Consider the following 55,874-nt stretch of genomic DNA (forward strand, 5'->3'; position numbering starts at 1 on the left):
CTCTTCGCCATGCTCCGCGACGGCACCCTTTACGAAGACCCTGCACCTAAGAACCTGCCCTCAGCCGCTTGACGAAAACCATAGAGGCACCCCCCGAGATGACAGAAACTGCCCGTATGAGCGTTCATACGGGCAGTTTCTGTCATCTCGGGGGAATGGTAAGCCGGGTCAGCCTTCGCGGCTTCGTCCGGGCGGGCGGCTGGCCGCCTCCGCTTCGGCACGGGTGCGTGCCAGTTCCTCGTCGCTGAGATCCCCGGTGTAGTAGGTGCCGTCCGGTTCCTGCCCGGGATCGTCGTCGACCAACGGATCGGCTTCCGCCTCAACAGCCGCCTTTTCTTCTTTCACCTCAAACATCAGCTGCTGCGCCCGTTCCACGACGTCGTCCAGCTCATCGATGGTCAGCAGCTCCGGGCGCAGGTGCTTGGTGCGGTAGCCGGCACGGCCCACCATGTGGGCAGACACGGGCGCGGTGAGCAGCATAAAGATCCAGCACAGCGCCAGGACCGGCAGCAGGACCCAGCTGCGGAACTCCACAGCCATGGCCAGCAGGAAAAGCAGCAGGCCGAGCACCTGCGGTTTGGTCGCCGCGTGCATCCGGCTCATCAGGTCCGGGAAGCGGGTCAGGCCGATCGCTGCGGCGAAGGACATGGTGGCCCCGCCCAGCAGCAGTGCCCCGACGATTACGTCAATCACGGTTTCGCTCATGGCTACCTCCGGTCCGTTACGAAGCGGGCAACCGTCACGGAGCCAATGAAGCCGATCAGCGAAATAGCGATCAGCAGCGCAAGGTAATCAAGGTTCCGGTTCACGACCATATCCACGATGAGGGCGCCGCCGACGATGGCCAGCAGCACATCCGCGGCAAGGACGCGGTCAAGAATGGAGGGTCCGCGGACAATGCGGAAGATGGCACCGGCCGCCGAGACTGCCAGCATGACGGAGACGATGATGACGGCTACAGTCATCGGCTGACCTCCCCTTCGCGCAGTTCCTTGAGATCTTTCTGCTCGGCCCGTACCAGGGCCAGGTCTTCCCGGGTGCCCATCATGCGGATCAGCCAGGATTCAGTGGCACGCACGTCGTCGCGGACCTTTTCCGCTGCCTCCTGGCTGTTCACGCCCAGGCAGTGCAGGTAAAGGGTTGATGTGGAACGGTCCACTTCCACCACCAGCGAGCCGGGGATCAGGGAGAGCGCATGGCCGGTAGCCGTGACCAGCAGGTCCGAGTGGCTGCGCAGCTTTACGGCGACCACGGCGTTCCTGATCCGCGGGCCGTGGACGGTGGCCAGCCAGAGCACGTGGACGCTCGCGATCACGAGCTTGTAGAGGAACCGCACACCGAAGCCCGCGGCGTACAGAATGTTGAACCGGCCAGAGAGGTCTACCGGAGGCAGGTAGAAAATGTTGGTGACAACAAACGCGATGATGGCGCCGAACACCAAATTGCCCAGGCTGAAGTCCTGCCAGAGCGCTCCCCAGAGCAGCACCAGCCAGATGATCAGCGGCAGTTCCTTCAGCAGGGGAATCCGCGGGTGGTTGCGCATGCGGGCTTTTTGAGTCACGGTGCGCTCCCTTCGCCGAGGACCGCTTCAATGTACGGTGTGCGGTCCAGCAGGTCCTGGGCGGCGTCGTCGCTCAGCGAGAACAGCGGCCCTGCCAGCACCGTGAGGGAGACACCCAGGGCCACAAGTCCCACGGTGGGGTAAACCATGGACTTCGGCAGCAGGTTCACTGTGGAGCGGCCGCCAAAGCGCCCGCTGCTGTGTCCGCTCACATTGCCGGAGTCGCGGACGGTGCTTCCGTCGGAGGTGGTGGCCAGCAGGATCGGGTCCGGGTGGACAGCGTCTTCCGGGGTCCGCCAGAACGCGCGGTTCCAAACCCGTGCCATGACCAGCAGGGTGAGCAGCGAGGTCAGGACGGAGGCCGCTACCAGCACGTAGGCCAGCGGCGTGCCCAGTTCCACACCGGCCTGCATGAGGCCCAGCTTTCCGAGGAACCCGGAGAACGGCGGAATACCGGCGAGGTTGATGGCCGGAATGAAGTACAGCACTGCCAGCAGCGGCGAGAGCCGGGCCAGGCCTCCCAGACGGTCCATGTTGGCTGTGCCGCCGCGCCGTTCAATCAGGCCGGTCACCAGGAACAGGCTGGTCTGGACGGTGATGTGGTGGACCACGTAGAACACTGCCGCACCAATGCCCACGATCGAGGAGATCGCCAGGCCGAACACCATGTAACCGATGTGGCTGACCAGGGTGAAGGAGAGCATACGTTTGATGTCAGTCTGCGCCAGCGCACCCAGGATGCCCACCAGCATGGTCAGTCCTGCCACCACCATCAGCAGCGTATTGATTCGGTCTCCCGGGAACAACAGCGTCTCCGTGCGGACCATGGCGTACACGCCCACTTTGGTCAGCAGGCCGGCGAACACCGCGGTAACCGGTGCCGGAGCAGTGGGATAGGAGTCAGGCAGCCAGAAGGACAGCGGGAACACGGCGGCCTTGATGCCGAAGGCAACCAGCAGCATCAGGTGGAGCATCATCTGCGTTCCCGGGTCCAGCTCGCCCAACTTGATCGCAAGGTCTGCCATGTTCACCGTGCCGGTTGCGGCATAAATCATGCCGATGGCGGTGAGGAACAGGACAGAGGAAATGACACTGACGACGACGTAGGTCACGCCTGCGCGGATCCGGGGCGTGGTGCCGCCCAGTGTCATCAGTACGTAACTGGCCGTCAGCAGGATTTCGAAGCCAACGTAGAGGTTGAACAGATCGCCGGCCAGGAAGGCATTGGAAACGCCGGCCACCAGGATCAGGTAGGTCGGATGGAAGATTGAAATCGGTCCGTCTTCATCACCGTCGGTCATACCCTGGCCGGCTGCGTAGATAAGCACCGCAAGGCTGATGGCCGTGGACACCACCAGCATCAGGGCGGAGAACTGGTCCACCACCATGGTGATGCCGAACGGCGGCATCCAGCCGCCCAGGTTCACTGCCTGCGCTCCGGTTTCCCAGACGGCGGCCAGCAGGAAGCACTCCAGTGCCAGCGTCAGGGTCAGCACGCTGATGGACACGATGCGCTGGGAACGCTGGTGCCGGATGAGGAGGAAGGCCAGTGCCGCGCCGAGGAACGGCAGGACGACGGCGAGCGGGGCAAAACTGGAAGCGTTCATCGTTTTGCCTCTCCTGTGGTTCCGGTGCCCTGGCCGCGCTGCGACCCGGGTGCTTCCTCGGCCTCGTCAGCCGGCGTGAACTCGGTCGTGTCCTCGGGGACATCGGCGTCGTCTTCCGCGTCGTAGCTGCTTTGGCTGGCCACGCGGCGGTCTTCGATGTCGTCCTGGACCTCGTCCTGGCGCCCCAGCACCCAGGACCGGTAAATGAGGCCGAGCATAAAGGCCGTGACGGAGAAGGAAATAACGATTGAGGTGAGGATAAATGCCTGCGGGAGCGGGTCGTTGTAGTCTTCCGGCGGAATCTCGGAGCTGAACAGCGGCGCCAGTCCCTGGAAGCCGCCGGTGGCCAGCAGCAGCAGGTTGGTGGCGTTGGCCATCATGGCCAGGCCCAGCACCACCCGGGTGAGGCTGCGTTCCAGGACCAGGTAGATCCCAGCCGCGTACAGGGCGCCCATGATGAGCAGCAGCGTGATGTTGACGCTCATCGGGACACTCCTTCCGTTTCAAGCAGTTCGGGTTCGGGTTCCACCAGGTCCTCGTCGTCGTCATCGGAACCGCCTTCGGAGCGTTCGTCGATTTCCGAGCCGAGGCTGCGCAGGACGTCCAGGACCAGGCCCACCACCACCAGGTACACGCCAATGTCGAAGATGGTCGAGGTGACGAACTTGACGTCACCGAAGACCGGCCAGGTGAACTCAATGATGGCGCTCTGCAGCACCTGGCCGCCGAAGAACAGCGGAGCTGCTGCGGAAAGCGCTGCCAGGCCCAAACCGCCGCCAAGCAGTGTGCCGGCGCTGACCGGAGTTGCTTCGGCGAGCTCGAAGCGGCCGCCGGCAAGGTAGCGGATGGTCAGTGCCAGTCCTGCCATCAGCCCGCCGGCAAAGCCGCCGCCCGGTGAGTTGTGGCCGGCAATAAGCAGGTAGATGGAGAAGATGATCACGGAGTGGAACAGCAGCCGGGTGACCACTTCAAAGATGATGGAGCGGCGCTCGGGAGCCAGCGTGCGGCCGGCTACCAGCCACGCTTCCCGGGCCACGGAGGAGAACTTCCGGGCCAGGGCGAGGGTGGCGGCTTCCCGCTCGGAGGAAGCGAAGTGTTCGCGCCCGCGGTCCACGGAGCCGGTGGCAATCTCATTGGCCCGGCGGCGCTTGTCGCCGCGGCCGCGGATGAAGATCAGGGAAGCGACGCCGGTGGCCGCCATGGCCAGAACAGAGAGCTCGCCGAAGGTATCCCAGGCACGGATGTCCACCAGGGTCACGTTGACGATGTTCAGGCCGCCGCCGCCCTTGTAGGCAAGTTCGGGGTAGGACAGGGAGATGGGTTCGGCCACGCGGGATGCCATCGCGGTCATGGCGAAGAGCACCATGGCGGCTCCGAAGGCAATACCGAGTCCGGCCCTCAGCAGGCGCTGGCCCGTGGGTTCGCGCTTCCACAGCCGGGCCGGCAGGGACCGCAGCGCCAGCACAAAGGCCACCAGGACGATGGTTTCCACCAGCATCTGGGTCAGTGCCAGGTCCGGGGCACCCTGCAGGGCAAAGATCAGGGCGATGCCGTAGCCGCTGACGCTTACCATCAGCACGGCCAGGAACCGCTTGTTGGCGCGGGCTGCACCGACTGCCCCGATCACCACGGCTGCACCGATCACGGCCTGCAGCGGGGAGTCGAACCAGTGGAAGTGTTCCGGCAGTGGCGCGTCCCGGAGCAGGACGGCGCCCAGCGGCGTCACGATGGCCATGCTCAGGATGACAAAGAGATAGAAGGTCAGCGAACCGCGCTGTGTGCGTCCGGTGACCCATACCGCGGCGTCATCCAGGATGCCGATCAGGCCGCGGTAGGAGCGCTCGGCATCGAGCGGGCTGGCCATACGCGCCTGGATTTTCTCCACCCGGGTGCGCTGGAAGAACAGGAGGGTTCCGGCCGCGATGGTCAGTACCGTCAGGCCGAGGGCCAGAGTGAAGCCGTGCCAGAGCGCCAGGTGGGTCGCTTCGCCTTCCAGCGGGTACAGGTCCGCGTACGGGCTGATGATTGTGTCCAGCGGCTTCGGCCAGAGGCCAAAGAAGACGGTGGCGGCAGCCAGGATGGCAGGCGGGGCGAGGAACGGCCACGGAATGGCTTTGAAGGCCGTCGGCTTGCAGGATTCCTTGGTGGCGAAACCGCCCCAGACAAACCGGCAGCTGTACGCGAAGGTGAGGATGGCACCGGCAACAACGCCGACCAGCAGCACAATGGCCGTGGGGGTGCCCTGTTCCTCGGCGAAGTGGACGTACGTTTCGTAGACGGATTCCTTGGCCACGAACCCAAGCAGCGGAGGCAGGCCGGCCATGGAGGCGGCACCGATCGCTGCCACGACGGCAAGGACGGGTGCAGAGCGGCCGACGCCGGAGAGCTTGCGGATGTCACGCGTTCCGGCCTGGTGGTCGATGATGCCCACCACCAGGAACAGCGTGGCCTTGAAGAACCCGTGCGCTACGAGCAGGCCAAGCCCGGCCAGGGCTGCTTCGCGGTTGCCCAGGCCTACCACCAGGGTGAGGAAACCGAGCTGGCTGACGGTGCCGTAGGCAAGCATCAGCTTGAGGTCGTGCTGGCGCAGGGCACGCCAGCCGCCAAGCAGCAGCGTCGCCAGGCCGAGCACGGTAATAACCGGAGTCCAGTACGTGGTTTCCCAGAAGCCGGGAGCGAGCCGGGCCACCAGGTAGATGCCGGCCTTCACCATCGCCGCGGCGTGCAGGTACGCGCTGACAGGGGTGGGTGCGGCCATCGCCGCGGGGAGCCAGAAATGGAAGGGGAAAAGTGCGGACTTCGAGACCGCGCCGATCAGCATCAGCACGATGGCTACGTCAACGATGACTCCGCTTGCCACCAGCTCCGGTGCCATCGCCATGATCTCGGAGATCCTGTAGGTGCCGGCAGCCGAGCCGAGCATGATCATGCCCACGAGCATCGCCAGTCCGCCGAACGTGGTGACGATCAGCGCCTGCAGGGCTGCGCGGCGGGCCGAAAGGCGGTGCGCGGAATAGCCGATCAGCAGGTAGGACAGGATGGTGGTCAGTTCCCAGAAGATGAAGAGCAGAATCAGGTCATCTGCCGTCACCAAACCGAACATTGCTGCGGCGAAAGCCAGCAGCTGCGCTCCGAAGCTGCCCATCTTGGGGTCTTCGGGGCGGAAGTAGCGGGCACAGTAGAACAGGACCAGGGAGCCGACGCCGAGGATGAGGATTGCCAGGACAGCCGAAAGCGCATCGATCCGGAAAGCCAGTTCCACCCGGAGATCCGGGACCCAGGGGATAATGACCGACGGAGGTGCGTTCGGGGCGCCTGAGGCGAGGGACTGGCCGGACTCGATGTACCGGGGGTACGTGGCCATCAGCCAGATGAATGCACCGGCCGGAACAGCCGCCAGAAGATAAAAAGCAGACCTGCCAATCCGGCGGAAGAATGAGGGCGCCACTAGTGCCACCGCAAATAGAACGGTTAGCACAATTAGCACGTAGATCTCCCGGGTTCTCTGATGGGCCTTACAGGTCAGAACACAGCTTTAGTTATCAACGTCGGGTCGAGGGGCTTTGATTTATTCTAGCGGAGGCATAAGCCCCGGTCACATTCGGAACATGTTCAAACGCGGCCGCGTCCGTCCACCTTCCGCGCGCATTTGCCCGTTAGCATCTGGATCATGGCTTCGATGACGCACGCAACTCCCGGACAGTCCGGGACCCCCGCTCAGGCGCGACGGCGGGAGGTTTGGGCGTGGGCCTCGTGGGACTGGGGATCGGCGTCTTTCAACGCCGTGATGACCACCTTCGTCTTTACGGTGTACCTGACTTCCGATTCATTTGGTGGCGAAGATCACGCTTCAGCGGTCCTGGGGGCCGGTCTGGCCGTGGCCGGTGTGCTGGTGGCGGTACTGGCTCCCGTCGCGGGCCAGAGGTCCGACACCGGCGGGCGCCGCAAGCTGTGGCTGGCGGTCAACACCGTGGCGGTCTGCGTTGCCACCGGACTCTGCTTCTTTGTGTACCCGAGTGAGAACTTCCTGCTGCTCGGCGTCGCGCTCATCGCCCTGGCCAACGTGTTCTTCGAGTTCGCCAACGTGAACTACTTCGCGATGCTCAAGCAGGTCTCCACCCCCGGCACCATCGGCAGGGTCAGCGGATTCGGCTGGGCCATGGGATACGTGGGCGGTATCGTCGCCCTCGTACTGGTGCTGGTAGGATTCATCAATCCGGACATCGGCTGGTTCGGCGTCACCTCGGAGAACGGCCAGAACATCCGCGCCGTGGCTCTCTTCTCCGCCGCGTGGTTCCTGGTCTTCTCCCTCCCCATCTTCTTCACCGTGCCCGAGGTTCCCCGAACCCGCGCCGCAAAGATTGGCTTCTTTGCCTCCTACGGACTGCTGTTCCGGCGGATCAAGGCAATCTACAAGACCAGCCCGCACACCATCTTTTTCCTGCTGGCCAGTGCGGTATTCCGCGACGGGCTGGCGGCGGTCTTTACCTTCGGCGGCATCATTGCGGGCGGAACGTTCGGCTGGGAGCTCTCCCAGGTGATCATGTTCGCCATCTTCGGCAACATCGTTGCCGCAGCAGGCTCCTTCGCCGGCGGCTTCCTCGATGACCGGATCGGTCCCAAGCCCGTGATCGTCGGGGCGCTGACCGGCCTGCTGCTGGCAGGAACGGTCATCGCTGTCCTGGGCGCGGAGGATGTTAGCCTGTTTGGCCTTGAATGGACCGGAGACACAACCTTCTGGATCTTCGGCCTGGCCCTCTGCCTCTTCGTCGGGCCGGCCCAGTCTGCCTCCCGTGCCTTCCTCGCGCGGCTCGCACCGGATGGCGAGGAGTCGGAGCTCTTTGGGCTCTACGCAACCACCGGCCGCGCCGTGAGTTTCCTGGCGCCGTCGCTCTTTGCGGCCTTCATCGCCATCTTCGGAGCCCAGCGGTACGGCATCATCGGCATCCTACTGGTGCTGCTGCTGGGTCTGCTGGCGCTGCTGCCGGTCCGCGCCCCGGGGCGTACGCCCAAGGCAGTGGTGCCCGAGGTTTAGCGCCTATTCCAGCTGGGCTACCCACTGGCGGACGACGTCGGTGAAATCGTCCATCGCCGCTTCGGCGGCCGCCCGGCTTGAGAAGGTCACCACTCCCCTGTTCCGTCCGGCCATCCGCAGCACCTTGCGCGGGTCGGTGACGGTGATTTCACGGTGGTCGGGCTTCGGCCTGGCACCGGTGTGAAGAACAACCTGAATGTTCTCCGGGCGGCGCAGGCTGAAAGTGGCAAAGTCATCACGCAGGGCAAAGTTCGGAGCGCCCCACTTGATGTTCTCGTGGATCCGGGGATCCACCGAGAGGATGGCCGCACGAAGGTGCCGCACCACGGAGGACATCGGGTGGTCCAGGGCTGCCAGATAGTCCGTCAGCTCTTCTGGTTCTGCGGGTTCCATGCGCACAATCTGGCACCGTGCAGTGCCGGTGTCCACAGTAGAGCCCCAAACCTGCCGGGCTCATTCCTCAGGCCGTGTTCCGGCCTCCGCTGAGGTCCAGGGTCTGCCCCGTCATGTAGCTGCATTCGGGGGAAAGCAGCCAGGCGGCCAGGGCCGCGAACTCCGCCGGGTATCCAACCCTTCCCATCGGAACCCTGGCGAGCAGCTCAGCATTGCGTTCGGCACTCAGGTCCTTGAGCAGCGGCGTCTGAAACATCGAGGGCGCAACACAGTTAACTGAAATACCTGCGGCAGCGGTCTCCTTCGCCGCGGACTTGGCCAGCGCAATCAGGCCCGCCTTGGAGACAGAATAGGCCGACATGTTCGCGTTCCCTTCCCTGCCTGCGATCGAAGCCAGCATGGCGATCCGGCCGTATCCGGCCGCGCGCATCTGGGGGATAACCGCCTGCAGCCCGTAGAGGCAACCCGTCAGGTTAACCTCCAGGGTGCGGTTCCAGCCCTGATGCGGCACCTCCTCCACCGGCACTTCCGGGCCCTGGACGCCGTGGCAGAACAGCGCACCGTCCAATCGGCCGAACCGGTCCAGGGTGTGCCGGAGAACCTGCTGCCACTGCGCCTGGTCCGTGACATCCAGCCCGAGGAACAAACTTTCGGTATCCGCCGGGGATCCGGCGGGTGCTGCGACATCCGTGGCCACAATGCATGCGCCCTCGGCCCGCAGCCTGGCCGCTGCCTCGGATCCCAGTCCTCCCCCGGCGCCGGTAACCAGCACCACCCTGCCGGCGAAGCGTCCGGGCCAGGCCTGCAGCCGGTGCTGCGGGGCTTCCCCATCCGGAATCATGCTGCGCCTTCGCACAGGTGGCGGGCAGCGGCATAGGCACGCGTGAGGGCGGATCCCAGCGTCGCCCCGCCGCCCGGGTAGTGGTTGCGGAAAACCCCGGCTGCGGCGTTGCCCGCCGCGTACAACCCGGTGATGGGCCCGCCGTCCCAGCCCAGGACCTGGCCCTGGTGGTTCACTGCCAGCCCGCCGGAGGTTCCCAGCATCCCTGCATGCACGGGGACTGCATAGAACGGCGGCTTGTCCAGCGGGGAAAGGCAGGGGTTGGGCAGGTTGGACTGGTCACCGAGGTGGCGGTCCTGCTCGCTGGCTCCCCGGCCGAACAGGGCATCGGTGCCCTGCCGGGCGCCGTCGTTGAACAGCAGCACCGTTTCGGCCAGCCCGGCGGCATCGATCCCCGTCTTTTCAGCCAGTTCCAAGAGGCTGGACGAGCCGTTCATCCAGTCCTCCGCCACACCCGGGGCAGAGCCTGCCACCGGGTACTTCGCGTGGTAATCCGAGTCAAAGACGAGCCAGGCAGGATTGTTCTGCTGGCGGGAGCTTCGCGGATCGGTGTTGGCAAAGACGCGGGCGGCGTCGTGGTAGTTCAACGCTTCGTTGACGAACCGCCGGCCTGCGGCATTGACCGTGATGGACCCCGGCAGCGTCATTTCCACGTTCGCCATCCGCCCCGTGGGCCGGCCGTCGTACCGTGCGCCCGGCGGAGTGATCACCGGAACACCCCACATCGCCGTCATATCCCGCACGGCTGCCCCGGCCGCGAGCGCCAGTTCCAGTCCGTCGCCTTCGTTGGAAGGTGCGCCGATCGGTGTGGCCTGCAGCGGAAGGAACGCTGCTCGCAGGTCCGCGTTGAACTCGAACCCGCCGGAGGCTATGACGACGGCGCCGGCACGGATGGGCTCCTCCCGTCCGGCAATCTCCACGTTCCATCCACTGCCGGAACGGGACAGTCCTGTCACGGGTGTCTGGACTGCGAGACGGACTCCCTGATCGAGGGCGGTGGCGGCCAGGGACCCGGCGAGGGCCCCTCCCATGGTGCGGATGCCCTCATCGGCACGGGCCCGCAGCAGCTGCGGGTCCGGTGCCCGGCCGTTGAGATTGTCCCGTTCGATCATGGTGAGCAGCGGAAAGTAGGTGGACGGCCGCAGCATGGCGGCCAGTCCCGGGTGGTCGTCGTCGGAGAACGGCAGGTTGTCCAGGCTGCGGCCTCCGGCGGCGGCGCCGTCCCATTCCAGGTGATAGTCCGGACGGGCCAGCGGTACCAGGCGCACACGGGTGTGGCGGTCCAGGAATCCAACCACGTCCGCTGCGGTGTCAACGAACCACTCAATGTCCTGGTCCGGCATGGCATGGCCGGCCGCGGCCCGCAGATAGCTGATGCCGGCTGCCCGGGAATCGGAGAATCCTGCGGTTAGTGAAAGGTGATTGTTGGGTGCCCAGATGACGCCGCCGCCTGCGGAAGTAGTTCCGCCCAGCAGCGCTGCCTTCTCCAGCACCAGCACGGAGGCACCGCCGTGGGCTGCCCGGACCGCAGCGGTGAGGCCTGCGGCGCCGGAACCCATCACGACGACGTCGTAGGAGGACGCCGGATCGGCCGGGTTCGAGGTGATGAGGGCTTCTTCGCGTCTCATAGGTCAGCTCTCCCCTCGTTCGCCGGTGTGCGCGCCAGAGGCCGCAGGCTCACGGACCGGCATGGTGATGACGATTTTTCCTGCCCCCCGGGCCGGATCAAGCATGGTTTCGAAGGCCTCCTGTATCCCTGCCAGCTCGAAGGTGTGAGTGATCAGGGATTCGGCCAGGTCCCGGTGCCGGTTTAGGGCTGCCAGGGCAGCGGGGATGAGGTTTGCACTGTTCCGGCTGCCGAGGATGTCCAGTTCCTTGAACGGCACCGTCCGCATGGACAGCGCGGCAGTTGCCGTCGAGATGCCTACCTGGACAATCCGCGCCGTCGGGGCTGCCAGCGAAAGAGCGTTCTCGAACGACGCCGGTGCTCCGGTGGCTTCAATGAGGAGGGTGGGACCGGACATCCGGCACCAGGATTCGAGCACTTTGCGCTGAGCGCTGTCCGGGAATCCCTGCGAGCCGGCCTGCAGCGTGGCCACTGCCCCAAACGCCCGGGACATTTGGAGCCTGGACGGAACGAGGTCCGAGGTGATGACATTGACGCCCAGCTCGGTCAGGAAGAGCGTGGCCAGCAGCCCGATTGGCCCGCAGCCGAAAACCAGGGCCGTCTCCCCTGCCTCGGGCCTGCCCCGGTTCACAGCCTGCATGGCAATTGATCCCGGCTCCCCCAGCACGGCGAGCCGAAGCGGCATGCCCTCAGGAACGGGGTGAAGCTTGGCGACCGGAACACTGATGAGCTCAGTCAGGGCACCGTCTTCGTAGCAGCCCAGACAGGAGATGGACTCGCAGACGTTCGGACGGCCGGCAAGGCACGGCCCGCAGCTGCCGCAGTACACCATGGGGCTGACCGCTACGGCGCTTCCCACGGCCAGGCCCGGTCCGCTCTCCGCCGGGTGGATGGCTTCGATCCGCCCGGCGAACTCGTGTCCCTGCACCAGCGGCAGCTCCGTGGGATAGTCGTCGTCCCAGATGTGCAGGTCGGTCCCGCAGAGGGCAACCTGGTGCACCCGGACCAGGGCGTGCCCGGGCGTAAGTGCCGGGGGTTCCTCCTCACGCAGCTCGATGGTCCGCCTGCGGACGGTGTGGGCTCGCAGCATGCCCCGCCCCTACCCCTTGGCCTCTGCCGGGGCCTGAAGTTTGTCCTTGCCGAAAAAGATGTTCCAGAAGCTGATCCTGCGGCTGGTTATCAGTCCGGCCCGGGCGAATGGATCACCGTCCATCACTGCGGCGGCCTCTGCCTCGTCGGATGCCCTCATGACCAGAAGGGCTCCGGCGCCTGCATCCAGCGGCCCGCTGACCAGCAGCCTGCCCGAGTCAAAGAGTGCCTGCAGGAACTCCAGATGATCCGGGCGGACGCCCTCACGCTGAGCGGCGGTTTCGGCTGAGTAGGTGTAGGTGACGGCATACGTGTTCATGGCTGGAGCTCCTGGGAATCTGTTGCTGGTGTGCTGGAACTGCTCGGTGCGGCGGTGCCGTCGTCCTCATAGGCGGTAACTCCGGCCAGGTCGCGTCCGGCGACGTACCCGAAGGTCAGGGCGGGGCCAAGGTTGATGCCGCCTGCCGGGTAGTGGCCGCCCATCACGCTGGCCTGGTCATTGCCCGCTGCGTAGAGCCCCTTGATGGGTGTGCCCACTTCGGTGAGCACCCGGGCCGAAGCATCCACAGCCAGCCCGGCGAACGTGCCGAAACTGCCCGGCACCACCCGGACGGCGTAGAAAGGGCCCCGTTCCAAGGGTGCGAGGCTGGGGTTCGGGCGGGTTTTCGGATCTCCTCCGGAACGGTTGAACGGGGTCTCACCGCGTCTGAACTCAGGGTCGACGCCGCGGCGGGCGTTTTCGTTGAACTCCGCCACCGTCTTGGTCAGGGCATCAGCATCAATCCCGCATTTGGCCGCGAGCTCCTGGAGCGTCCTGCCCCGGACCAGGTACCCGCTGCGCAGGTAGGGGAAAAGCGGCACGGGCAGCGGCTTGGCCATACCAAGCGGATAGCGGCGCACAAAGCGTGAATCGGCTATCTGCCAGGACTGGACGGGGCCGTCCTCATCAGAGGCGCTGATCATCGCGTCGACGTAGTCCCAATAGCCGTTGGCCTCGTTGACGAACCGCTTCCCCGATGCCAGCACGCCGATGCTGCCGGGCTTGGCACGGTCCATGATGTGCGGAAACACGCCCTGTTTCCCGTTCGGGTATTTGAACAGGGAGACCGGGCACCAGGCCGCCGGAGAGGCACCCTTCGTGATGAACTGTGCGCCTGCCTCCAGCGCCAGATCCAGGCCGGACCCGTCTGCCTCCGGGGGTGCCAGCGTCCAGTGTTCAATCCCGGTAGGGGTCTTTGGGAAGAGACCGGCGCGGCGCCCGGTGTTACTGGGAAAACCTCCGGTGGCCAGGACAACACCCCGGCGGGCAGTGATCGTGTAACCTCCGTCCGGGCCACTCACCCGGAGGCCGGTAACCTGGCCGGCGCTGTCTGTCAGCAGTTTTTCAGCCGTCGTGGAGACGCGGACTTCCACTCCCAAATCGTCTGCGGACTTGAGGAGCCGGGCGGTTAGCGCCGTGCCGTTGACCAGCTGCATGTTCCGGCGGTGCAGGGCGAGGCCGGCCAGGTGGGCGGTCACCCGTCTGGCGGCATGGAGCAGGCCGGCCGGGTTGCCCCGGGACGCAGAGAGGAATTTGGTCAGGTCCGGGCCGGCCATGATTCCCATACCCAGGAAACTGGTTGCGTACAGCTGGTGCCGCATCCTGGCACGCAGCTCGGGCCTGACGTTCCGGGCGTGGAAGGGGGCCGGAGCCACGGACCGGTGTCCAGTGCCCGCGCCGGGCACGGATCCGTAAATGTCATTGATCCGGGTGCCTGGCGTGAACTGGAGCGAGGTGCGGTTATGGAAAAAGCCCACCATGTGCGGCGCCGCCTCCAAAAACGCATCGATCCGCTCGGCGTCGTAATCCTTCCCCAGCACGTGGCGCAGGTAGGTGCGGAATTCTTCGCGGTCCTCCTGGACGCCGTCGGCCTTGGCCAGGGGATTGCCGGGGGCCCATGCCCAGCCGCCGGAATGGGAGGTGGCGCCGCCAATGACCCCGGCCCGCTCCACCACCACTACCTTCAGTCCGTGGTAGGCACTGGTAACCGCAGCGGACATACCGCCTGCACCTGACCCGACGACGACGACGTCGGCTTCGGTGTCCCTGCTAATTGTGGTGCTCATCTGTTATTCCGTTCGTTCCGTTGCAGTGCTGTTCCGGGAGGTCCGGGGGTACCCGGAGGAAGGCGGCGGCTCAGGGCTGCCGAAGACCGGGACGGATGCCCTCAGGTTTCCGGCGGCATCGATCACCGAGTCCGCCGCCTGTTTCAAGTGGTTCGCCCAGGCCTGTTCACCGAGGCGGGCGAGCGCTGAATCCGAAGGTGTTTCGACACTCACCGGGGTTCCTTCGGGCAGCGCGGCGATCATTTCCGCGAGCCGGAATCCGCCCTCTCCGGGTACCTGGCGCTCGGACCGGGATTCGTGCACAAGGCCGTCCCGGTCTGCCGGTGCGTCCGCCGGCCCGTCACACAGCTGCAGCAGCGGGATCAGCCGGCCGTACTCGTGAAGCTCCTCGTCCGTGGTGCCCACCCTGCTCAGGTGCAGGGTGTCGGCCACGACGCCGCAGCCCGAGTTCCGTGCCAGTTCCGCGGCCACCGGGAGCGAATTCACGGACTGGTAGGAGATGACTTCCAGGGTGGGAACAATGCCGAAGTCTTCGCCGTCCTGCGCCATCTGCGTGAGGATCCCGGCCAGCTTCCCGTGGTCCGCGAGCGACGCGGCAACCGTGAGGCTGGACGCCCCCAGCGCCTTCCCCGCTTCCATCATCTGCAGCCAGGCGGACCGCTGGTCGCTCCCGTCAAGCAGCAGGAACTCAATGTCCCGTATTCCCACCCCTGTCTCCTCGACGGCGAGCATTGTTTCCCTGAACATCGGTGAGCCCGGGGCGAGGTCATACGGCCGCTCCGCGGGCGTCACCTGCCTCACCCGGGCGCCGACGAAGTCGAAACCGGCGGCAGCGGCGATGCGCACCAGCCGGGGAGGTTCGGTTCGAAGCAGGGACAGCTGGGCCAGGCCAACCTGAGGTTTGTGGTTTGTCATGTAGTCGCTCGAATCTTCAGGGTGCGGACGGCCGGAGTTCTGACTGCGGAGAAGGACATCTGGTCTCAGCGGCTGTGCCGCATCCCGCCGGGGCAACCGGAACCCCTGCGGGGAACGGCGCAAACCGGACCGGCTGCCCGGTGCGGGCGGACTCGTAGACCGCCAGAAGGATGCGGAGCGCGTTCGTACCGTCCCGGCCGGTGACAGCCGGGGGGCCTCCGCGCCGCACTGCGTCCGTGAAGTCCTCGATCTGTGCCCGGTGATGCGGGATCAGCGCTTCGTTGATGGCCGCCAGGTCCACGTTGGCCCCAGCAGTGATGCCGGGAAGCTCCTGCGTCCCGGACATTCCGTCTGCGGCGATGGTGAGGCGCCCGTCCGTGCCCTCAGGGAATTCGCTGAGTTCGGCCGTCGCTCCGGTAGAACCCGTGACGCGGATCTGCACTCCCAGGGAAGGGCTGGCCGCCGTGGACGCGTTCAGCGTTGCCAGTGCTCCGCTGGTGAACTTCAGGACAGCGCTCGCGGAGTCCTCCACTTCGATGTAGTCACCGTGTTTGAAGGAATTAACCGCTCCGTAGACTTCCGATACCTCGCCCATAAACCACTGCAGCAGGTCGATGTAGTGGATCGCCTGCGTCATCAGCACACCGCCGCCGTCGTTCGCCCAGGTTCCGCGCCACGCATCTGCACGGTAATACTCCGGGTCCCTCTGCAGCAGTACCGACACCTGGCCCATCACCGGCTGTCCCAGGGTGCCGTCGTCGATAGCCGCCCGGAGCGCGGCTGCCGCCGGCCAAAACCTGCGCTGGAAAAGCACGCCCAGTGCCACGCCGTGGCTCTCGCACGCCTCGACCATGTTGCGTGCAGCTCTCAGGTCCACGGCGATCGGCTTCTCGCACAATACGTGCACGCCGGCCGCCGCAGCCTGCAGCACAACTGCTTCATGTGTGGGATGCGGAGTGCAGACCGAAATGATGTCCAGCTTCAGGTCCAGGAGCGCCGCCGCCGAATCCACGGCATGGGGTATCTGCCAGGCTTCGGCGGTCTGCCGGGCACGGGCAATGTCGACGTCGCAGACTCCCACCACCTCGGTGCCCTCAATAGCGGCGAAAGCGCTGAGGTGGTTGCGGCTGATGTTGCCGCAGCCCACGATTCCGACTTGCAGGCGGGGTGTCTGTGAACGGGCCGTTTCAGTCATGGTCCTCTTTCGGGAAGGGTGTGGCGGACAGTTACCGCGCGGCGGGTTCCAGGAGCCCGGCCAGATGTGAGCGCATTCTTGCCCGTGACGGCTCAATGCCTGTGACGAGCGCGAAGGTGTCTGCGGCCTGTTCCACGAGCATGGTTGTGCCGTCGACTACGGGACAGCCCCGTTCCGCTGCGTCAGCGAGCAGCTGAGTCCGCACCGGACGGTAGACGACGTCTGCCACCCAGTGGCCGGGCCTCAGCCACGCGGTATCAAAGGCGGTACCGGGGAGGTGTTCCATCCCGATCGGTGTGGCGTTGACCAGGCCGTCGGCAGCATTGACCCATTCCCGGGCCAGTTCTTCACCGCCGGCCTGGATGCCGGTTCCGCCATGATCCGGGTAAGCCTGCCGCAGAGCATCCCTCAGCTGCTCCCGCCGCTCCGCAACCGGATCGATGATCCTCAGGTTCTGCACTCCAAAGTCCAGCAGCGCGGCTGCGACAGCGGAACCTGCGCCGCCGGCGCCAAAGAGGGCTGCGGTCTGGTGCCTGGCGCCCGCGGGAAGCATACGGCGGAGCCCGGCGAGGAAGCCGCTGCGGTCGGTGTTGTAACCGGTCAGCCCGGCTTCCGACACCACGATCGTATTTACGGCACCGAGGGCTGCGGCATCGGGTGCAACTGAATCCAGGAAGGGCAGAACGGTCTGCTTGTGGGGATAGGTGACGTTGAATCCGGTAAAACCTCCGCTCACCGCATCCTTCAGCACCTCCCCCAGGTCCACTGCGCCGGCGCCGGCGAGGTCAAGGCGCTCATAGCTGTAGCCGGACAGTCCCAGGGCCCTGGCTTCTTTCTCATGGATCAGCGGGGACAGGGAGGTCGCGAGGCCGTTGCCGATCAGCCCAATCCGCATCGGTCCGCTTCCCGGCCTCACGGCTGTTTCATCGCTTCGCGCTCAGCCCGGGTCAGCCCCAGCTGGGCGGTGGGAATCCGGTACGTTTCCGGCCCCGTGGCAAAGGCAGCGGCGGCGAGCACCGTGAAGCCGAAGCACATAACCGCCACGGGCATCCAGTTGGTCAGGTCACCGGCGGTCATGAGGGTGCCGATCGCCGGGGTGAAGCCTGAAACGAGCAGCCCGAGCATAAGGCCGATCGCCATGCCGGAGTAGCGCACGTTTGCGGGGAACTGTTCAGGGAAGGAAGCCATGTAAGACCCGTTGGGTGCGGCGTACAGGCCGCCCATGAGAATGATCGAGGAGATGAACACCAGGGCGACGTTGCCGGTGCTGATGGCGTTGAAGAACACGAACATCATGGCGCCGGCGCCCAGGGCACCGCCGATAAACACCGGTTTGCGTCCGATCTTGTCCGCCAGCATTCCATACAGGGGCTGGGTCAGGACGGCGGAGAAATTCGCAGCTGCGATCACCGTGAGCATGGTGGTGCGCTCAATGCCGTTGTGCTCCACGGCGTAGGCCAGCGCGAAGACGTTGACGATGGTGTTGATCATCGCGAAGGTGGACGAGAACATCACACGGATCACCGCGGCCCAGTGGTATTTGAAGAGTTCCACCAGCGGAACCTTGACCACCTGGTTGGCGTCCTTGGTTTCTTCAAAGACCTCCGGCTCTTCCAGATGGCGCCGGATCCAGAAGGCGACGCCGGTCAGGACGATGCTGATCCAGAACGGGACGCGCCAGCCCCAGGTCAGCAGCTGCTCATCGGGCAGGGACGCGACGGGGATAAACACCAGGGTCGCCAGCACGATCCCGAACATGATTCCACTCATGGTGAAGCTGGCGAAGAACGAACGGCGGTGATCGGGGGCGTGCTCCATGGACAGTGATGCAGCACCCGGTGATTCACCACCGGCGGAGAGGCCCTGCAACAGTCTCAGGACCACCAGCGCCAGCGGCGCGATCAGCCCTGCCTGGTCATATGTGGGCAGGCAGCCGATCAGGAACGTCGAGATTCCCATCAGAAGCAGGCACGCCATCAAAGTGGTCCGGCGGCCGAACTTGTCCCCAAGGTGTCCCCAGATGACGGCGCCCAGCGGCCGGGCCACGTACGCGACACCCAGCGTGGAGATTGAAAGCAGTACGGAATTTCCCTCAGCGGGGAAGAAGACGTGGGAAAAGACCAGGGCGGCCGCTGAACCGTAGATGAAGAAGTCGTAGTACTCGAGGGTGCTCCCGAGGAAGCCTGAGAGTGCGGCACGGCGGGCCTGCGGCGTAGCTCTGCCGGCAGCTGCAGGAGCGGTGGAAGAAGTGGCTGTCATGATGATCCTTTCTCCCCCGTCGGAGGAACATCATCCAGTGTGATCCACCACACTTATTATGTCTACGACCTAATTACACATAGACTATGTAGCTCTTTTACATGATCGGGGAAGCGGTCGGCAGCACTGACTCGCTGAGCTCCAGGACTGCATCGCGCGCCTTGGAGCCCGGGCGGATGGACCAGGCAAGGCCGTGGTTCATGTACTGCGGTTTGCCCGCCAGAGGGACGTAGACCGCCCCCGGGGGCAGCATGGAGGATATTCCTTCCGTCAGCACTGCCACTCCGATTCCGGCAGCCACAAGCATCATCACCATGTACGGATCAGTGATGGCCTGCGCCACCCTGGGATAGAAACCCGCCTCCGAGCAGGCCCGCATGGTGCCCTCATAGAGGACAGAGCCGGCGCTTCGGGGAGGCAGGATGAAGGACTCGTCTGCGAGCGCAGCAAGGTCAACGGACTCCCTGTCCGCCATCCGGTGCCCCTCGGGCAGAACCACTCCGAACGGCTCCTGCGCCAGCAGGCGGGCATTGATGCGGGATGAGTCAACCGGGAGGCCCACGAAGGCCAGGTCCAGCGAGCCCGATTCCAGCTGCTGGACGGCGTCCTGCGTCATGACGCGGCCTACCAGGGTCAGCGCTATCTCCGGATAAACCTGCTGCACTGCCCGCGCCAGCGGGGGAAGTGAGAAATGGTTCAGCACCCCGGTAAAGCCCAGGGTGAGGTTGCCGTAAACCTGGCCCTGCGGCAGCTTGACAGCCTTGGCAGCGACGTCCAGCTGCGCCAGGACCTCGCGGGCATAGGGCAGCAGGGCGTGACCCGGCGCGGTTAGCTCCACAGAGCGGGTGCTGCGGTGAAACAGCTCAGCACCCAGCGAGCGTTCCAGCTTGCGGATGGTCTGGCTCAGCGGAGACTGCGCCATGCGCAGCCTGGCTGCCGCATTGCCAAAGTGGAGTTCCTCTGCAACAGCTACGAATGCTTCGAGCCAACGGATTTCCACGAGTACCCAAACCTAACGCTAGACCGCCCCGGATTCCCTCAGCCTACCGGGTGCCCCTGCCTCAGCGACCGCGTGGCGGGCTGCCGCCCATCCGAACGTCAGGGCAGAGCCAACCTGCACTCCGGCACCGGGGTACTCCGAGCCCATCACAGAGGCGGCATCATTTCCGGCGGCATAGAGACCGGCTACCGGGTTTCCCCGGGCATCCAGCGCCTGCCCGTTGCCGTCCGTGAGTATTCCGTAGGCGGTGGCAAGCGGCGTCGGCACCACAGCCATGGCATAGAACGGAGCTTTCTGCACCGGCCCAATGTTCGGGTTGGGTCCGTGCCCGGGATCCCCTGCCGCCCTGCCAAAGGCCAGTTCACCCTTGTGGAAGTCTTCATCCACCCCGGTGGCCGCAAAGCCGTTGTACCGCCGGACAGTGGCTTCCAGACCCACCGGATCGACGCCGATGCGGGAAGCGAGCCCGGCGAGGGTGTCCGCTTCGTACAGATACCCGTCCGCCACATATCTCTTCAGCGCAGCGCGGGGCAGATGGGGCATGGTAATCATGCCCAGTCCGTACTTGGCGAGGGTACGGGAGTCCACCACAAGCCACGCGGGAATGGCGGAACCTCCGGGAGAAGCAAACATAGCGCGCACAAAGCGGTGGTAGGAGCAGGACTCGTCAGTGAACCGCCTGCCGTCGGCCCCAACAGCAATGACGCCAGGCCTGGCACGGTCCCAGATATGCGGGAAAACCACCCTGGAGCCGTCGGCACGGCGGCCGATCGAACTGGGGAACCACAGCGCATTCTCGCCGTTGTCGCGGCCAAGTGCGGCCCCGGCAGCCTCCGCCAGAGCAAGCGTGTCTCCCGTGGCGCCTTCCCCGGCCCGCGAGTACTGCGGGGTTGGTTCGGGCATCAGCTCGGCACGCATCCGTGCGCTGTGGGCAAAACCGCCGGCCGCAAGCACTACTCCGCGCCGCGCCCTGATCCGAAGGCGCCTGCCCTCGTGGGTCACCAGGGCACCTGCAACGCGGCCGTCCTCAACGAGGAGCTCGCCGGTGCGGGCACCAAACTTGAATTCGACCCCGCGCCGGCGTGATTCGTAAAACAGCCTGGCCACCAGGCCGTTGCCCATCACCAGCCGGGTCCCCCGGGGACGCGTGAGGCGGTCCAGTGCCCACCGGGCACCAAGCCCGGCAGCCAGGGAGACTGCCCTCGCCCGGTCCGCCAGCGACCCGCTAAAGAGCTTGAGCAAGGCGGCAACCTCGGCACGCCGGAGCATCAGGGTTCCACCCATCAGGGCGAACTCCGGCACCGGTGGACGGACGCGGCGAAAATCTGACCTGTCCAGCAGGCGGCCGTCGAAGGGATCCGGCTCCAGTGCCCGCCCTGTTGCCCCCGTCTCGGGCAGCTCAGAATGATAGTCCACCACCGCGGGAGAGTGCCGGAAGGTCACACCAAGCTTCTGCATCGCGTCCAGCATCCGGGGGGCCGCCTCAAGGTAAGCCAGCCAGCCGTCGCGGGGCGCCTTATCCCCCACGACTGCATCCAGATAACGCTCGGCGCGCTCCTGGTCGTCATGGATTCCCTGCTGCCGCTGGAACCGGTTGTCCGGCACCCAGCAGGTCCCTGCAGAGTAGGCCGTGGTGCCGCCCAAATACTCGGTTTTCTCCAGGACCAGAACGGATACGCCCTCGGCAGCTGCGGTCAACGCTGCGGACAAACCGCCCGCCCCGGCCCCCAGGACCAGAAGATCGATTTCCTGATCCCAATGTTCTGCTGAGGTGGACGGTTCCATGGTTCTCCTTCGAGCACGCCTCAGCGTGCGTCGCCTGCGCTCTGTAGTCCCCAGTATGAGCGCGAAACCATGTAGCGTCCATGACTAATTAAGTCATGGATTATGTGCAGGGCAGAGACAATCCCGAGGGGCTGTCCCGTGCACCTGCCCGCTAGATATTGGTGCGGTGGAAGTTCTGGTAGCTGCGCGACGCCGTCGGGCCGCGCTGTCCCTGGTAACGGTTGCCGTAGGCACCGGAGCCGTAGGCATGTTCCGCAGGCGAAGTGAGCCGGAAGAAGCACAGCTGCCCGATTTTGGATCCGGGCCAGAGCTTGATCGGCAGGGTGGCCATGTTGGAGAGCTCGAGCGTCACGTGGCCCGAGAAACCGGGGTCGATGAAACCGGCAGTGGAATGGGTGAGCAGGCCGAGCCGTCCCAGCGAGGACTTGCCTTCCAGCCGGGCAGCGACGTCGTCAGGCAGCGTGACCTGTTCGTAGGTGGACCCCAGGACGAACTCACCCGGATGCAGGATGAAGGGTTCGTCCGGATCCACTTCCACCAGGCGGGTCAGCTCCGGCTGGTCCAGGGATGGATCGATGTGCGCGTACTTGTGGTTGTCGAAAAGACGGAAGTAGCGGTCGATCCGCACGTCGACGCTGGAGGGCTGGACCATGGCCGGGTCATAGGGATCAAGAACGATCCGCTGGTCTGCAATTTCGGCTCGGATGTCGCGGTCAGATATCAGCACCTTCTAAAAATAGCGCATCCCTATGCCTGCTTGATTTCGGTGCGGACCGCATAGAGCTCGGGGAAAAACGTCAGGTCCAGGGCGCTGCGCAGGAAGTGCGCACCAGAGGAGCCCCCGGTGCCCCGCTTCATTCCGATGGTCCGCTGGACAGTAAGCAGGTGGCGGAAACGCCACAGCTGGAAGTTGTCCTCCAGGTCCACCAGTTCCTCACAGGCTTCGTAAATGTCCCAGTTCTCCGCCGCGTTTTCATACACACCCCGGAATATGTCCATCAGGGCCGCGTTGAAAACGTGCGCCTGCGTGACGTCGCGTTCAAGCAGTTCCTGCGGCACCGGGTAGCCGCGGCGGCTGAGCGCGGCGATGAACTCGTCGTAGACGCTGGTGGCGGCCAGCAGCTCCGCAAGCAGTGCCTGGGCCTGCGGATCGGAGCGGAATACCTCAAGCATGGCGGCGTTCTTGTTTCCCAGCAGGAACTCGACGGCGCGGTACTGGTAGGACTGGAACCCGGATGAGGCTCCCAGCTCGCCCCGGAACTCGGCGTACTCCGACGGCGTGAGGGTTGCCAGGACAGACCACTGCTCGGTCAGCGACCGCTGGATGTGCTTGATCCGCGCGATCCCCTTCATCGCTGCACGCAGGTCATCCGCCATCAGCCGCGCGCGGACTCCCCGGAGTTCATGCAGGACAAGCTTCAGCCACAGTTCGGAGGTCTGGTGCTGGATGATAAACAGCATCTCGTCGTGGTGGCTGCTGACCGGATGCTGGGCTGAAAGCAGTTCATCAAGTCCCAGATAGGAGCCGTAGCTCATTTTCCGGCTGAAATCCCGCTCAATTCCCGGCTCCAGGTCCCTGGTGTTCCGGTCTACGCTCATCGCTGCTCCGTTGCTGGCTGGTTCGCTGCCTGTGCTTGGTACCGCTGTGCCGGCTTCCGCACTCACTTCACGGTAACCGGAGCGGTGCACCATTGGCTTCTGCGCCACGGGCAGGCTGTGGAAGACTGGCCGTTTATGCATCCGACCCTCCAGAGGAGGTCCCCTTGGACAACGGCACCGATAACAGCACCAGCGGCATCGAAGACGGCAGCCAGGAAACAGGCACCCCGGCAGGCGCCCAGCCCGGCTCACCTGTTCCCGACACGGAGCTGGAGCAGGCCATCGTGGACGGCCAGGCGGGGACCATCAGCAACCGGGATGTCATTACGGCCATCTGGAACTCGGAACTGCTCAGTGTGGGCCGGCTGACCGTCGAAGACGACCCCGCCAGCTTCCAGGCCCTGGTGCTGAAGTCGCCGGAAGGCGCCGCTCCGGTCGCAGCAACCTTTACGGACGCCAAGCGCATCCCCCCGCGCATCCGTGACACTGCGCCGATCATGGTCAAGGCATCCGGCGAGGCGACACTGCGCAGCATCGCTCCGGGTTACGGGCTGGCCATCAACCCCGGCAACGCGCTTGGACTCGAGCTGGGACCCGAGGGCGTCGAAGCCGTTGTTGCGGCCTTTGACGGTGCGCCTTCAGCACGCCCGGACGCCTCCGCCGGCTAACCTGCCTGGCCCCTCCGCAGCGGCCCGGCCGTACTTTTAGGTTGCCCTTTGGCCAACAGGGCCCGGTTTTGCCTGCCTCGGCCTTGCCGTGGGGGTGGCGGCGCATAGTCTGGGGAAACTCACTACAGATGGAGGGCTGTAAAGTGACCTGTTTCCCAGCTTCCTCAATGAATTGCTCGATCGTTCCGCCGTATCTGCTCTCCCGGATCGCTGAACGTCCCGACCGGCTTGCCGGCGCTGCCGACGCTGCCCGGCGCACCCTGATGGAGTTCAACTCCGTCGCGGAAACCCGGCAACTCGGCCGCACCGCCAAAGCGCCGTCATCCGGTACCGCCTTCAGCCCCAAGCTCCGCCGCACCGTTTTTGACGCGATGCAGCGCCAGGAGCTTCCCGGAAAAGAAGTGCGTGCCGAGGGCGCTCCCCCAACAGGGGATCCCGCAGTGGACGAGGCCTATGACGGCCTTGGCGCCACCTACCATCTCTTCGAGGACGCCTACGGACGGGCCTCCGTGGACGGCGCGGGGCAGCCGCTCCTGGCTACCGTGCATTACGGGCGGGACTATGACAACGCGTTCTGGGACGGTGCGCAGATGGTCCTGGGTGACGGAGACGGAGAAGTCTTCGAACGGTTCAGCAAGTCCCTGACCGTGATTGGGCATGAACTGACCCACGGCGTCATCCAGTACACCGCCAAGCTGGTCTACCAGGACCAGGCAGGTGCCCTGAACGAGTCCGTGGCCGACGTTTTCGGCAGCCTGGTGGAACAAAAACTCCTGGGACAGACCGCGGAGGAGGCTTCCTGGCTGATTGGCGAGGGCCTTTTCACGCCGGAAGTCAGCGGCTCGGCGCTGCGGTCCATGGCCGCTCCCGGAACGGCGTACGACGACGACGTCCTCGGCAAGGATCCCCAGCCGGCCAACATGTCCGGTTACGTGGAAACCACCTCGGACAACGGCGGTGTTCACCTGAACTCAGGCATCCCCAACCATGCCTTCTACCTCGCGGCCATGCGGCTGGGCGGCTACGCCTGGGAACGCGCAGGCCAGGTCTGGTATGACACCATCACTGAACCGAATTTCCCGGCAGACTGCAGCTTTGCGCTCTTCGCCTCCGCCACCATTACGGCGGCTGAAAAGCGCTACGGTGCCGGGAGCGTAGAAAGTTCTGCTGTGCAGGCCGCATGGCAAGAGGTTAATGTCATGGTATGAGACTGGTTGTGGTGCGTACCGGAGGTATGGCTGGCATGCGACGCACGTGGAGCAGCGAGGTGAGTTCCGAGGAAGCCGAGGAACGCTGGCTTCCGCTGCTTCAGGACCCGCCGCAGGAGTCCGCTGACGGTGCCGACCGGTTCACCTATGAGATCAGCGTTGGCCAGCAGGCCGTCACCATTCCCGAGACTTCACTCAAGGGACGGTGGAGGGAGCTGGTGGACCGCGCCAGGGACGGCGAAGAGGCCCGCCGGGCCTAGGTTTCCGCCTGCCGATTGGGTGACGGTTCGAAGGCAGCTGCACCACTGCAACGGGTTTATGCTGCTGGTGCCCAAGGCATGTAAAGTGGTTTGTTGTGCCGGTGGTTCACCGGAACATGCGGGCGTAGCTCAATGGTAGAGCGCTAGCTTCCCAAGCTCGATACGCGGGTTCGATTCCCGTCGCCCGCTCCAGCGTGATGGCTTCACTGACACCCCCGGTCTGCGGACCGGGGGTGTTTTTGCTGCCGGAAGGCACCCTGCGGGCGGGCGTACACTTGAACACGCTATGAACCGGAAAATGTTTAAGTCCAAGATCCACCGGGCCACCGTTACCCATTCAAATCTCCACTACGTCGGATCCGTGACTGTGGACGAGGACCTGCTTGACGCAGCGGATATTCTCCCCGGTGAGCTGGTTGCGATTGTGGACGTGGACAACGGTTCGCGTCTGGAGACCTACACCATCGCAGGCGAACGCGGTTCGGGCGTGATCGGCATCAACGGTGCCGCGGCACACCTGGTGAACATTGGCGACAAGGTCATTCTGATCACCTATGCGGACATGACCACCGAGGAAGCCCGCTCCTACGTCCCGGTTGTGGTCCATGTGGACGCCGACAACCAGATCCTCGAGCTGGGCAGCGATCCGGCTGAAGCGCTCACACCGGGCACCGAGCGTCCGCCACTGGCGGCATCCCGCTCCTAGGACTGCCTCCATCCACCCTCCCGCCAACGGGGGCCACGGGAGCCTTTGGCCCCGGGAAAACTACCGGCAGTTACTGGGCACTACTCGCGTTTTGGACCGCAGCGGGCGGATCCTACGCACCCGTTTCCCCTCCCGGACACGGTTGAATAACGGTTAGCACCCCTGCCACCTGAGGTTTCGCGGGTTTACCCGGGGAACTGTGGCGCAATGCACCTTGCAGGGCATATGGTCGATCGAAAGGTTGCTGAGCTTCCTTTCGCGGAACATCACTGAAGTCCGTGCCTACGACGAGGTGGAGGCATATACCCATGCCACAAGGTGCAAAACATCACGGCAGACGCCGGATGAAGAAATCTGCAGCCGCGGGGTTCGCCCTCGCCGTCGGTGCCACTCTGCTGGCTGGCTGCAGCTCCGATTCCGGCTCTGCGCCAACCCTGACGTGGTACATCAACCCGGACGACGGCGGGCAGGCCGAACTCGCGAAGCGCTGCTCTGACGCTTCGAACGGGGCGTACACCATCGAGACTTCGCTGCTCCCCAACGATGCACCGTCGCAGCGGGAGCAGCTGGCAAGGCGGCTCGCTGCCGGAGACACCAGCATGGACATCATGAGCCTGGACCCGCCCAATGTCCCGGAATACGCCGAACCCGGCTACCTCGCGCCGATCCCGGACGACGTGCGGGAACGGACCACTGCAAACGTCCTGGAAGGTGCCCTCGCCGGTGCTACGTGGAAGGACGAGGTAGTCGCCGTTCCGTTCTGGGCCAACACGCAGATCCTCTGGTACCGCAAGTCCGTGGCCGAGGCTGCCGGGCTCGATATGAGCCAGCCCGTCACCTGGGACCAGCTGATCGAGGCCGTAGCCGGCCAGGACAAGTACCTCAGCGTCCAGGGCGCCCGGGCGGAATCCATGACCGTCTGGGTGAACGCGCTGATCGAATCAGCCGGTGGGCAGATCGTGGAGAACCCGGACGCCCCTGCTGACGAGATCCGCCTCGGCATCGACTCCGATGCAGGCAAGAAGGCTGCGGAAATCGTCTCCACCATCGGCAAGGAAGGCCTCGGCGGCCCGGGTCTTCCGACCCAGACTGAGAACTTCTCGATGATCCAGTTCCAGGGGGACAAAGGCGCCTTCATGGTCAACTATCCCTTCGTCTGGCCTGCGACCAACGCGGCCGTCGAGGAGGGCGCCCTGCCGGCCTCGCTGATCGATGACATTGGCTGGGCCCTCTATCCGCAGGTCAACGAAGGTGAGGAGACCGCTCCCCCGCTGGGCGGCATCGACCTGGGTGTGGGCTCGAAGAGCAAGCATCCGGATCTGGCCTATGACGCGATCGAGTGCATTGTCAGCCCCGAAAACCAGGCCTTCTACTTCGCGACGAACGGCAACCCGCCTTCCAACCCGGACGCGTACAACGATCCGGAAGTGGTGGACACGTTCCCCATGGCAGGGACGATCCGTGAGTCGCTCGATTTGGCCAAACCCCGCCCGCAGACTCCGTACTACAACGAAATCTCCACCGGCATTCAGCAGACCTGGACGCCGCCCCAGGACGTCAACCCGGACACCACTCCGGAAACCAGCCAGCAGTTCATTCTTGAGGTCCTGAAGGGAGAGAGGCTGCTATGAGTACGTCAGTCGAAACACGTGCCGCCGCCGGCGGCAGTCCCAAGGGACGGAAGCCCGGGCTGAGCGACCGGGCCAAGGCTGAACGCCGGCTGGGGTTCTGGCTGGCCGGGCCGGCGTTCATCATCATGCTGGCTGTTACGGCCTACCCCATCCTCCTGGCGCTCTGGGACTCGCTCTTCAAATACCGCCTGACTGCCCCGGATGACAGGGAATTCGTCTTCCTCAGCAACTACGCCACCATCCTCACGGACGAAGTGTTCTGGCGGGACCTGGGCGTGACCCTGCTGATCACGGTGGTCACTGTGGTCATCGAACTGGTCCTCGGCTTCGCACTCGCCATGGTCATGAACAGCGCACTGAAAGCCGTCCGCGGCTGGCTGCGCACAGCGATCCTGGTTCCCTACGGCATCATCACCGTGGTGTCGGCATTCGCCTGGTTCTACGCCTTCGATATCAACTCCGGCTACGTGAACCACTGGTTCAGCTGGGTCCCGGGCATCAGCACCGACCTGAACTGGTTCGCGGACTTCGGCACCGCCATTACCGTGATCATGGCTTCGGAAATCTGGAAGACAACGCCGTTCATCTCCCTCTTGCTGCTGGCCGGCCTGGCACAGGTGCCCGGGGAACTCACGGAAGCGGCAGAAGTCGACGGCGCTACCTGGTGGCAGCGGTTCTCCCGGGTGATTGTGCCGAACATGAAGGCGGCCATCATGGTGGCTGTCCTGTTCCGTGCACTGGATGCCTTCCGCATCTTCGACAACGTCTACATCATGACCAAGGGCGCGTACGGCACTGAAACCCTGTCGCTGCTGGCGTACCGCACATCCATTACCCGGCTGGAGATCGGTATGGGTTCGGCGGTGTCCGTCCTGCTGTTCCTCTGCGTGATCCTGATCTGCTTCGTAGCGATCAAACTCTTCAAGGTGGACCTGACCGGCGCACGAGGGGGCAACTAAATGAAATCGTCACCGATACGCAGGCGCATAACCTGGACCATCATCTCGATCCTGGTCATCATCTACGCGCTGTTCCCGGTCGCATCCATCTTCGCGACGTCGTTCAAGCTTCCCAGCGACCTGACCTCGGGCACCTTCCTGCCGACGACCTGGTCCACGGTGAACTACGAACAGATTCTGGTGGGGGATGCCCAGGAACTGTTCCTCTCGGCGCTGCGGAACTCGATCGGCATCTCGCTGATCGCCACGTTCATCGCCGTCGTGCTGGCCACACTCTGTGCCTACGCGATCGCCCGCCTGGACTTCCCGGGCAAGCGGCTGGTGCTGACCACGGCTCTTGGCGTCTCCATCTTCCCGGTGATCTCAATCGTGACCCCGCTGTTCAACCTCTGGCGGAACATCGGTCTCTATGACACCTGGCCCGGATTGATCATCCCCTACCTCTCCCTTACCCTTCCCATTTCCATCTGGACCCTGGCAGCGTTCTTCCGCCAGATTCCATGGGAGCTGGAGCAGGCAGCGCAGGTCGACGGCGCCACCACCTGGCAGGCGTTCCGGAAGGCGATCGTTCCGCTGGCTGCCCCCGGCGTCTTCACCACGGCGATCATCGCGTTCTTCATCGCCTGGAACGACTTCGTTTACGGGATCTCACTTACCTCAACCTCCGCTGCACGGCCGGTGCCGGCGGCTCTGGCCTTCTTCACCGGCGCTTCCCAGTTCGAGGCGCCAACAGGAGCAATTTCCGCGGCGGCGATCATTGTGACCATCCCGGTCGTTGTACTCGTACTGCTGTTCCAGCGACAGATCGTATCCGGACTAACCCAGGGCGCCGTCAAGGGCTAGCCCCCAGACGCACGGTACTAGAAAAGGAGCCATGAGCATGGCATCTATTACGCTCAACCATCTCGTCAAGAAGTACGGGGACGGCTTCCCGGCCGTCAACGACATCAGCCTGGACATTGCCGACGGTGAGTTCATCATCCTGGTGGGCCCCTCCGGCTGCGGCAAGTCGACCCTGCTTCGGATGATCGTGGGCCTGGAGGACATCACCTCCGGTGACCTGCTGATCAACGGGGAGCGCGTCAATGACAAGGCTCCCAGGGACCGGAACCTGGCCATGGTGTTCCAGAACTATGCCCTGTATCCGCACCTCACGGTGTTCGAGAACATTGCCTTCCCGCTCCGGCTCAACAAGGGCAAATACTCCGATGAGGAGGTCAAGAAGCTGGTGAACGACGCAGCTGCCACCCTGGAGCTGACCGAGCATCTGGACCGCAAGCCTGCGAACCTGTCCGGCGGACAGCGCCAGCGGGTGGCCATGGGCCGTGCGATCGTCCGCCAGGCCGACGCTTTCCTGTTCGATGAGCCGCTCTCCAACCTGGACGCCAAGCTCCGCGGACAGATGCGTTCGGAAATCTCGCAGATGCAGCGCCGCCTAGGCGTCACCAGCATCTACGTGACCCACGACCAGACCGAAGCCATGACGCTGGGCGACCGGGTTGCTGTCCTGAAAAAGGGAATCCTGCAGCAGGTGGCCTCTCCCCGGGAACTCTACGAACAGCCCATCAACCTGTTTGTTGCCGGCTTCATCGGATCCCCGTCGATGAACTTCCTTCCCGCAACGATCAAGGACGGCAACGTCCTTGAGACCGCGGTGGGTGACATCACGATTCCCGAGGACAAGGCAGCCAAGGCCGCGGGAAAGAAAGTTGTGCTGGTCGGTATCCGGCCGGAGTTCTTCGAGGATGCTTCTCTCGTTGAAAACGACAAGAAAGCCCATGGCTCCACCTTTACCGCGCCGATCACCCACACCGAATGGCTCGGCAACGAGCAGTACGGCTACATCCACTTTGATCCGACGCCGGAAGTCCGGGAGCTCCTGAACAACCTGGCCCGGGACATGGATGCCGACGAGCTGCGCCCGCAGATCGTGGTGACGCTCGACGCCGCCAGCCGGGTGCGCGGTGGCCGCGACGCCGAGCTGTGGCTGGATACGCGCAAGATCCACATCTTCGATCCCGAAACCGGCGACAACCTCACCCGGGATCCCGAGGCAGGCGCAGAGCTGACCGAAGAAGCCAACGAGCGCCGCGCCGAAGAAATCGCCATGGCGCACGAGGAAAACAAGGAAGCAGCAGCCACCAGGGCTGATTCCTAGACTGCTGCGCAGGCGACCCGGGAACCGCCCGCTGCGGCTCCCGGGTCACTTGTGTCCAGCAGCGGCAGGTAACGTAAGAGCGTGCAGGCATCATCACCGGTAATCAAGGCAGTCACCATCTGGCTCACTGCCCTCATGCTCACCATCGCGGCCGCCGTCGTCGTCATCTGGCTTGTGAATGCCAAGGTCTACGGTCCGGCCAAGCAGGTGGAGAACTATCTCCAGGCGCTCCAGGACGGCGACGGAGCCCTGGCTCTGGGGATCCTCAATGCCGAGGTTCCGGAAGCCAACGCGGCGTTGCTGGACTCGGATGCGCTGCGCGCTTCCACTCAGGACCTGCAAGTGCTGGACATGGAGGAAGTTCCCGCGTCCGTAGACGGCCGCACCAGTGTGGTGCTGAGCTATCGACTTGGCGATGCCCAGGGCAAGTCGACCTTTGAGCTGGAGCAGACCGGCACCCGCTGGATGTTCTTCGACGAGTGGTCCTTCCGGCCGCAGGACCTGCCCACTGTGCAGATCACCGCGCCAAACCAGAACGAAGCGGAGCTGAACGGCACCCGCGTCCTTCTGCCCGAAGGAACCAACACCTTCGCAGCGTTTTATCCTTCCCGTGTAGCTGCTTCCTACACCAGCGGCTACTTCGAGGCACCGGAGCAGGCAGAACTGCTCTCAGGACCCGGGGACACGATGCAGATGACCCTGCGCAGCCAGGCTACGGACGAGCTCGTGGAAACCGTCGACGCCCGCGTCCGTGAATTCCTGGACAGCTGCGCCGGTGAACAGAACCGCCTGGCTCCTCCGGGGTGCCCGTTCTACCACCTCACCGAGAACCGCGTAGAGCCGCCGATCACCTGGGAGATCCTGGAATACCCCACCGTCGAGATCTCCCCCGCCGACGGCCACTGGGTGCTGGCGCCGCTGGAAGGCAAGGCGCGGGTCAGTGCAACCCAGACCGACCTCTTCTCCGGAGCGCAGAGCCCGCTGGTGGAGGAGAAGGAGTTCTCCTTTGGCGCCAGGCTTTCCATCACCGACGCCGGAGTCTCCCTCACCGCCGTCATCGACTAGCCCGTCCTCTTCATCGAGATAACAGAAACTGCCCGTATCCGGCCGGATACGAGCAGTTTCTGTAATCTCGTTTGGTGCGGAGGTTAGTCCAGACCGCGGAGGTCCAGAGTCAGCTCCGTTTCGCCGCCTGCCTGCATAAGAACCGGAATGCCCCAGTCCTGCTGGTACAGGTGGCAGGCTGCGTGATCCGGGATCTCTCCCCCGGGCTCGCCGTCGCACGCTGCAGCACGGGCGGTGATGTGCAGGACGCCCTCGGCAACGGTGTCGGAGAGCACCAGTTCACGGACCAGCCCGACGGCGGTTCCGCCTCCGGAGACCAGCAGCTCTTCCGGGGAGGAAGAGATCTTCAGCTGGGTCGGATCACCCCAGCGGTCATCCAGCTTCTGCCCCTTGGGCGCGGCGAAGCGGACCGTCAGGCCGAGGGCTCCGGGAGCAATGGCGGTCTTGGGCCGCTGGGTCTGCCGGGCACCTTCATCCACTGACTGCGCTTCCTTGGGGATGGGCAGCCGCACCAGCTGGTGCTTGTTGGCTTCCACAACGATCAGCAGCGGCTCATCGGCAGTGGAGTCCAGCAGGACCCCGGAAGGCTCTGCCAGGCCGCGGGAGAGCGTGGAGACGGTCTGTGTTGCCGGGTCGTAGCGGCGCACGGCGCCGTTGTACGTGTCAGCGATGGCCACCGAGCCGTCCGGAAGAACAGCGACGCCGAGCGGGTGCTGCAGGCGGGCCTCCGATGCGGCGCCGTCGCGGTAGCCGAAGTCGAACAGGCCGGCGCCGACGGCGGTGTCCACCGTAACGGCGGGCCGGCCCTCGGCGGAGGTGTCGAAGCGGAGCCGGCGCAGTGCCGAGGTTTCCGAGTCCGCAACCCAGATGCTTCCCTCGGCGTCCTGGGCCAGGCCCGAGGACTGGGCGAACCAGGCAGCGTCCCCGTCGCCGTCGAGCAGTCCTTCCAAACCGGTTCCGGCCACGATGGACAGGGCACCGTTGGCGGGGTCGAAGGCGAAGATCTGGTGGGTCCCGGCCATGGCCACCACGGCCTGGCCCAGGGCAGTGGACCAGAGCACGTCCCACGGGGAGGAAAGCGAGGTGCCCAGCGGATCGGTTCCCAGGTCCGTCGAGGCTTCAGCCGCCTGGTTCTCGGCGTCGAGCAGGCGCTGGACGCCGTTGCCGGCCACAGTGGTGACCGCTCCGGTGGCCAGGTTCACGCCGCGCAGGCGGTGGTTTACGGTGTCGGCCACCAGGACGTCGTAATCGAGGGTCTCGGCCACGGCCGCGGGCAGCACGGCCAGGCCCTGCGGCTCGTTGAAGCGGGCGGTTCCGGAGTCGCCGTCGCGCCAGCCCTTGGTGCCTTCACCGATGACGCGGCGGACGGTGGTCAGGTCCGCTTCCAGTTCCACCAGGCGGTGGTGTCCGGTGTCTGCAACCAGGAAGGTTCCTTCCGGCAGCGCCACGGCTTTGCCGGGGAAACGCAGGTCGCCGGAGGTGGCTTCCGCCGGAACGTAGGGTCCGTCCCCGCGGTGCAGGGTTCCCTTGGCCTCGTGCTCGGCCACCAGTTCAGCGACCAGCGACTCGAGTCCGGCAGCATGGCCCTCACCGGAGAGGTGGGCCACGATGTATCCCTCGGGGTCAATGACTACCAGGGTGGGCCAGGCGCGGGCAGTGTAGGCCTGCCAGGTGGCCAGCTCCGGGTCGTCGAGGACCGGGTGGTGGATTTCGTAGCGTTCGACGGCGGCGGCCAGGGCCACCGGGTCGGCCTCGTGCTCGAACTTGGGCGAGTGGACCCCGACCGTCACCAGGACGTCGGAGTACTTCTCTTCCAGCGGCCGCAGCTCATCAAGCACATGGAGGCAGTTGATGCAGCAGAAGGTCCAGAAGTCCAGCAGGACGATCTTGCCGCGGAGGTCTTCCAGCCCCAGCTGCTTCCCGCCCGTGTTGAGCCAGTTCCGTCCTTCCAGCTCGGAGGCCCGGACGCGGTATCCGGCGCGCACCGTTTCAGTCATCTGCGTTCTCCTTGGTCTGTCCTTGCATCACGTTCGGCCAGCTGGGCGAACATATTGTTGTAAGCCGTAAGTTCAGCATCGTTATTCCGTTCCGCCGCACGGTCTTTGCGTTTTGTTTCACGTGCATCCGTCCGGGACCACTGGAGAGCGACGCCGATCGCCACCAGAACGGTGGGAACTTCGCCGATTCCCCACATGATCGCACCGCCAAGCTGCTGGTCTTCCAGGGCGCTGACACCCCAGTCGCGGCCCATGTTGCCAAAGTAGGAGGCCTGGATCAGCGATGTCTGTCCCATCACGGCCACGCCGAAGAACGCGTGGAAAGCCATTGTGGCCAGCAGGATGACCAGGCGCAGCGGATACGGTGCCCGGCTGGGCAGCGGGTCGATGCCGATCATGGTGAGGATGAAGATGTAGCCGGTGAGCAGGAAGTGGAGCACCATCAGCTCGTGGCCCACGTGCTCACGCAGCGCGAATCCGAACAGGTCGGAGTAGTAGAAGATCACGATCGAGCCGGCGAAGTTCACCGCAGCGAAGATCGGGTTCGTGATGATCTTTGAATAGCGTGAGTGCACCCCGATCAGGATCCATTCACGCAGGCCGCGGCTGCCGTCGCGGCGCGGGGTCAGGGCCTTCAGCGCCAGGGTGACCGGGGCGCCGAGGACCAGGAACAGCGGAACCACCATGGTCAGTGCCATGTGCCCGAGCATGTGCGTGCTGAAGAGCACCATGCCGTAGACGGCCGGAGCTCCGGAGGTCACGTAGGTGAGGGCAATCAGGCCAACGAACCAGCACAGCGTCCGCACCAGGGACCATTTGTCGCCGCGGCGGCGCAGCTTGATGACACCGAGGATGTAGGCGGCGCCGATGGTCACCACGATTGCCACCCAGAGCCAGTCGAACCGCCATTCGGTGAGGAAGCGTTCTGCGGTGAGTTCCGGCGGCAGGTCGTAACCGGTGAGGATGCGGGCCGGTGAGGCGTTCGGCGGCAGCTCCTCCGGCCGTGGCGGTGCGGTACGTGCCAGTGCTGCGGCCACACCGGAGATCGCCCCCATAATGAGCAGTTCGACGCCGATCAGCTGCCAGAGCACACGGCGTGCACTCATCGAGCGGGGAGAATCCGGCGTCGCGCTCTTGGTGGAGCCTGCGGCAGCGGCCGGGAGCTGCGGAATGATCCAGCGCCGGTGCAGGAACCCGAAGATGCCCAGCACCAGTGTGGCGGCAACCTTGAAGAGCACCAGCGCTCCCCAGCGGGAGTCAAGCTGTTCCAGTGAGGTGATGCGCAGCGAGGCATTCACCAGGCCGGAGAGCGATACCAGGATGAACCCGAAACCGGCCAGGGCCGAGAAGCGGCGAAGGACTACCCCGGTGATGTCGCCGAGCTGCTTGGCGATCACTACGAGGACGATGATCCCGCCGATCCACACACAGACACCGATCAGGTGCAGGCCGATCGAGTTCACGGCCGCGCTATGGTCATCTCCGCCGGCGGCGTGGCCCACCAGGGCCATGGGCAGCAGGCCGCCCGCTGCGAGTGCCAGGGTCAGGGCCAGGCCCGTCAGGGAACGCACCCCGAACGTCAGCGTTGTCACGACCGCCGCAATGATGCTGACGGCAAGCCAGGCGCGGCCGGTGGCGAAATCCGTCAGGAAGGACGCGAGCCCGTCGGTGTAGGACGGGTCCGGGCTCAGCGGGAGGCCGGAGACGTCCGAGTAGGTGAACAGCATGACGGCGATCGCGGACAGCGTCCACAGCGCGGCGGCGCCTGAGGCCAGGTTCATGGCCTGGGTGAAGGCAGGATGCTCAGGCCGGGTTTCCCGTTCACCTTTGCCCAGGCGGGGTCCGGCATGCTTGGGAAGGATAAAGACGGCGAACACCAGGGCACCGATGACGGCCGCTACAGCGCCGTTCTGGACGGCTTTGGCGACGGGCAGCCCCCAGCGGGTCAGGGCACCGGGATCCGAAAGCTGCGCCGCTGCGGCTGCACCGGAGAAGAGCAGCGCCACCCCCAGGGCAAGGACCATGATCCCCGCACCTGCAGCCAGCCAGCCGTTGCGCGCGGGATGTCCTGGTTCGGATGCCTGGCCGGCAGGACGGCCCGGCAGGGTGTTCTGGGTCTTGGCAGAGTTTGGCACGTTATCCATTCTCTACCCCTTGTAAAAATTGGGCCAATTACCGCCGCGGTTTGGACCCGCAGAGCCGGCAACCGGCCCACACCGGGTTCCGGGCAAGACGAAGGGCAGGGCAGGGCAACACGAAGGGCCGGTGCCTGTACGGCACCGGCCCTTCGGGGAAAGCGGAAATACTACTTCTTGGCGACAGCAGCCTTCAGCTTGGAGCCTGCGGTCAGCTTGACGCTGTGGCCGGCCGGGATCTGGATGGTTTCGCCGGTCTGCGGGTTGCGGCCCTGACGAGCTGCGCGGTCGGTGCGCTCAACAGCAAGCCAGCCCGGGATGGTGATCTTTTCGCCGTTGGCAACGGAAGTGGCGAAGATGTCGAAGACAGCGTCGAGCACACCGTTAACGGCGGTCTGGCTGTTGCCGGACTTCTCTGCGACAGCGGCAACAAGTTCACTGCGGTTCATAGCCAATTTATGTCCTCCTGGACTCTGGTGTTTAGCGCGAGCGGTTCACGGATGCGTAACCGCCTCTGTTCGAAAACTTACCAGCTTGGGAGCCCAAATCACGCTGAAAACCGCGGGTTTTCGCGGATTTTTCGGGTTTTTAGACAAATCAGGCCAGGTTTTGGAGGCGAAGAACATCCGGGTACGCAAAAAGGGCGGCAGCCGTAACGGCTGCCGCCCTTTTCAGGCGTGGAAAGCGGAGCTTACCAGCTGGACTTCTTGATGCCGGGCAGTTCGCCGGCGTGAGCCATGTCGCGGAAACGCACGCGGGAGATACCGAACTTCTGGAGGGTGCCCCGGGGGCGGCCGTCGATCTGGTCGCGGTTGCGCAGGCGGACCGGGGAAGCGTTGCGGGGAAGCTTCTGCAGGCCGAGGCGTGCGGCTTCGCGTGCTTCGTCGGTCGCGTTCGGGTCGACCAGGGTCTTCTTCAGTTCGAGGCGCTTGGCAGCGTAGCGCTCAACAACAACCTTGCGCTGCTCGTTGCGGGCAATCTTGGACTTCTTTGCCATTCTTAGCGCTCCTCACGGAATTCGACGTGCTGGCGGATCTTGGGGTCGTACTTCTTCAGAACCATGCGGTCCGGGTCGTTACGACGGTTCTTGCGGGTCACGTAGGTGTACCCGGTGCCGGCGGTCGACTTCAGCTTGATGATCGGACGAACGTCCTTATCCTTAGCCACTAGAGCTTCACACCCTTCGCGAGGAGTTCGGTGACGACTGCGTCAATGCCGCGGACGTCGATCGTCTTGATGCCGCGGGCAGAAACCTGCAGCGTCACGTTGCGGCGCAGGGACGGAACCCAGTAGCGCTTCTTCTGAATATTCGGGTCGAACCGACGCTTGTTGCGGCGGTGCGAGTGCGAAATGCTGTGACCAAAGCCGGGAACAGCTCCGGTTACCTGGCAGTAAGCTGCCATGATCTCTCCTCCAGTTGTAGTAAATATGACGGTCCTCAAAAAACAAGCACCAGGCGATGCCGCCATGGCACCTGCAATAAAGAGCGTCCCGCCACCAGTTTTGACACCGTTATTACTGCGACTTTCCGGAGGTTGACCTGGCGGGGTGAGATCCAGCCGAAGTGCCTCGCCGCGGGGAAGACGGTGAAGTTCGGGCAGCCATAGCAGTAATCCGCTGTGACAGCCTTCAATTCTAGGTTTATACGGGCGGCCACGCAAATGCCCTGGTCCGTACCCTTGCGGGACCAAACCAGATCATGGGCGCGACTTAACGCCTTCCTATCCTAAACGGTGGAGGCGCCTGAGCCAAACCGGCTAATCAGAGGAGGGCTTCTCCAGCGCTCCGGCGGCAGTCACGACGGCGATCCCGGTTTCCGGGTCCTCTTTTGCGCCGTCTAGGTCAGTGGCGCCGCCCACCACGGCGCCCGAATCCACCACCATGTTCCGCAGCCGGGCGCCCGTGATGACGCGCACGCCGTCGAGCAGAACGCAGCCATGGACCTCGGCACCGGGCTCAATGTGGCAGTCCGGTCCCACGACACTCCGGGAGACCTCCCCGTCCACCCGGGAGCCGGGGGCAAGCAGGCTGGTTTCAACCTGGGCTGCCGCTCCGACGAATGCGGGCAGCCGGCGCGGGGTCGCGGAAAGGATGGGCCAAGCCGGGTCGTCAAAGACCATGCCATGCCCGTCCAACAGGTCCATGTGCGCCTGGTGGTAGCTGTCCGGGGTGCCCATGTCCCGCCAGTACCCGTCCAGCCGGTGTTCGATGACCTTTTCCCGTTCCACCAGATAAGGAAGCAGCTGGTCCCCGTAGTCCTCCAGCTTGCCGTCGCGTTCCATCAGTTCTTCGAGGCTGCGCAGGAGGACCTCGGCGTCATAGAGGAAGATCTCCGCGGCGATGAGATCCGTCTTGGGTTCTTCCGGCTTGTATTCGAAGCCGGTCACCGTTCCGTTCTCCACTTCCAGGACACCGTGCTCGGACGGATCGTGGCTGACCCGGTAGCTCACCACCGTCAGGGCTGCTCCGGCAGAGGTGTGGGCGGCGATGACATCCCGGTAGTCCAGCCGGTACAAGTGGTCGGCGCTGAGCACCAGGATGAGGTCCGGATCGTATTCGCGGATGTAGTCCACCTGGCGGTACAGGGCATCCGCGTTGCCTTCAGCGAATCCCTCGCCCTCGGATCCCTGATAGGGCGGCAGCACCCGCAGGCCTCCGTTGGTACGGTCAAGGTCCCACGGGCGGCCGCTGACCAGGTGGTCATTCAGGGACTTCGGCTCATACTGCTCAACGATCCAAACGTCGCTGAGGCCCGAGTTGTGCAGGTTCGAGAGCGGGATGTCGATCAGCCGGTAGGACCCGCCCACCGGCATGGCCGGCTTCGCACGGGTGTCCGTGAGGCTGCCGAGCCTTCCGCCGGATCCTCCGGCAAGGATGATGGTCAGTATCCGCGGCTGGCGCATTCAGGTTCCTTTGGTTGGGGCGCCCGGACGGTCCGAGGCCGGATCGAGCAGGGTGAGGATTTTCGTGCCAACCCGGGTCAGGTCTGCGACGTCCTGGTCATCCAGGGCGTCGAAGACCGCTCCGCGGACCGCGTCGACGTGGCCGGGTGCGAGTTCCACCAGGGCCTTCATACCTTCTTCGGTGAGTGCCGCCGTCGTAACCCGGGCGTCCGTGGGTGACGGGAACCGGCGCATCCAGCCGCGCTGTTCGAGTTTCTTCACTACGTGGGACAGCCGCGAGAGGGATGCATTGGAACGGAAAGCCAGTTCGCTCATGGCCAGCTGCCGGCCTTCGGCCTCCGACGTCATGGCCAGCACGTGGTAGTCGAAAAGTGTGATCCGCGCCCGGCGGAAAAGATCGGCGTCGAGGGTTCCCGGCAGCCGTGTGGCCACAGCATAGAGCGCCAGCCATGCGCTGCGCTCATCCGGGGTAAGCCACCGGTCGGGCTGCTGTTCGGTCATGGGGGTAATTCTCTCACGTCACTTGAGCCTTCAAGCCTGCCCTCCCGAAAGGCCAGTTGGAGTCCTTTACAAGGCTCAAAAGGACTTCAACTGGCCTCTCGATGGAGGGACGACGGCGGGACGACGGCGGGACGACGGCGCTAGCGGACCGGTTCACGGTCCTCAGCTGCTGAACCGCCTGCCGGTTCAGCAGACTCGGCCGAGTCGAAGGGCAGGGTGTCCACATCCAGCAGCGGGTTCTCATCCTGGGTTTCCACCAGCTCGCGGGCCTCTTCCTCCGTTGCGACGCTCGGCATGGACCCGGGCATGGGACGCCGGGCCGATTCCTTCATGATGCCAATCGCAACGGCACCAATGGCCGAGGTGACCATCAGGTAGTAGGCCGGCATCATGTCATTGTCCGTCAGGGTAATCAGGCCCTGCATGATGAGCGGAGCGGTGCCGCCGAAGATTGCCACGGCAAAGTTGTAGGCAATACCCATGGCTCCGTACCGGCTGGCCGTGGGGAAGAGCGCCGGCAGGGCGGAGGCGAGGTTGGCGACGTAGAACGTTACCGGAATGGCCAGCAGTCCCAGGCCCAGCAGAGTGCTCCAGATGGGTCCCAGCCCGATCAGCACAAACGCCGGAATAGCCAGAACGATCGTGGAGCCTGCACCCATCCAGAGCACCGGCCGGCGGCCGATCCGGTCAGAGAGCCGGCCCGTCAGCGGGATGCACAGTGCCATGATCACCAGCACCGGAATAGTCAGCAGCGTGCCGTGAACCGGGTCGTACCCCTTTGAATCCGTGAGGTAGGAAGGCATGTAGGACGTCAGCGCGTAGCCAACCGTGTTCGCGGCAGCCACCAGGACCATGGCCAGCACGATCGGGCGCCAGTAGGTCCGGAAGATCCCGAACGTTCCCTGCGCGACGGCGTCCTTGTCCATTTCCTTGCCCGCAGCGGATGCTGCCTGTTCTTCCTGGGCGTCAAGGGTTGCCTGGAAGGCCGGGGATTCCTCGATCTTCAGGCGGAAGTAGATGGCGATTGCGCCAAGCGGTCCGGCGATCAGGAACGGGATCCGCCAGCCCCAGTCGAGCATGGTTTCCTCGCTGAGCGTCAGCTGGAGGGTGGACACCGTCAGCGCGCCGAGAGCGAATCCCATATAGCTGCCGAGGTCCAGGATGCTGGCCAGGAATCCGCGGCGTTTGTCCGGGGCGTATTCGGAAACGAAAGTAGTGGCGCCTGCGTATTCGCCGCCGGTGCTGAAGCCCTGCAGGAGCTTCATCACAACCAGCAGCACCGGGGCGGCCATGCCGATCTGCGCGTACCCGGGGAGCAGACCGATAGCAAAGGTGGAGGCCGCCATCAGGATCAGCGTGGTTGCCAGCGTTTTCTGCCGGCCGATCCGGTCACCGATGCGGCCAAAAATGACGCCGCCCAGCGGACGGGCAATGAAGGTTGCCGCGAATACGCCCAAGCTGAACAGCAGCTGGGACGCGGGGTCGGCGTCGGACAGGAAGACGGCTCCCATGGTGACGGCGAGGTAGCCGTACACACCGATGTCGAACCACTCCATGGTGTTGCCGACGACCGTGCCCCCGACGGCTTTTTTCATCATGGTGTGGTCTACGACGTTTACGTCTTCCACATCAAGGCGGCGACGGCGAAGCGGGTTCCGCTTCCGTGCCGCGGCACCCGGCAGTGAACCGGGCGGAGCAGTACTCGAATCAGGTGCTTCTTGCTGCATTTGGGCCTTTTTCTCTAGAGGTCATCTGCGTAGGGCAATTGCATCCCTGTGCCGGCCCTCAGCCGGCAGACCCACAAGTTTAGAAAAAACGGCCGCTAATCCCGAATCGTAAGGGTGCTTATCCATTGCAGCGCGCAGGGCGACACCGGTGGTTGCCAGTGCCCGTGCGGGAATCCGGCCATACTGTGAAGTGCGTCACATAGACGCTCCGAGGAGGCGTTTTTGTGACGTCCCGGCAGCTCTTAGCCCTGCGGTGTGAGCTTCACCGGGGAAGGGAAGCGGGCGCTGAGGTTGTCCCCCGAGGAGACGCCGCGGAGCCGGCGGCTGACCCACGGGCCGAGGTACTCCTTGGCCCACCGCGCGTCATGCTTCAGCCGCTGGATCCGGTCGCGGGCGGGCAGGGTGTCAAGTTCGGGAACGTCCAGGGCATCAGTGGCGCGCAGGACTTCCAGCACCTTCTTGGCCGTGAGGATGTGCCCCGCAGGTGACATGTGCAGCCGGTCCACGTCCCAGTACCTCTCGTCCTGGAGGACCTTCAGCCGCCAGTAGTCGACCAGGATGGCTCCATGGGCGTCGGCAGCCTCACGCACCAGCTCGTTATAGAGGGCGGTCCGGCCGCGGGTACGGCCGAAAATGGGCGACTGGCCTGAATCGAATCCGGTGAAGACCAGCACCGCCGCGCCCGAGGAGCGCAGCCGGCCAATCGCGGAATCGTAGGCCTGGACAATCGCGTCGATATCCACCTTGGGACGAAGGATGTCATTGCCGCCGGCGTAAATGCTGACCAGCGTGGGCTTCAGCGCCAGGGCAGGCTCGATCTGCTCGTCGATGACCTGGCGCAGCTTTTTGCCCCGGATGGCCAGGTTGGCGTACCCCCAGGACTCATCCGCCAGGGAAAGCTGCTCCGCGACGCGGTCCGCCCACCCGCGCACGCCGTTGGGACGGGCTGGATCCCAGTCCCCCACGCCTTCAGTAAAGGAATCTCCAAGGGCTACGTATCGCTGCGAGAAAGTCACCCCCACAGCCTACAAGCCGATCTACGCACCTTCGGCCGGAGCGCAGTCTAGACTCAGAGCCGGAACACTCCCGTCAATCGAAGGGCACCATGTCCAGCCAGTCTCAGACGCAGAACGCTCCCGCTCCGGGTCCCAGCACCCCAGGGCGGCGCGCCGCCGTCGTCATTAACCCGACCAAGAAAACCGACGTGGACATCCGCGCACTGGTGGAAGAGGTCTGCGCAGGTGAAGGCTGGGCCGCGCCGCTGTGGCTGGAGACGGAAGCGGATGACCCGGGCCGGGGAATGGCGCGCCAGGCACTGGAGGAAGGCGCCGACGTCGTCATTGCCGCCGGCGGCGACGGCACCGTGCGCTGCGTGGCAGCAGAGCTGACCGGCACGGACACTCCGCTGGGGCTGCTGCCGCTGGGCACCGGAAACCTGCTGGCGCGGAACCTTGATGTACCGGTCGATGATCCGGAAGGTGCGGTCCGCACCGCGCTGACCGGCACGGAACGGCGTATTGATGTTGTCCACGTCAAGGTGGACGAGGCCGTCGACAGCGAGATCTTCCTGGTCATGGCCGGGCTGGGATACGACGCGGTCATGATGGGGGATACGAATACCGCCCTGAAGGACCGCGTGGGGTGGCTCGCCTACGTGGATGCCGGCATCCGGAACCTGCCCGGCAAACCGGTGAAGACCATGATTTCGATCGACGGCGGCAAACCCTTCTCCCGCCGGCTGCGCAGCGTGATGGGCGGAAACTGCGGCAAGATTATGGGCGGCCTGGAAGTCTTTCCCGGCGCGAAGATTGACGACGGACTGCTGGACATCATGACCATGGCGCCCAAGGGAAGCCTTGGCTGGCTGTCCGTTGTGGCCGGCCTGCTGCGCCGCGGCAAAGGCCGCGGAACCGCGGTGGAGTACTTCCAGTGCCGAAGCGCTGACATTTGGGCCGACTCTCCGCAGGACTTCGAGATGGACGGCGACCATTTGGGCAGTGCAACCCGGCTCTCCCTGCGGGTGGATCCCAGCGCCCTGCGCATTCGGATGCCGCACGGCAAGAAGGACCCTGCGATCCTGACCAATCCCGAACCCTAGCCTCCGGGCCCCTGTCTTCCCTTCCCATAGACATGATTAAACGCATCAGCCCCCGCCCAGGCGGGGGCTGATGCCGTATTGGCCTAAAGCCAGGTCATCGGATCGGTGTACTCACCGTTGATGAGCACTTCGAAGTGCAGGTGCGGGCCGGTGGAATTTCCGGTGCTGCCCACCCCGCCGAGCACCTGGCCTTCTTCGACAGGCTGGCCGGTTTCTACCCGGATGTCATTGAGGTGGTTGTAGGTGGTCTGGACTCCGTCGCCGTGGTCCACCACAATCCTCAGCCCGCCGCCGCCTGTGGTGTGCCAGCCGGCTTCGACGACTGTGCCGGCCCGGGCGGAGCGTACTTCAGCGCCGAGTCCGCCGCGGAAGTCGGTGCCGGTGTGCCATTCCTGGCCGGAGCCGGTCATCGGATTGATCCGCCAGCCGAAGGGCGAGGTGATTACCAGGCCGTCCACGGGAACGGAAGGCTTGGCCGGCGGCGCTTCGGCGACCGGTGCCGTTGAGCCGGTTCCTCCTTCAGCAGGTGCTGCAGGTGCCGGCTCCTGCGGTTCCGGAAACGGTTGGGTGTTGACCAGCTGCCGTTCGGCTACGGCCCCGGTGTCAGCGACGGTTGCTGCTTCAGCCACACCGAAAACCATTCCGCTGAGCAGCAGCGATGCACCGGTCCCCAGTGCGGCAGTCTTGCGGGCGGGGGTGCTGAAGTTCCGGGCCTGCCGCAGCCGGTCCTGAAGCTGGGGGGAAAGGGACAGCCCCTGATGTTCCCTTTCCGGATCGGCATGCTTGCCGGAAGGCCGGTACCGGGCCGCCGTTTCCGTGACGTACCGGCGGAGAGCGTCAGCCAAATTCCGGGCGGTCTCGTTTACTTTGGGGGTCACGCAACCTCCACTGTGAATAGACAACAGTTCTGTCGGTACTGCGGATGCCTCATGAGGGCGTGCGAGAGCCAGGTAAAAAGTGGAAGTGATTTCCTCCAGTTTAACCAGCCCCGCCTTGACAGTGGGAGCTTTTGTGCGCAAGTAAACAGGCGCGCGTGGCGGGCTCTACAGCAGCGTCAGCGGCGCTGGTTCACAGCGTGCAGGGGCCGTAAGAACCTACGACGCTTCGGCCCGGCCGTGCCGCCAGTAACCCATAAAGGCCACCTGCTTGCGGTCGATTCCGGCCTCACGGACCAGATAGCGCCGCAGGCCCCGGACCACGGCCGCTTCGCCCGCAATCCAGGCGTAGAACGGCAGGGCGCCGGCGGGGGTGTTGGGGCTGGGTGAGTTCTCCACGACCTCGGGGGCCAGCCTGGCGGGGGTTTCCCAGAGGATCACGGAGTCGATGTCCACGTCTTCCAGTTCCTGCCGGCGCGCCGGCACCGGCGGCGCGGTTTCAGCGCGTTCCACCGTGGCATAACCGGGTACTGCCACCGCGTCCCGCACTGCGGCCTCCAGCGCTTCACCGTGGGCGCGGCCGTTGCGGGGCAGCCAGCTGATGCTCACCTTGGAGGCGGTGGAGAGTTCCTGAACGTCACCGGCGTCGGGCACTTCCAGCAGCGCGTGCCCGGTGAAGTCTTCGGGCAGGTTCGCCAGGATCGAGGCGATCGCCGGAACCGCGGTCTCGTCCCCGGCCAGCAGCACGTGCTGGGCCAGGCCCGGGCGCCATTCGATGCCGCCGTAGGACTCTGCGGTGACGCAGTGCACGGCGTTCGGACCGATAACCGTGACACGGTCCCCCGGCTTGGCAGCAGCCGCCCAGGTCGATGCCGGACCACCCACACCCTCGCTGTCGAAGTGCAGGACGAAGTCGACGTCGATCTCCGGCTCCGGGGCGGAGCAGCGGGAAGCGCGGACCGTGTAGGTTCGCATGGACCCGCGTGCCTGGGCATCCATGGCCAGCCAGTTCCGGTACCAGCCTGCGTCTTCGCAGTCGATGGGAGGCAGCGGTGCGCGGGTTCCGTCAGCGGCCTGCGGCGGGATGACCACCTTGATGCGCAGGTCGTCGGTGCATCCCTGGACACCGAATTCACGCAGGCATTCACCGCCGAAGGTGATGCGCTGGAAGTTCGCGCTGAGCCGCTGCACGGACCGGACCTCGACGTCGAAGGCCAGCACTGCAGCATTGGCACCCTTGCGCCGTGCAGGGGCAGCAGCCGCTGCCGATGAGGTGGTGCGGGTACCGGTCATGAAGCTGCCTCCATAGGATTGCGGGTCTCAAGGCGGGAATCGTGCGGGTTGGGCAGGTAGCCCATGGGTTGGTTCCTGGGTTCCGGAGCGGGGCGGGAGTGGTGCCGCCCCACCGGGACCACCATGGGGGTTCCGGCTACGGGGTCTGGGATCACTGCGGCTTCCAGGCCAAAAACGTCCTGGACAAGCTCTTCGGTGACAATCTCGGCGGGAGCGCCCTGCGCGGCGATGCGTCCGTCCTTCATGGCAATGAGGTGGTCCGCGTAGCGTGCCGCCAGGTTCAGGTCGTGAAGCACTATGACCACGGTGGTGCCGGCGCGGCGGTTCAAATCCGTCACCAGATCCAGGACCTCCACCTGGTGGGTCACATCAAGGAAGGTGGTTGGTTCGTCCAGCAGCAGAATGTCCGTCTGCTGGGCCAGTGCCATGGCGATCCACACCCGCTGGCGCTGGCCGCCGGACAGCTCATCGATATCGCGTCCGGCCAGCTCCAGCGTGCCGGTGGCTTCAAGGGCGGCGGCGACGGCGTCGTCATCCTTTGCGTTCCACTGGCGGAACCAGCCCTGGTGCGGGTAGCGGCCGCGGCCCACGAGATCTGCCACGGTAATGCCGTCGGGTGCGTTGGGAGTCTGCGGCAGCAGGCCCAGGGTGCGGGCGACTTCGCGGCTGGGCATGGAGTTGATGTCCTGGCCGTTCAGTTCCACGGCGCCGGAGGCCGGTTTCAGCAGCCGGGCGAGGCCTCGCAGCAGCGTTGACTTGCCGCAGGCGTTGGCGCCGACGATCACGGTGATCCGGCCAGCGGGCAGCTGGACGCTGAGACCGTCAACCACTGTCCGGTCTGCGTAGGAGAGCACCAGATCCCGTGCCTCAAGCTTGTTCTGCATGCTTTAGCCTCCTCGGCCTACACGGTTGGAGCTGACAAGCAGCCACAGCAGGAACGGCGCTCCCAGGGCTCCGGTCACGACGCCGACGGGCAGGGCGCCCGGAAGCAGGTTGCTGGCAGCGAAGTCGGCGGCGAGCATAATGACCGCACCGGTGAGTCCGGCCGCAGCCAGCGAAGCGCGTCCGCCGATCAGCCGGCGGGAGATGGGGCCGGCCAGGAAGGCTACGAAAGCCACCGGCCCGGCCGCGGCGGTAGCCACAGCTGCCAGTGCGACGCCGGTAAACAGCAGCCCGGCGCGGGTTCCTTCCACGGGCAGGCCCAGGCCCGCAGCGAAGTCGTCGCCGAGTTCAAGCACACGCAGGCGCCGCCCCAGCAGAACTGCGGCTGGAAGCAGCACCACGAGGGCCAGGGCGACGATACCGGCTCGTTCCCAGGTTGCCGAGTTCAGCGATCCGGTCAGCCAGACAAGGGACTCCGCAGCGGTGCGCACGTCCGTGCGGGTGAGCAGGAAGTTCACCACGGCCTGGAGCACGGCGGCGAAGCCGATTCCCATCAGGACCAGGCGGGCACCGGAGGCCCCGCCCTTCCGGCTGAGCAGGTGAAGCGAGACCGCAATGATGCAGGCCCCGGCAAGGGCCGCCAGGGACACACCTGCGCCGGACGCGCCGAACACCACCATGGCGGTAACCGCCGCCGCGCTGGCACCGTAGCTGATGCCGATGATGTCCGGGCTGGCCAGCGGATTTCGCAGCATCGTCTGGAAAAGGTGGCCGGAGACACCAAAGGCCACGCCGATCAGCACCGCAGTCACGGCGCGCGGCAGTTTGCTCTCCATCACAATGAAGGAGGCTCCTGGAATCTTCTCCCCTGCCAGGATGCGCACGAAGTCAGGGATGGTCACGGTGTAGCTGCCCAGCAGCACCCCGGCGAAGAAGAGGACCACAACGCCGCCTGCGAGGGCAGCCAGGACCACCCGGCGGCGTCGTCCGCTGCGGCGCCGGACTTCACGCACCGTGGCGGCAGCGGAGCCGTTTTCCCGGAGCAGCGGGGCGGCGCTCACAGCTCGGCCAGCTTCCGCCGGCGGATGATCGCAATGAACACGGGCGCGCCGATGACGGCGGTCATGATTCCCACCGGGACTTCGCCCGGCGGCAGGATGAGGCGGCCTACGACGTCGGACACCAGCAGCAGCACGGGTGCCAGCACCGCGGAGAGCACTAGGATCCAGCGGTAGTCCGGGCCTGCCAGTCCGCGCACCAGGTGCGGGATCACCAGGCCCAGGAACGCGATGGGGCCGGCGGCAGCGGTGGCCGCGCCGCAGAGCAGCACGACGCCGACGGCCATGACTCCGCGCGAGAGCGCAACGTTCTGGCCCAGTCCGCGAGCGACGTCGTCACCCAGGCTGAGCCCGTTCAGTGCCCGTCCGGAGGCGAGCAGGATGACCGCGCCCACGGCGAGGAAAGGAATAAGGGGCAGCAGAACGTCCCAGCCGCGGCCGGACACGGTGCCGACCTGCCAGAAGCGGAAGGTGTTCAGGGTCTGCTGGCTGGAGACGAGCACGGCTGAGAGCAGGCTGGTCAGCCCGGCGGTCAGCGCGGCACCTGCCAGCGCCAGCTTCACCGGGGTGGCGCCTTCCCTGCCGAGGGAAGCGACGGCGTAGACCAGCAGCGCGGCAAAGGCAGTGCCCGCCAGGGCGAACCAGACGTAGCCAGTGAAGGAAGTGATGCCAAAAACGTAGATTGCCGTGACGACCGCGAAGGCAGCGCCGGCGTTCAGGCCCATGATGCCGGGATCTGCCAGCGGGTTGCGGGTCATGCCCTGCAGGGCTGTCCCGGCCAGTCCGAGGGCAGCGCCGATGAGGAGTGCTGCCACTGTGCGCGGGAGCCTGCTAAGGACGACGGCGTGGTCTCCGTTGGCCGGATCGGCGCTGGTCAGCGCCTGCCAGACGGTCTCTAGGGAGAGCGGCCGGGCACCGAGCGCCACGGAGGCGAAAGCGGCTGCAGCCAGGATGGTGACCGAGGCTGCCAGAAGTAATACCGGGGAGATGCGGCGGCCGTGCCTCGGAGCTGCCGTTGGACCTGAAACAGGGGTGCGGGCCACGGCCGGTGAGGACACGGCGGCACCTCCTGAAGCCAGCGGTATAGGACTTAAGTAAGGCTATCCTACGTCCGGCCGGATTAAGAAACAGTTCCGTGCCGTATTACTCCCCGCCGAGAGGCCAGTTACGGCTCTTATGAGCCTCCAAAAGAGCCGTAACTGGCCTCTCGCGTGGGGGGACACGCTTCAGGCGCGGAGAAAGCGGCTACTCGGTGCCGTGGCCCGGGGTAACTTCCTCGCCGGGACGGACAGGACCGGGAGCGGTTCCGTTGCCGAACGGACGGCCGCCGAGTGCCTCACGGCCGTGCGGAGTCAGCCAGACGGAGTTATCCGGACCTTTGGGCACGATCCCGGTGGGATTAATGTCTTCATGCACGATGTAGTAGTGCTGCTTGATCTGCACAAAGTCCACGGTGTCGCCAAAACCGGGAGTCTGGAACAGGTCCCGGGCGTAGCCCCACAGGTTCGGCATCTCGCTGAGCTTGTTCCGGTTGCACTTGAAGTGGCCGTGATAGACGGCGTCGAACCGGACCAGGGTGGTGAAAAGCCGGACGTCTGCCTCGGTGATGGTGTCGCCAACCAGGAAACGCTGCTTTGACAGCCGGTTCTCCAGCCAGTCCATTGCGGCCCAGAGACGGTCGTAGGCGGCGTCGTACGCTTCCTGCGACCCGGCGAAACCGCAGCGGTACACACCGTTGTTCACCTCGGTGAAGACGCGCTTGTTGACCTCGCGCATCTCCTCCAGGTGCTCGGCCGGCCACAGGTCCGGCGCGCCTTCGCGGTGGAACTCGGTCCACTCGCTGCTGAAGTCCTCGGTGATCTGCGGGAAGTTGTTCGTCACCACAGCGCCGGTGGGGATGTCGACGACGGCGGGAACGGTAATGCCGCGGCTGTAACCGGGGGCGCGGCGGAAGAAGGCTTCCTGCAGCCGTTCGATGCCCAGCACCGGGTCCTTGCCGTCCGGATCGAGGTCGAAGGTCCAGCTCCGGGAATCGTGGGTGGGCCCGGGGGTGCCGAGGGAGATTGCGTCCTCCAGTCCCAGCAGGCGGCGCACGATGATGGTGCGGTTGGCCCACGGGCAGGCGCGGGCAGCGATCAGCCGGTACCGGCCCGCTTCTACCGGGTAGCCGTCCCGTCCGTCTCGGGTGATGCGGGTTTCGATGTAATTCGTATCCCGGGTGTATTCCTGCCCGCCGGATACGTAGGACCCTTTGGTGCTGTAGTCCGTGCCTGTTGCTGACTGTTCCGATGTCTTGGCCATGATCACTCCGTCGCTCAGCCGTGTGTCTGCTCTGGCCTCCAGCCTATCGCCCTGCCAGCGGCGGCGGTTGAGCTGTAGAGTCGGGGCAAGTGCACAGCGGACCCGCGGGTTTGAAGAACGAAGGGACTTTCTTGATGCGTGTAGCCGTCCTCGGAGCCACCGGAAATGTGGGGACCGCCGTCCTGCGCAGACTGCAGGCAGCCCGTGCTGAGCGCCCGGACGGGCTGGAGATTGTCGGCGTCGCGCGCCGGGTTCCTGCACAGCCCACCGGACCGTATGAGGGGGTTCAGTGGCACAGCATCGATGTGGCCTCGCGGGCGGGGGCTGAAGAACTCACCGAAGTGCTGCGCGGCGTCGACGCCGTCATTCACCTGGTGTGGGCCATCCAGCCGAACCGCGACGAGGCGGAACTGCACCGGATCAACGTCCGCGGTACACAGAACATGCTGGCGGCAGCGGCCGAGGCGGGGGTGCGGCAGGTTGTGTGCGCCTCGTCCGTCGGGGCCTACTCCCCCGCCCCCAAAGACCGCCTGACCGACGAGTCGTGGCCCGCCCGCGGCATCGCAACATCCCACTACAGCAGGCACAAGGGCGAGCAGGAAGAACTGCTGGACGACTTCGAGCGGCGCTACCCGGAGATCCGGGTAGCGCGGCTGCGTCCGGGGCTGATTTTCCAGTCCGACGCCGGCAGCGAGATCGGCCGCTACTTCCTGGGCCCGCTGGTCCCCCGGTCCATCCTGAATAAGCTCAGCCTGCCGATCATCCCGCTCCCTGCGGAGTTCTCCTTCCAGGTGGTCCATGCGGACGACATCGCCGATGCCTACTGGCGTGTGGTGGACCGCAGGGCGGAGGGCGCTTTTAACATCGCTGCGGACCCTGTGTTCACGCCCGAACTTTTGGCCGGGATGCTCGGCGCCCGCCGGATCATCAACATTCCGGTCGGCGTGATCCGGGCGATTGTCGGCCTGACTTGGGCTGCCCGGCTGCAGGCCACCGATCCCGGCTGGATCGACATGGCTGCCGGAGCGCCGCTGATGGACACCACCCGTGCCCGCGAGGTCCTTGGCTGGGAGCCGAAGCGCAGCTCGCTGCGCGCATTCCAGGATGTGCTGGACGGCCTGAGCGAACAGGCCGGCGTGCCGGCCTCTCCGCTGCTGGGTCCCGGCCGTTAGGAGCTTGCTTCGGCGGCCCGTGGCGTGGCTGCCCACCAGCTCTGCCGGCAGGTGCAGGCCCGCGGGCGTCTAGTAGCGTGGATCCAATGGTTTCCTCTCACCCTGCCCCGCTGCCCCCGCCGTCCAAGCCTGAGCGTCCCGTCCGTTCCGGTATTACCCATGCCGGCCGCGGAGCGCTCATGGGCCTGGTGGAACTCGTCCCCGGAGTTTCCGGCGGCACCGTTGCTTTGGTCCTCGGTGTCTTCGACCGGCTGATCGCATCGGCGAACCACTTCATCAGCGGCGCAGTGCATCTGGTTATCCGGCGGGACCGGGCCGGAGCTGTCCGCAAGGTGTCAGGTGTGGAGTGGAGCCTGCTGCTCCCTCTGGTTGCCGGCATGTTCCTCGCCCTGATCTTCCTCTCCGGGCCGCTGCATTCCTTCGTGGAGGGCCAGCCTGAGATCGCCAGTGCCTTGTTCTTCGGCATGGTGGCCGCCAGCCTCGTTGTCCCGATCAGCATGGCCCGTGCGGCTGCCCCGGCCCGGCCGGCGACTGCTGCGGGCAGGCTCGCAGGCACTGCAGTGGTTCTCGTGACGGCGGCAGCCGCATTTGCGCTGCTCGGCATTCCGGCCCTGCAGATCGAGAACCACTCCTGGTGGGTGCTGGTCCTCAGCGGTGCGATAGCCGTGTGCGCCTTGGCGCTTCCGGGCCTTTCAGGGTCCTTCCTGCTGCTGACCTTCGGCATGTACGAGCCCACCCTCGAAGCAGTAAGCAACCGGGATCTCGGATACCTCGCCTTCTTCGCCGCCGGAGCGGTGATCGGCCTGGGCTCGTTTGTCCGGCTGCTGCATTATCTGCTGCGGGTCCACCGCCGGGCAGTCCTGCTGGTCGCGACCGGACTGATCCTGGGCTCCATCCGTGCCCTGTGGCCCTGGCAGGAGAACAGTGCCCTGCTTCCGCCTGACGATGCGTGGCTTATGCCGCTCGCAGCCTCCCTCACGGGCGCTGCGGTGGTCCTGCTCCTGTGGTTCGCCCAGTCCCGTGCTGAGGCAAAGCCCATCACCGCATAGACCCCTGTTCCCAGCCCGCCGCGGCGGACCGGGAAACCCGGGCTACAGATCGTCGTCGTAGTCCTTGCCCGCGTGCTGCTGGCGCAGCTCACGGCCCTGCTGGACGTCCTTCTCTTCCTGTTCCGCCCGCTTGTCGCTCTGGCGGGTGTCCCTCGGGGGCAGCTGGATCGAGTGCTCAGCCTGGATTCCTGCCTGCAGCTCCCGTCCGCGTTCCACCTCGGCGTCAAACTCGGCACCGAAAAGCAGCGAAATGTTGGCCAGCCAGATCCACAGCAGCAGCACGATCACACCGCCAATGGCACCGTAGGTGGCGTTGTAGCTGCCGAAGTTGCCCACATAGAACGCGAAGCCAAGGGTGGCGATGGCCAGCACGATCAGGGCCAGGAACGCGCCCATGCTCATCCAGCGGAACTTGGGCTGCTTGACGTTGGGGGTGGCGTAGTAGAGCAGGGCAATCAGGGTCACGGCGAAGAGGACCATGACCGGCCACTTTGCAATATTCCACACCAGCAGGGCCTGGCTTCCCAGACCAATGAAGTTCCCGATTGATTCCGCGATGGGCCCGCTGACCACCAGCATGATGAGCAGGCTGGCGGCCAGGAGGATCATGATCAGAGTGACCAGGAGCTGCAGGGGGCGCAGCTTCCAGATGGGCCGGCCTTCTTCGACCTCGTAGATGCGGTTCATGGCCCGCCCAAAGGCGCCTACGTAACCGGACGCGGACCACACCGCGCCCGCAATACCAACGAACAGGGCCAGACCTGCGCCGCGGGAGGATGTGAGCTGCTCAATCGGACCTTCGAGAACCGTTACGGCTTCCGCCGGAGCGAAACCGCGGAGATAGTCAAGCATCGCGTCAGTGGTGGTTTCGGCCTGGCCCACAAGTCCCAGAATGGAGACCATGGCCAGCAGCCCCGGGAACAGGGACAGCACCGTGTAGTAGGTCAGAGCAGCAGCGAGGTCGGTGCACTGGTCCTTGGAAAACTCGCGCGCCGTCTTCTTGAAGATGTACATCCAGCTGGGCTTGGTGACCTCCGCCGGGGTATCCGGCTTTGAGGCCGTTCCAAGCGATGCTCCGTCCTTCTGGTCGGAGTTGTCCTGCTGAGCCATGAGGCCCCTCCTGGCGCTGGTCGGGTCCGGGATACCCATCGTATTGCTAAGCAGACTTATGTCCAAGCAGCCCCGCCGGCCTCACCAGGCCTTGTAGTAATCCTCCAGCCGGGCTTCCTCGTCGGGGGTGAGGGCGCCGTCGTGCTCCATGTCCGGGGAGTCTTCGATCGCCTTCCGGGAGTAATTCACGTACAGGTCATCCTCATCCCGTCTGGCCCCCTGCAGCGGCACAAAGTACTGGCGGCCTTCAAACAGGCCCAGTGCCACCGTGACCCAGGCCGGCTCCCCGGTGGCGCGGTCAAGGTGGACGTTGCCCACCAGGCCCAGCCTTTCGCCGTCCTTCGCCCACACGTTCGATCCCTGGAGTTCGTGGATCACGTACTGATCAACCATGGCTGCGGCTCCTTGTCTTCTGCTTCCGCAGCCTGTCCGGGACCCGGGCCGCTGCGCCGTGGGTATCATTCCAGCCCGCCGGACCCCCGGGTTGTCAACACTTAGCGGTCAGCATGCTCGTCGCGGTCTTCCCAGGCGTCCTGGCCGGGGCCGGCAAAACTGCGGTTACGCTCCACTGCGTCCACACTGCCGGTGAACAGCTGCGAGGTGCTCGTGTCCTCGGGGTCCCCGCCTTGGCGCAGCGGCGGCTCGGGGCGCGAGGGCATTCTTTGCTGCGCCGGCTCGCGGAGCTGCTCGAAGCGCTGGCGGGGAAGCGCTGCCGGGTGCTCGTCCTGCAGGAAGGAGACCATGGACTCCCGGACCAGGCAGCGCAGGTCAAAGAGCGTGCCGGAATCGGGGGCAGAAACCAGAATGCGGACCCGGATCAGGCCATTGACCGCGTCAGTGATCTGCAGGACGCCGGTCCGGCCGTCCCAGAGGTCGGTGCCCGCCAGGATCCGCTTGAGTTCATCACGCATCGCTGCCACCGGGGACTCCCAGTCCAGGTCCAGCTCCACGGTACCCAGGATCGCGGACTGCTTGCGGGTCCAGTTCTCGAACGGCGTGGATGTGAAGTAGGTGGAGGGCAGGATCAGCCGGCGGTCGTCCCAGATGTGGACCACCACGTAGGTCATGGTGATTTCCTCGATGGTTCCCCACTGGCCCTCCACCACCACGACGTCGTCCACGCGGATGGCATCTGTGAAGGCGAGCTGCAGACCGGCGAAAACGTTTCCCAGCGTGCTTTGGACGGCCAGGCCGGCGACGATCGAGAGCAGGCCGGCGGAGGCGAGCATGCCGGCGCCGAGGGCGCGGACCTCTTCGATGGTCAGCAGTACGCAGGCGACGGCCACGGTAATAATCAGCGCGACGGCGACGCGGCGGCCCAGGATGACCTGCGTCTTGAGGCGCCTCAGCCGCCGGTTGTCCTTGGTGTCCGTGCTGTATTTCGTCAGGATGATCGCCTCAACGATCAGCAGGGCGACGACGGCGAGCCAGCCGATGGCAGCGATCAGCCCGATCACCAGCACCTGGTCCAGGGGCCCATACCAGGATTCCGAGCGGGCGGTGGCACCCAGGGCGATCCGGGTGCCGATCAGCGCCAGGACCAGCCGCAGCGGGTTCCGCCCCAAGGCCGTCACATCACGGATGTGCGGGACCTTCCGGAAGATCCGGGTGGTGGAGCCGCGCACCACCCGTGCGGCGACCAGCGCGGCGGCGACCGCCACCAGCACAGCGATCAGCGGGCGGAGAGGGTCCAGGGCGTCTAGGAATTCCTGCATGGTGCCGATCATGGCAAACCCCCCGGGGGGCCTGTCCAATTCTGTGATCCTCAACGCGAAAGCGCCCCTCCGGAACAACCGGAAGGGCGCTTTGGCCGCAGAAGCAGGGGCGTTACTTGACCTGTGCGGCAGCCTCGCCCAGCATCGGCACGAAGTTGTCCAGTGCGTACGGAATGCTCAGCACGTTGGCGGCTGAAATGGACAGAGTCAGGGTGTTGTCCGAATCCGCCACCAGTCCGCCGTTCTTCAGGGCCGGGATCTGGCTCAGAAGCGGGTCGGACATGATCGATTCCTTGGCGGCGTCGTCCGCCACCCAGCTGACGAACAGGTCTGCTTCAAGTTCGTTGGCGCGCTCCGGGGACCAGGTCAGGTAGAACGCGTCGGCGGGGGCGTTTTCATCCACGATCGGAGCCTGGACCATGCCGAGTTCCTTCAGGAACTTGGGACGGTTGTCGCCGGAGGTGTAGATGGAAATCTGGTCTGCACCGGCGGTGGTGTCCAGGTTGCCGTAAATGAAACTGGTGCCGGCGAGCTCGGGGTACTCCGCAGCCTTGTCCGCGATGGCCTTCTCGGTGTCCTCCACAAGCTTTTCAGCTTCGTCGCTCTTGCCCAGGGCTTCACCGATCATTTCGGCAGAGTCCTGCCACGAGGTGTAGTACGGGGTCTCCGGGTAGGCAACCACCGGGGCGATGGCGCTGAGCTTGTCGTATTCTTCCTCGGTGATCCCGGAATAGGCGGCAAGGATGACATCAGGAGTGGTGGCGGCAATCGCGTCGAAGTTGATGCCGTCGGTCTCGGAGTACTGCACCGGAGCGTTTTCGGATCCGATCGGTGCCCCGAGTTCTTCCAGCGCTTCGTCGATCCACGGCGTGGTGCCGTTTTCGTTTCCGCCCCATTCGTACTCCGGCATTCCGACAGGAACCACGCCCAGGGCCAGTGCCGTGTCAGTGTTCACCCAGGAGACCGTCGCAACGCGCTCCGGGACCGATTCAATGGTGGTCTCGCCGAAGGCGTGCTCAATGGTGACGGGGAACTGGTCGCTGGAGCCGGCGGTGCTTCCGGTGCCCGCATCCGAGGAGGACCCGGTGGAGCAGGCGGAAAGGGACAGCGCGGCGGCGGCGGCGACGGCCGCAAGGCTGCGCATGCGGGACAGGGCCATTTTTGGGCTCCTTGATAGTGCAGTGTGGACGGGAGGCCGGGGTTTTTGTCCGACAAGGTAAGGCTAACCTATGAATGCCGGAAATACGCAAAACAGATGTGCCCTAATGGTCACAATCACGGCCGGGCCCGCAGGAGACGCCGCAGGTCCACCTCCGGGTCGGCCAGTGCGGCCGCATCCACGGGTTTGGCCAGCGCGATCAGCCTTCGGGCTGCCCGGAGGGAATTGCCCG

Annotated in this window: 54 protein-coding genes and 1 tRNA gene (1 of these 55 running past the window's edge); 14 read left to right on the forward strand and 41 right to left on the reverse strand. The window is 65.1% G+C overall.

Features of this window, described 5'->3' with window-relative positions; all coding sequences use genetic code 11:
• Positions 1-168: 168 nt before the first annotated feature.
• Genes mnhG through ACWGQ2_RS14720 form a run of 6 tightly spaced genes read right to left on the reverse strand, consistent with a single transcriptional unit; the run spans position 169 to position 6,655 of the window.
• Entirely contained in the window at positions 169-705 is a 537-nt protein-coding gene (gene mnhG, locus ACWGQ2_RS14695; RefSeq protein ID WP_452018542.1) for a monovalent cation/H(+) antiporter subunit G, read from the reverse strand.
• A gap of 2 nt (positions 706-707) precedes the next feature.
• Positions 708-965, reverse strand: coding sequence for a monovalent cation/H+ antiporter complex subunit F (locus tag ACWGQ2_RS14700; RefSeq protein WP_325790193.1), 258 nt, complete (start codon positions 963-965; stop codon positions 708-710).
• Positions 962-1,543, reverse strand: coding sequence for a Na+/H+ antiporter subunit E (locus tag ACWGQ2_RS14705; protein ID WP_452018836.1), 582 nt, complete (start codon positions 1,541-1,543; stop codon positions 962-964). The genes ACWGQ2_RS14700 and ACWGQ2_RS14705 overlap by 4 nt, the downstream gene beginning before the upstream one ends.
• Positions 1,544-1,557: 14 nt before the next feature.
• The gene (locus ACWGQ2_RS14710) at positions 1,558-3,168 is read right to left on the reverse strand and encodes a Na+/H+ antiporter subunit D (RefSeq protein WP_452018544.1); all 1,611 of its coding nucleotides are present in this window, start codon (positions 3,166-3,168) and stop codon (positions 1,558-1,560) included.
• On the reverse strand, positions 3,165-3,653 hold the full coding sequence (locus ACWGQ2_RS14715) for a Na(+)/H(+) antiporter subunit C (RefSeq protein WP_452018546.1): 489 nt from the start codon (positions 3,651-3,653) through the stop codon (positions 3,165-3,167). Before ACWGQ2_RS14715 ends, ACWGQ2_RS14710 begins: the two co-directional genes overlap by 4 nt.
• On the reverse strand, positions 3,650-6,655 hold the full coding sequence (locus tag ACWGQ2_RS14720) for a Na+/H+ antiporter subunit A (RefSeq protein ID WP_452018548.1): 3,006 nt from the start codon (positions 6,653-6,655) through the stop codon (positions 3,650-3,652). Before ACWGQ2_RS14720 ends, ACWGQ2_RS14715 begins: the two co-directional genes overlap by 4 nt.
• Positions 6,656-6,847: 192 nt before the next feature.
• Between ACWGQ2_RS14720 and ACWGQ2_RS14725 the strand changes: the two genes are divergently transcribed.
• Positions 6,848-8,203, forward strand: a complete 1,356-nt coding sequence (locus ACWGQ2_RS14725; RefSeq protein ID WP_452018838.1) for an MFS transporter — start codon at positions 6,848-6,850, stop codon at positions 8,201-8,203.
• A 3-nt stretch (positions 8,204-8,206) separates the two neighbouring features.
• Here ACWGQ2_RS14725 and ACWGQ2_RS14730 read toward each other — a convergent pair whose 3' ends face one another.
• The 14 genes from ACWGQ2_RS14730 to kynA all read right to left on the reverse strand — a co-directional run bounded on the left by ACWGQ2_RS14730 (position 8,207) and on the right by kynA (position 23,012).
• The gene (locus tag ACWGQ2_RS14730; protein ID WP_152225953.1) at positions 8,207-8,596 is read right to left on the reverse strand and encodes a DUF1801 domain-containing protein; all 390 of its coding nucleotides are present in this window, start codon (positions 8,594-8,596) and stop codon (positions 8,207-8,209) included.
• Between the two features lie 67 nt (positions 8,597-8,663).
• Positions 8,664-9,437, reverse strand: coding sequence for an SDR family NAD(P)-dependent oxidoreductase (locus tag ACWGQ2_RS14735; RefSeq protein ID WP_452018550.1), 774 nt, complete (start codon positions 9,435-9,437; stop codon positions 8,664-8,666).
• Complete coding sequence (locus ACWGQ2_RS14740) at positions 9,434-11,065, reverse strand: FAD-dependent oxidoreductase (RefSeq protein ID WP_452018552.1); 1,632 nt, start codon at positions 11,063-11,065, stop codon at positions 9,434-9,436. Before ACWGQ2_RS14740 ends, ACWGQ2_RS14735 begins: the two co-directional genes overlap by 4 nt.
• A 3-nt stretch (positions 11,066-11,068) precedes the next feature.
• The gene (locus ACWGQ2_RS14745) at positions 11,069-12,154 is read right to left on the reverse strand and encodes an alcohol dehydrogenase catalytic domain-containing protein (protein WP_452018554.1); all 1,086 of its coding nucleotides are present in this window, start codon (positions 12,152-12,154) and stop codon (positions 11,069-11,071) included.
• A gap of 9 nt (positions 12,155-12,163) precedes the next feature.
• Positions 12,164-12,472 carry a YciI family protein gene (locus tag ACWGQ2_RS14750; RefSeq protein ID WP_452018556.1) on the reverse strand — a complete coding sequence of 103 codons (309 nt, stop codon included), beginning with the start codon at positions 12,470-12,472 and terminating at the stop codon, positions 12,164-12,166.
• Positions 12,469-14,259, reverse strand: coding sequence for an FAD-dependent oxidoreductase (locus ACWGQ2_RS14755; RefSeq protein ID WP_452018558.1), 1,791 nt, complete (start codon positions 14,257-14,259; stop codon positions 12,469-12,471). Before ACWGQ2_RS14755 ends, ACWGQ2_RS14750 begins: the two co-directional genes overlap by 4 nt.
• A gap of 3 nt (positions 14,260-14,262) precedes the next feature.
• Positions 14,263-15,174 carry a sugar phosphate isomerase/epimerase family protein gene (locus ACWGQ2_RS14760; RefSeq protein ID WP_452018560.1) on the reverse strand — a complete coding sequence of 304 codons (912 nt, stop codon included), beginning with the start codon at positions 15,172-15,174 and terminating at the stop codon, positions 14,263-14,265.
• 16 nt (positions 15,175-15,190) lie between these two features.
• Positions 15,191-16,369: a Gfo/Idh/MocA family protein gene (locus ACWGQ2_RS14765; RefSeq protein WP_452018562.1), complete on the reverse strand. Its 1,179-nt coding sequence runs from the start codon at positions 16,367-16,369 to the stop codon at positions 15,191-15,193.
• Positions 16,370-16,400: 31 nt separating this feature from the next.
• Positions 16,401-17,264, reverse strand: a complete 864-nt coding sequence (locus tag ACWGQ2_RS14770) for a shikimate dehydrogenase (protein ID WP_452018564.1) — start codon at positions 17,262-17,264, stop codon at positions 16,401-16,403.
• A 17-nt stretch (positions 17,265-17,281) separates the two neighbouring features.
• Positions 17,282-18,628, reverse strand: a complete 1,347-nt coding sequence (locus tag ACWGQ2_RS14775; RefSeq protein WP_452018566.1) for an MFS transporter — start codon at positions 18,626-18,628, stop codon at positions 17,282-17,284.
• 97 nt (positions 18,629-18,725) lie between these two features.
• A complete protein-coding gene (locus ACWGQ2_RS14780; RefSeq protein ID WP_452018568.1) occupies positions 18,726-19,628 on the reverse strand; it encodes a LysR family transcriptional regulator in 903 nt (300 codons plus the stop codon).
• Between the two features lie 18 nt (positions 19,629-19,646).
• The gene (locus tag ACWGQ2_RS14785; protein ID WP_452018570.1) at positions 19,647-21,413 is read right to left on the reverse strand and encodes an FAD-dependent oxidoreductase; all 1,767 of its coding nucleotides are present in this window, start codon (positions 21,411-21,413) and stop codon (positions 19,647-19,649) included.
• A 151-nt stretch (positions 21,414-21,564) separates the two neighbouring features.
• The gene (dcd, locus tag ACWGQ2_RS14790; protein WP_452018572.1) at positions 21,565-22,140 is read right to left on the reverse strand and encodes a dCTP deaminase; all 576 of its coding nucleotides are present in this window, start codon (positions 22,138-22,140) and stop codon (positions 21,565-21,567) included.
• Between the two features lie 20 nt (positions 22,141-22,160).
• Positions 22,161-23,012 (reverse strand): tryptophan 2,3-dioxygenase, encoded by an 852-nt coding sequence (gene kynA / locus ACWGQ2_RS14795; protein WP_452018840.1) that lies wholly within the window; start codon positions 23,010-23,012, stop codon positions 22,161-22,163.
• A gap of 164 nt (positions 23,013-23,176) precedes the next feature.
• Here kynA and ACWGQ2_RS14800 point away from each other — a divergent pair, with 164 nt between their 5' ends.
• The 10 genes from ACWGQ2_RS14800 to ACWGQ2_RS14845 all read left to right on the forward strand — a co-directional run bounded on the left by ACWGQ2_RS14800 (position 23,177) and on the right by ACWGQ2_RS14845 (position 31,667).
• Positions 23,177-23,680: an SseB family protein gene (locus ACWGQ2_RS14800; protein WP_452018574.1), complete on the forward strand. Its 504-nt coding sequence runs from the start codon at positions 23,177-23,179 to the stop codon at positions 23,678-23,680.
• A gap of 167 nt (positions 23,681-23,847) precedes the next feature.
• Positions 23,848-24,888, forward strand: a complete 1,041-nt coding sequence (locus ACWGQ2_RS14805; RefSeq protein ID WP_452018576.1) for a M4 family metallopeptidase — start codon at positions 23,848-23,850, stop codon at positions 24,886-24,888.
• Positions 24,885-25,148, forward strand: a complete 264-nt coding sequence (locus tag ACWGQ2_RS14810; RefSeq protein WP_452018578.1) for a protealysin inhibitor emfourin — start codon at positions 24,885-24,887, stop codon at positions 25,146-25,148. Before ACWGQ2_RS14805 ends, ACWGQ2_RS14810 begins: the two co-directional genes overlap by 4 nt.
• A 118-nt stretch (positions 25,149-25,266) precedes the next feature.
• Positions 25,267-25,340 (forward strand) — tRNA-Gly (locus ACWGQ2_RS14815).
• Between the two features lie 94 nt (positions 25,341-25,434).
• The gene (gene panD, locus ACWGQ2_RS14820; protein WP_452018580.1) at positions 25,435-25,854 is read left to right on the forward strand and encodes an aspartate 1-decarboxylase; all 420 of its coding nucleotides are present in this window, start codon (positions 25,435-25,437) and stop codon (positions 25,852-25,854) included.
• Positions 25,855-26,198: 344 nt separating this feature from the next.
• Positions 26,199-27,485 carry an extracellular solute-binding protein gene (locus ACWGQ2_RS14825; protein ID WP_452018582.1) on the forward strand — a complete coding sequence of 429 codons (1,287 nt, stop codon included), beginning with the start codon at positions 26,199-26,201 and terminating at the stop codon, positions 27,483-27,485.
• Positions 27,482-28,444, forward strand: coding sequence for a carbohydrate ABC transporter permease (locus ACWGQ2_RS14830; RefSeq protein WP_452018584.1), 963 nt, complete (start codon positions 27,482-27,484; stop codon positions 28,442-28,444). The genes ACWGQ2_RS14825 and ACWGQ2_RS14830 overlap by 4 nt, the downstream gene beginning before the upstream one ends.
• Positions 28,445-29,287: a carbohydrate ABC transporter permease gene (locus ACWGQ2_RS14835; RefSeq protein WP_452018586.1), complete on the forward strand. Its 843-nt coding sequence runs from the start codon at positions 28,445-28,447 to the stop codon at positions 29,285-29,287.
• Between the two features lie 37 nt (positions 29,288-29,324).
• Positions 29,325-30,602 (forward strand): ABC transporter ATP-binding protein, encoded by a 1,278-nt coding sequence (locus tag ACWGQ2_RS14840; RefSeq protein ID WP_452018842.1) that lies wholly within the window; start codon positions 29,325-29,327, stop codon positions 30,600-30,602.
• A gap of 81 nt (positions 30,603-30,683) precedes the next feature.
• Positions 30,684-31,667 (forward strand): hypothetical protein, encoded by a 984-nt coding sequence (locus ACWGQ2_RS14845; RefSeq protein WP_452018588.1) that lies wholly within the window; start codon positions 30,684-30,686, stop codon positions 31,665-31,667.
• An 83-nt stretch (positions 31,668-31,750) separates the two neighbouring features.
• Here ACWGQ2_RS14845 and ACWGQ2_RS14850 read toward each other — a convergent pair whose 3' ends face one another.
• The 10 genes from ACWGQ2_RS14850 to ACWGQ2_RS14895 all read right to left on the reverse strand — a co-directional run bounded on the left by ACWGQ2_RS14850 (position 31,751) and on the right by ACWGQ2_RS14895 (position 41,946).
• Entirely contained in the window at positions 31,751-33,664 is a 1,914-nt protein-coding gene (locus tag ACWGQ2_RS14850; RefSeq protein ID WP_452018590.1) for an NHL domain-containing thioredoxin family protein, read from the reverse strand.
• Positions 33,661-35,808: a cytochrome c oxidase assembly protein gene (locus ACWGQ2_RS14855; protein WP_452018592.1), complete on the reverse strand. Its 2,148-nt coding sequence runs from the start codon at positions 35,806-35,808 to the stop codon at positions 33,661-33,663. Before ACWGQ2_RS14855 ends, ACWGQ2_RS14850 begins: the two co-directional genes overlap by 4 nt.
• Positions 35,809-35,969: 161 nt before the next feature.
• Positions 35,970-36,254, reverse strand: a complete 285-nt coding sequence (locus ACWGQ2_RS14860) for an HU family DNA-binding protein (RefSeq protein ID WP_055239039.1) — start codon at positions 36,252-36,254, stop codon at positions 35,970-35,972.
• Between the two features lie 236 nt (positions 36,255-36,490).
• The gene (gene rpsN / locus ACWGQ2_RS14865) at positions 36,491-36,796 is read right to left on the reverse strand and encodes a 30S ribosomal protein S14 (RefSeq protein ID WP_055239038.1); all 306 of its coding nucleotides are present in this window, start codon (positions 36,794-36,796) and stop codon (positions 36,491-36,493) included.
• Between the two features lie 2 nt (positions 36,797-36,798).
• A complete protein-coding gene (rpmG, locus tag ACWGQ2_RS14870) occupies positions 36,799-36,966 on the reverse strand; it encodes a 50S ribosomal protein L33 (RefSeq protein WP_013602737.1) in 168 nt (55 codons plus the stop codon).
• Positions 36,966-37,202, reverse strand: a complete 237-nt coding sequence (gene rpmB, locus ACWGQ2_RS14875) for a 50S ribosomal protein L28 (protein ID WP_055239037.1) — start codon at positions 37,200-37,202, stop codon at positions 36,966-36,968. Before rpmB ends, rpmG begins: the two co-directional genes overlap by 1 nt.
• A 354-nt stretch (positions 37,203-37,556) precedes the next feature.
• Positions 37,557-38,702, reverse strand: a complete 1,146-nt coding sequence (locus ACWGQ2_RS14880; protein WP_452018595.1) for a glucose-1-phosphate adenylyltransferase family protein — start codon at positions 38,700-38,702, stop codon at positions 37,557-37,559.
• Positions 38,703-39,203, reverse strand: coding sequence for a MarR family winged helix-turn-helix transcriptional regulator (locus ACWGQ2_RS14885; RefSeq protein WP_452018597.1), 501 nt, complete (start codon positions 39,201-39,203; stop codon positions 38,703-38,705).
• Positions 39,204-39,343: 140 nt separating this feature from the next.
• Positions 39,344-40,930, reverse strand: coding sequence for an MFS transporter (locus ACWGQ2_RS14890; protein ID WP_452018599.1), 1,587 nt, complete (start codon positions 40,928-40,930; stop codon positions 39,344-39,346).
• A 242-nt stretch (positions 40,931-41,172) separates the two neighbouring features.
• Positions 41,173-41,946: an SGNH/GDSL hydrolase family protein gene (locus ACWGQ2_RS14895; protein WP_452018601.1), complete on the reverse strand. Its 774-nt coding sequence runs from the start codon at positions 41,944-41,946 to the stop codon at positions 41,173-41,175.
• Between the two features lie 89 nt (positions 41,947-42,035).
• Here ACWGQ2_RS14895 and ACWGQ2_RS14900 point away from each other — a divergent pair, with 89 nt between their 5' ends.
• The gene (locus ACWGQ2_RS14900; protein WP_452018603.1) at positions 42,036-43,028 is read left to right on the forward strand and encodes a diacylglycerol/lipid kinase family protein; all 993 of its coding nucleotides are present in this window, start codon (positions 42,036-42,038) and stop codon (positions 43,026-43,028) included.
• 83 nt (positions 43,029-43,111) lie between these two features.
• Here ACWGQ2_RS14900 and ACWGQ2_RS14905 read toward each other — a convergent pair whose 3' ends face one another.
• The 6 genes from ACWGQ2_RS14905 to ACWGQ2_RS14930 all read right to left on the reverse strand — a co-directional run bounded on the left by ACWGQ2_RS14905 (position 43,112) and on the right by ACWGQ2_RS14930 (position 49,437).
• Positions 43,112-43,906, reverse strand: a complete 795-nt coding sequence (locus ACWGQ2_RS14905) for a M23 family metallopeptidase (RefSeq protein ID WP_452018605.1) — start codon at positions 43,904-43,906, stop codon at positions 43,112-43,114.
• 216 nt (positions 43,907-44,122) lie between these two features.
• The gene (locus ACWGQ2_RS14910) at positions 44,123-45,196 is read right to left on the reverse strand and encodes a siderophore-interacting protein (protein ID WP_452018607.1); all 1,074 of its coding nucleotides are present in this window, start codon (positions 45,194-45,196) and stop codon (positions 44,123-44,125) included.
• On the reverse strand, positions 45,193-46,080 hold the full coding sequence (locus ACWGQ2_RS14915) for an ABC transporter ATP-binding protein (RefSeq protein ID WP_452018609.1): 888 nt from the start codon (positions 46,078-46,080) through the stop codon (positions 45,193-45,195). The genes ACWGQ2_RS14910 and ACWGQ2_RS14915 overlap by 4 nt, the downstream gene beginning before the upstream one ends.
• A gap of 3 nt (positions 46,081-46,083) precedes the next feature.
• Positions 46,084-47,052, reverse strand: a complete 969-nt coding sequence (locus ACWGQ2_RS14920; RefSeq protein WP_452018844.1) for a FecCD family ABC transporter permease — start codon at positions 47,050-47,052, stop codon at positions 46,084-46,086.
• A gap of 83 nt (positions 47,053-47,135) precedes the next feature.
• The gene (locus ACWGQ2_RS14925; protein WP_452018846.1) at positions 47,136-48,107 is read right to left on the reverse strand and encodes a FecCD family ABC transporter permease; all 972 of its coding nucleotides are present in this window, start codon (positions 48,105-48,107) and stop codon (positions 47,136-47,138) included.
• Between the two features lie 274 nt (positions 48,108-48,381).
• Positions 48,382-49,437: a glutathione S-transferase family protein gene (locus tag ACWGQ2_RS14930; protein ID WP_452018611.1), complete on the reverse strand. Its 1,056-nt coding sequence runs from the start codon at positions 49,435-49,437 to the stop codon at positions 48,382-48,384.
• Positions 49,438-49,571: 134 nt separating this feature from the next.
• Here ACWGQ2_RS14930 and ACWGQ2_RS14935 point away from each other — a divergent pair, with 134 nt between their 5' ends.
• Both ACWGQ2_RS14935 and ACWGQ2_RS14940 read left to right on the forward strand, forming a co-directional pair.
• Positions 49,572-50,609, forward strand: a complete 1,038-nt coding sequence (locus ACWGQ2_RS14935; protein ID WP_452018613.1) for an NAD-dependent epimerase/dehydratase family protein — start codon at positions 49,572-49,574, stop codon at positions 50,607-50,609.
• An 86-nt stretch (positions 50,610-50,695) separates the two neighbouring features.
• Complete coding sequence (locus tag ACWGQ2_RS14940) at positions 50,696-51,658, forward strand: DUF368 domain-containing protein (RefSeq protein WP_452018615.1); 963 nt, start codon at positions 50,696-50,698, stop codon at positions 51,656-51,658.
• A 42-nt stretch (positions 51,659-51,700) separates the two neighbouring features.
• Here ACWGQ2_RS14940 and ACWGQ2_RS14945 read toward each other — a convergent pair whose 3' ends face one another.
• The 5 genes from ACWGQ2_RS14945 to ACWGQ2_RS14965 all read right to left on the reverse strand — a co-directional run.
• Positions 51,701-52,768, reverse strand: coding sequence for a YihY/virulence factor BrkB family protein (locus ACWGQ2_RS14945; RefSeq protein ID WP_452018617.1), 1,068 nt, complete (start codon positions 52,766-52,768; stop codon positions 51,701-51,703).
• A gap of 81 nt (positions 52,769-52,849) precedes the next feature.
• Complete coding sequence (locus ACWGQ2_RS14950) at positions 52,850-53,161, reverse strand: PRC-barrel domain-containing protein (RefSeq protein ID WP_452018619.1); 312 nt, start codon at positions 53,159-53,161, stop codon at positions 52,850-52,852.
• A gap of 101 nt (positions 53,162-53,262) precedes the next feature.
• The gene (locus ACWGQ2_RS14955) at positions 53,263-54,483 is read right to left on the reverse strand and encodes a mechanosensitive ion channel family protein (RefSeq protein WP_452018621.1); all 1,221 of its coding nucleotides are present in this window, start codon (positions 54,481-54,483) and stop codon (positions 53,263-53,265) included.
• Positions 54,484-54,595: 112 nt separating this feature from the next.
• Positions 54,596-55,642, reverse strand: coding sequence for an iron-siderophore ABC transporter substrate-binding protein (locus ACWGQ2_RS14960; RefSeq protein WP_452018623.1), 1,047 nt, complete (start codon positions 55,640-55,642; stop codon positions 54,596-54,598).
• Positions 55,643-55,758: 116 nt separating this feature from the next.
• Positions 55,759-55,874: the 3' portion of an NAD(P)/FAD-dependent oxidoreductase gene (locus tag ACWGQ2_RS14965; protein WP_452018625.1), read on the reverse strand. The gene runs 1,102 nt beyond the window's last position; 116 of the gene's 1,218 nt are visible here — the last part of the coding sequence; its start codon lies beyond the right edge, outside the window; its stop codon occupies positions 55,759-55,761.

The organism is Arthrobacter sp. NPDC055585, assembly GCF_053619115.1.

Excerpts from the sequence above, each read along its gene's own strand:
- ACWGQ2_RS14705 (WP_452018836.1), bottom strand. The coding sequence starts at position 1,543 with ATGCGCAACCACCCGCGGATTCCCCTGCTGAAGGAACTGCCGCTGATC.
- ACWGQ2_RS14910 (WP_452018607.1), bottom strand. The coding sequence starts at position 45,196 with ATGACCGGTACCCGCACCACCTCATCGGCAGCGGCTGCTGCCCCTGCA.
- rpmB (WP_055239037.1), bottom strand. The coding sequence starts at position 37,202 with ATGGCAGCTTACTGCCAGGTAACCGGAGCTGTTCCCGGCTTTGGTCAC.
- ACWGQ2_RS14940 (WP_452018615.1), top strand. The coding sequence starts at position 50,696 with ATGGTTTCCTCTCACCCTGCCCCGCTGCCCCCGCCGTCCAAGCCTGAG.
- ACWGQ2_RS14765 (WP_452018562.1), bottom strand. The coding sequence starts at position 16,369 with ATGACTGAAACGGCCCGTTCACAGACACCCCGCCTGCAAGTCGGAATC.
- ACWGQ2_RS14730 (WP_152225953.1), bottom strand. The coding sequence starts at position 8,596 with ATGGAACCCGCAGAACCAGAAGAGCTGACGGACTATCTGGCAGCCCTG.
- ACWGQ2_RS14750 (WP_452018556.1), bottom strand. The coding sequence starts at position 12,472 with ATGAACACGTATGCCGTCACCTACACCTACTCAGCCGAAACCGCCGCT.
- ACWGQ2_RS14745 (WP_452018554.1), bottom strand. The coding sequence starts at position 12,154 with ATGCTGCGAGCCCACACCGTCCGCAGGCGGACCATCGAGCTGCGTGAG.
- ACWGQ2_RS14900 (WP_452018603.1), top strand. The coding sequence starts at position 42,036 with ATGTCCAGCCAGTCTCAGACGCAGAACGCTCCCGCTCCGGGTCCCAGC.
- ACWGQ2_RS14935 (WP_452018613.1), top strand. The coding sequence starts at position 49,572 with ATGCGTGTAGCCGTCCTCGGAGCCACCGGAAATGTGGGGACCGCCGTC.
- ACWGQ2_RS14775 (WP_452018566.1), bottom strand. The coding sequence starts at position 18,628 with ATGACAGCCACTTCTTCCACCGCTCCTGCAGCTGCCGGCAGAGCTACG.
- mnhG (WP_452018542.1), bottom strand. The coding sequence starts at position 705 with ATGAGCGAAACCGTGATTGACGTAATCGTCGGGGCACTGCTGCTGGGC.
- ACWGQ2_RS14945 (WP_452018617.1), bottom strand. The coding sequence starts at position 52,768 with ATGGCTCAGCAGGACAACTCCGACCAGAAGGACGGAGCATCGCTTGGA.
- ACWGQ2_RS14715 (WP_452018546.1), bottom strand. The coding sequence starts at position 3,653 with ATGAGCGTCAACATCACGCTGCTGCTCATCATGGGCGCCCTGTACGCG.
- ACWGQ2_RS14955 (WP_452018621.1), bottom strand. The coding sequence starts at position 54,483 with ATGCAGGAATTCCTAGACGCCCTGGACCCTCTCCGCCCGCTGATCGCT.
- ACWGQ2_RS14735 (WP_452018550.1), bottom strand. The coding sequence starts at position 9,437 with ATGATTCCGGATGGGGAAGCCCCGCAGCACCGGCTGCAGGCCTGGCCC.
- ACWGQ2_RS14880 (WP_452018595.1), bottom strand. The coding sequence starts at position 38,702 with ATGCGCCAGCCGCGGATACTGACCATCATCCTTGCCGGAGGATCCGGC.
- rpsN (WP_055239038.1), bottom strand. The coding sequence starts at position 36,796 with ATGGCAAAGAAGTCCAAGATTGCCCGCAACGAGCAGCGCAAGGTTGTT.
- ACWGQ2_RS14770 (WP_452018564.1), bottom strand. The coding sequence starts at position 17,264 with ATGCGGATTGGGCTGATCGGCAACGGCCTCGCGACCTCCCTGTCCCCG.
- ACWGQ2_RS14915 (WP_452018609.1), bottom strand. The coding sequence starts at position 46,080 with ATGCAGAACAAGCTTGAGGCACGGGATCTGGTGCTCTCCTACGCAGAC.
- ACWGQ2_RS14725 (WP_452018838.1), top strand. The coding sequence starts at position 6,848 with ATGACGCACGCAACTCCCGGACAGTCCGGGACCCCCGCTCAGGCGCGA.
- ACWGQ2_RS14960 (WP_452018623.1), bottom strand. The coding sequence starts at position 55,642 with ATGGCCCTGTCCCGCATGCGCAGCCTTGCGGCCGTCGCCGCCGCCGCC.
- ACWGQ2_RS14835 (WP_452018586.1), top strand. The coding sequence starts at position 28,445 with ATGAAATCGTCACCGATACGCAGGCGCATAACCTGGACCATCATCTCG.
- ACWGQ2_RS14850 (WP_452018590.1), bottom strand. The coding sequence starts at position 33,664 with ATGACTGAAACGGTGCGCGCCGGATACCGCGTCCGGGCCTCCGAGCTG.
- panD (WP_452018580.1), top strand. The coding sequence starts at position 25,435 with ATGAACCGGAAAATGTTTAAGTCCAAGATCCACCGGGCCACCGTTACC.
- ACWGQ2_RS14810 (WP_452018578.1), top strand. The coding sequence starts at position 24,885 with ATGAGACTGGTTGTGGTGCGTACCGGAGGTATGGCTGGCATGCGACGC.
- ACWGQ2_RS14805 (WP_452018576.1), top strand. The coding sequence starts at position 23,848 with ATGAATTGCTCGATCGTTCCGCCGTATCTGCTCTCCCGGATCGCTGAA.
- ACWGQ2_RS14710 (WP_452018544.1), bottom strand. The coding sequence starts at position 3,168 with ATGAACGCTTCCAGTTTTGCCCCGCTCGCCGTCGTCCTGCCGTTCCTC.
- ACWGQ2_RS14785 (WP_452018570.1), bottom strand. The coding sequence starts at position 21,413 with ATGGAACCGTCCACCTCAGCAGAACATTGGGATCAGGAAATCGATCTT.
- ACWGQ2_RS14760 (WP_452018560.1), bottom strand. The coding sequence starts at position 15,174 with ATGACAAACCACAAACCTCAGGTTGGCCTGGCCCAGCTGTCCCTGCTT.
- ACWGQ2_RS14700 (WP_325790193.1), bottom strand. The coding sequence starts at position 965 with ATGACTGTAGCCGTCATCATCGTCTCCGTCATGCTGGCAGTCTCGGCG.
- ACWGQ2_RS14950 (WP_452018619.1), bottom strand. The coding sequence starts at position 53,161 with ATGGTTGATCAGTACGTGATCCACGAACTCCAGGGATCGAACGTGTGG.
- ACWGQ2_RS14755 (WP_452018558.1), bottom strand. The coding sequence starts at position 14,259 with ATGAGCACCACAATTAGCAGGGACACCGAAGCCGACGTCGTCGTCGTC.
- ACWGQ2_RS14890 (WP_452018599.1), bottom strand. The coding sequence starts at position 40,930 with ATGCAGCAAGAAGCACCTGATTCGAGTACTGCTCCGCCCGGTTCACTG.
- ACWGQ2_RS14740 (WP_452018552.1), bottom strand. The coding sequence starts at position 11,065 with ATGAGACGCGAAGAAGCCCTCATCACCTCGAACCCGGCCGATCCGGCG.
- ACWGQ2_RS14840 (WP_452018842.1), top strand. The coding sequence starts at position 29,325 with ATGGCATCTATTACGCTCAACCATCTCGTCAAGAAGTACGGGGACGGC.
- ACWGQ2_RS14885 (WP_452018597.1), bottom strand. The coding sequence starts at position 39,203 with ATGACCGAACAGCAGCCCGACCGGTGGCTTACCCCGGATGAGCGCAGC.
- ACWGQ2_RS14830 (WP_452018584.1), top strand. The coding sequence starts at position 27,482 with ATGAGTACGTCAGTCGAAACACGTGCCGCCGCCGGCGGCAGTCCCAAG.
- kynA (WP_452018840.1), bottom strand. The coding sequence starts at position 23,012 with ATGAGCGTAGACCGGAACACCAGGGACCTGGAGCCGGGAATTGAGCGG.
- ACWGQ2_RS14855 (WP_452018592.1), bottom strand. The coding sequence starts at position 35,808 with ATGGATAACGTGCCAAACTCTGCCAAGACCCAGAACACCCTGCCGGGC.
- ACWGQ2_RS14825 (WP_452018582.1), top strand. The coding sequence starts at position 26,199 with ATGAAGAAATCTGCAGCCGCGGGGTTCGCCCTCGCCGTCGGTGCCACT.
- ACWGQ2_RS14930 (WP_452018611.1), bottom strand. The coding sequence starts at position 49,437 with ATGGCCAAGACATCGGAACAGTCAGCAACAGGCACGGACTACAGCACC.